This window comes from Chryseobacterium shigense (assembly GCF_014207845.1).
Taxonomy (GTDB): domain Bacteria; phylum Bacteroidota; class Bacteroidia; order Flavobacteriales; family Weeksellaceae; genus Chryseobacterium; species Chryseobacterium shigense_A.
Genome location: NZ_JACHLC010000001.1, coordinates 57,407 through 115,077 on the forward strand (window position 1 = coordinate 57,407; position 57,671 = coordinate 115,077).

Annotated in this window: 49 protein-coding genes (2 of these 49 running past the window's edge); 24 read left to right on the forward strand and 25 right to left on the reverse strand. The window is 37.9% G+C overall.

Annotated features, from left to right (window positions below; translation table 11 throughout):
- Both HNP36_RS00300 and HNP36_RS00305 read right to left on the reverse strand, forming a co-directional pair.
- Nucleotides 1–393, reverse strand: the 5' end (the start) of a protein-coding gene (locus HNP36_RS00300) for a M16 family metallopeptidase (RefSeq protein WP_184161993.1). 1,641 nt of this gene lie to the left of the window's left edge; 393 of the gene's 2,034 nt are visible here — the first part of the coding sequence; it begins with the start codon at nucleotides 391–393; the stop codon falls past the left edge of the window.
- Between the two features lie 53 nt (nucleotides 394–446).
- Entirely contained in the window at nucleotides 447–1,760 is a 1,314-nt protein-coding gene (locus HNP36_RS00305) for a M16 family metallopeptidase (protein WP_184161990.1), read from the reverse strand.
- Between the two features lie 258 nt (nucleotides 1,761–2,018).
- On the opposite strand from HNP36_RS00305, the gene HNP36_RS00310 reads away from it, so the two are divergent.
- The 3 genes from HNP36_RS00310 (at nucleotide 2,019) to HNP36_RS00320 (ending at nucleotide 8,499) form a co-directional block, all read left to right on the forward strand.
- The gene (locus HNP36_RS00310; protein ID WP_184161987.1) at nucleotides 2,019–2,630 is read left to right on the forward strand and encodes a hypothetical protein; all 612 of its coding nucleotides are present in this window, start codon (nucleotides 2,019–2,021) and stop codon (nucleotides 2,628–2,630) included.
- Between the two features lie 353 nt (nucleotides 2,631–2,983).
- The gene (locus tag HNP36_RS00315) at nucleotides 2,984–5,314 is read left to right on the forward strand and encodes an ATP-dependent helicase (protein WP_184161984.1); all 2,331 of its coding nucleotides are present in this window, start codon (nucleotides 2,984–2,986) and stop codon (nucleotides 5,312–5,314) included.
- A 440-nt stretch (nucleotides 5,315–5,754) separates the two neighbouring features.
- Complete coding sequence (locus HNP36_RS00320; protein WP_184161980.1) at nucleotides 5,755–8,499, forward strand: TonB-dependent receptor plug domain-containing protein; 2,745 nt, start codon at nucleotides 5,755–5,757, stop codon at nucleotides 8,497–8,499.
- A gap of 73 nt (nucleotides 8,500–8,572) precedes the next feature.
- Here the strand turns inward: HNP36_RS00320 and HNP36_RS00325 are convergent, their stop codons facing one another.
- The 3 genes from HNP36_RS00325 to HNP36_RS00335 form a co-directional block, all read right to left on the reverse strand.
- Nucleotides 8,573–10,414 (reverse strand): carbon starvation protein A, encoded by a 1,842-nt coding sequence (locus HNP36_RS00325; RefSeq protein WP_184161977.1) that lies wholly within the window; start codon nucleotides 10,412–10,414, stop codon nucleotides 8,573–8,575.
- A 329-nt stretch (nucleotides 10,415–10,743) separates the two neighbouring features.
- Nucleotides 10,744–11,127, reverse strand: a complete 384-nt coding sequence (locus HNP36_RS00330; RefSeq protein ID WP_184161974.1) for a DUF3037 domain-containing protein — start codon at nucleotides 11,125–11,127, stop codon at nucleotides 10,744–10,746.
- Nucleotides 11,114–11,887, reverse strand: coding sequence for a HipA family kinase (locus tag HNP36_RS00335; RefSeq protein ID WP_184161971.1), 774 nt, complete (start codon nucleotides 11,885–11,887; stop codon nucleotides 11,114–11,116). Before HNP36_RS00335 ends, HNP36_RS00330 begins: the two co-directional genes overlap by 14 nt.
- A 148-nt stretch (nucleotides 11,888–12,035) precedes the next feature.
- On the opposite strand from HNP36_RS00335, the gene HNP36_RS00340 reads away from it, so the two are divergent.
- A complete protein-coding gene (locus HNP36_RS00340) occupies nucleotides 12,036–12,878 on the forward strand; it encodes an alpha/beta hydrolase family protein (protein ID WP_184161967.1) in 843 nt (280 codons plus the stop codon).
- Between the two features lie 245 nt (nucleotides 12,879–13,123).
- Here the strand turns inward: HNP36_RS00340 and HNP36_RS00345 are convergent, their stop codons facing one another.
- The 7 genes from HNP36_RS00345 to HNP36_RS00375 form a co-directional block, all read right to left on the reverse strand.
- Nucleotides 13,124–13,948: a flavin reductase family protein gene (locus tag HNP36_RS00345; RefSeq protein ID WP_184161964.1), complete on the reverse strand. Its 825-nt coding sequence runs from the start codon at nucleotides 13,946–13,948 to the stop codon at nucleotides 13,124–13,126.
- 172 nt (nucleotides 13,949–14,120) lie between these two features.
- On the reverse strand, nucleotides 14,121–15,368 hold the full coding sequence (gene fahA / locus HNP36_RS00350) for a fumarylacetoacetase (RefSeq protein ID WP_184161961.1): 1,248 nt from the start codon (nucleotides 15,366–15,368) through the stop codon (nucleotides 14,121–14,123).
- Between the two features lie 71 nt (nucleotides 15,369–15,439).
- Complete coding sequence (locus tag HNP36_RS00355; protein WP_184161958.1) at nucleotides 15,440–15,898, reverse strand: hypothetical protein; 459 nt, start codon at nucleotides 15,896–15,898, stop codon at nucleotides 15,440–15,442.
- 71 nt (nucleotides 15,899–15,969) lie between these two features.
- Nucleotides 15,970–17,100 carry a 4-hydroxyphenylpyruvate dioxygenase gene (gene hppD / locus HNP36_RS00360; protein ID WP_184161955.1) on the reverse strand — a complete coding sequence of 377 codons (1,131 nt, stop codon included), beginning with the start codon at nucleotides 17,098–17,100 and terminating at the stop codon, nucleotides 15,970–15,972.
- A gap of 244 nt (nucleotides 17,101–17,344) precedes the next feature.
- A complete protein-coding gene (locus HNP36_RS00365; protein WP_184161952.1) occupies nucleotides 17,345–18,130 on the reverse strand; it encodes a hypothetical protein in 786 nt (261 codons plus the stop codon).
- Between the two features lie 139 nt (nucleotides 18,131–18,269).
- A complete protein-coding gene (locus HNP36_RS00370) occupies nucleotides 18,270–19,544 on the reverse strand; it encodes an acetyl-CoA hydrolase/transferase family protein (RefSeq protein ID WP_184161949.1) in 1,275 nt (424 codons plus the stop codon).
- 26 nt (nucleotides 19,545–19,570) lie between these two features.
- Complete coding sequence (locus HNP36_RS00375) at nucleotides 19,571–20,758, reverse strand: homogentisate 1,2-dioxygenase (RefSeq protein ID WP_184161946.1); 1,188 nt, start codon at nucleotides 20,756–20,758, stop codon at nucleotides 19,571–19,573.
- Between the two features lie 121 nt (nucleotides 20,759–20,879).
- Here HNP36_RS00375 and HNP36_RS00380 point away from each other — a divergent pair, with 121 nt between their 5' ends.
- Nucleotides 20,880–22,949: a TonB-dependent receptor plug domain-containing protein gene (locus HNP36_RS00380; RefSeq protein WP_184161943.1), complete on the forward strand. Its 2,070-nt coding sequence runs from the start codon at nucleotides 20,880–20,882 to the stop codon at nucleotides 22,947–22,949.
- Nucleotides 22,950–22,999: 50 nt separating this feature from the next.
- Nucleotides 23,000–23,407 (forward strand): thioredoxin family protein, encoded by a 408-nt coding sequence (locus HNP36_RS00385; RefSeq protein ID WP_228456192.1) that lies wholly within the window; start codon nucleotides 23,000–23,002, stop codon nucleotides 23,405–23,407.
- 128 nt (nucleotides 23,408–23,535) lie between these two features.
- Here HNP36_RS00385 and HNP36_RS00390 read toward each other — a convergent pair whose 3' ends face one another.
- Entirely contained in the window at nucleotides 23,536–24,006 is a 471-nt protein-coding gene (locus HNP36_RS00390; protein WP_184161937.1) for a cupin domain-containing protein, read from the reverse strand.
- A gap of 3 nt (nucleotides 24,007–24,009) precedes the next feature.
- Complete coding sequence (locus tag HNP36_RS00395; protein WP_184161933.1) at nucleotides 24,010–24,999, reverse strand: NADP-dependent oxidoreductase; 990 nt, start codon at nucleotides 24,997–24,999, stop codon at nucleotides 24,010–24,012.
- 92 nt (nucleotides 25,000–25,091) lie between these two features.
- On the opposite strand from HNP36_RS00395, the gene HNP36_RS00400 reads away from it, so the two are divergent.
- Entirely contained in the window at nucleotides 25,092–25,478 is a 387-nt protein-coding gene (locus HNP36_RS00400; RefSeq protein ID WP_184161930.1) for a winged helix-turn-helix transcriptional regulator, read from the forward strand.
- A 192-nt stretch (nucleotides 25,479–25,670) separates the two neighbouring features.
- Here the strand turns inward: HNP36_RS00400 and HNP36_RS00405 are convergent, their stop codons facing one another.
- The gene (locus HNP36_RS00405) at nucleotides 25,671–26,036 is read right to left on the reverse strand and encodes a DUF1304 domain-containing protein (protein ID WP_184161927.1); all 366 of its coding nucleotides are present in this window, start codon (nucleotides 26,034–26,036) and stop codon (nucleotides 25,671–25,673) included.
- Between the two features lie 67 nt (nucleotides 26,037–26,103).
- On the opposite strand from HNP36_RS00405, the gene HNP36_RS00410 reads away from it, so the two are divergent.
- The 4 genes from HNP36_RS00410 to HNP36_RS00425 all read left to right on the forward strand — a co-directional run bounded on the left by HNP36_RS00410 (nucleotide 26,104) and on the right by HNP36_RS00425 (nucleotide 29,955).
- A complete protein-coding gene (locus tag HNP36_RS00410; RefSeq protein ID WP_184161924.1) occupies nucleotides 26,104–26,676 on the forward strand; it encodes a Crp/Fnr family transcriptional regulator in 573 nt (190 codons plus the stop codon).
- Between the two features lie 42 nt (nucleotides 26,677–26,718).
- The gene (locus HNP36_RS00415; protein ID WP_184161921.1) at nucleotides 26,719–27,171 is read left to right on the forward strand and encodes a DoxX family protein; all 453 of its coding nucleotides are present in this window, start codon (nucleotides 26,719–26,721) and stop codon (nucleotides 27,169–27,171) included.
- A gap of 4 nt (nucleotides 27,172–27,175) precedes the next feature.
- Nucleotides 27,176–27,619, forward strand: a complete 444-nt coding sequence (locus HNP36_RS00420; protein WP_184161918.1) for a carboxymuconolactone decarboxylase family protein — start codon at nucleotides 27,176–27,178, stop codon at nucleotides 27,617–27,619.
- 248 nt (nucleotides 27,620–27,867) lie between these two features.
- Nucleotides 27,868–29,955 (forward strand): M4 family metallopeptidase, encoded by a 2,088-nt coding sequence (locus HNP36_RS00425; protein WP_184161915.1) that lies wholly within the window; start codon nucleotides 27,868–27,870, stop codon nucleotides 29,953–29,955.
- Nucleotides 29,956–30,059: 104 nt separating this feature from the next.
- Here the strand turns inward: HNP36_RS00425 and HNP36_RS00430 are convergent, their stop codons facing one another.
- From HNP36_RS00430 to HNP36_RS00445, 4 genes are all read right to left on the reverse strand, one after another.
- On the reverse strand, nucleotides 30,060–30,734 hold the full coding sequence (locus HNP36_RS00430; RefSeq protein WP_184161912.1) for a type 1 glutamine amidotransferase domain-containing protein: 675 nt from the start codon (nucleotides 30,732–30,734) through the stop codon (nucleotides 30,060–30,062).
- A 77-nt stretch (nucleotides 30,735–30,811) separates the two neighbouring features.
- Nucleotides 30,812–31,102: a putative quinol monooxygenase gene (locus HNP36_RS00435; RefSeq protein WP_184161909.1), complete on the reverse strand. Its 291-nt coding sequence runs from the start codon at nucleotides 31,100–31,102 to the stop codon at nucleotides 30,812–30,814.
- Nucleotides 31,103–31,104: 2 nt separating this feature from the next.
- Nucleotides 31,105–31,989, reverse strand: a complete 885-nt coding sequence (locus HNP36_RS00440) for an NAD-dependent epimerase/dehydratase family protein (protein ID WP_184161906.1) — start codon at nucleotides 31,987–31,989, stop codon at nucleotides 31,105–31,107.
- A complete protein-coding gene (locus tag HNP36_RS00445; protein ID WP_184161903.1) occupies nucleotides 31,989–32,603 on the reverse strand; it encodes an NAD(P)H-dependent oxidoreductase in 615 nt (204 codons plus the stop codon). Before HNP36_RS00445 ends, HNP36_RS00440 begins: the two co-directional genes overlap by 1 nt.
- 247 nt (nucleotides 32,604–32,850) lie before the next feature.
- Between HNP36_RS00445 and HNP36_RS00450 the strand changes: the two genes are divergently transcribed.
- On the forward strand, nucleotides 32,851–33,753 hold the full coding sequence (locus tag HNP36_RS00450; RefSeq protein ID WP_184161900.1) for a LysR family transcriptional regulator: 903 nt from the start codon (nucleotides 32,851–32,853) through the stop codon (nucleotides 33,751–33,753).
- A 15-nt stretch (nucleotides 33,754–33,768) separates the two neighbouring features.
- Here HNP36_RS00450 and HNP36_RS00455 read toward each other — a convergent pair whose 3' ends face one another.
- Together HNP36_RS00455 and HNP36_RS00460 are read right to left on the reverse strand one after the other, a co-directional pair.
- Entirely contained in the window at nucleotides 33,769–35,220 is a 1,452-nt protein-coding gene (locus HNP36_RS00455) for a tetratricopeptide repeat protein (protein ID WP_184161897.1), read from the reverse strand.
- A gap of 277 nt (nucleotides 35,221–35,497) precedes the next feature.
- A complete protein-coding gene (locus HNP36_RS00460) occupies nucleotides 35,498–35,932 on the reverse strand; it encodes a GNAT family N-acetyltransferase (RefSeq protein ID WP_184161894.1) in 435 nt (144 codons plus the stop codon).
- Nucleotides 35,933–36,239: 307 nt separating this feature from the next.
- On the opposite strand from HNP36_RS00460, the gene HNP36_RS00465 reads away from it, so the two are divergent.
- The 11 genes from HNP36_RS00465 (at nucleotide 36,240) to HNP36_RS00515 (ending at nucleotide 53,531) form a co-directional block, all read left to right on the forward strand.
- Nucleotides 36,240–37,115, forward strand: a complete 876-nt coding sequence (locus tag HNP36_RS00465; RefSeq protein WP_184161890.1) for an aldo/keto reductase — start codon at nucleotides 36,240–36,242, stop codon at nucleotides 37,113–37,115.
- Nucleotides 37,116–37,207: 92 nt separating this feature from the next.
- Nucleotides 37,208–37,909 carry a DNA alkylation repair protein gene (locus HNP36_RS00470; RefSeq protein WP_184161887.1) on the forward strand — a complete coding sequence of 234 codons (702 nt, stop codon included), beginning with the start codon at nucleotides 37,208–37,210 and terminating at the stop codon, nucleotides 37,907–37,909.
- Between the two features lie 36 nt (nucleotides 37,910–37,945).
- Complete coding sequence (locus HNP36_RS00475) at nucleotides 37,946–39,004, forward strand: NAD(P)H-dependent flavin oxidoreductase (protein ID WP_184161883.1); 1,059 nt, start codon at nucleotides 37,946–37,948, stop codon at nucleotides 39,002–39,004.
- A gap of 428 nt (nucleotides 39,005–39,432) precedes the next feature.
- Nucleotides 39,433–40,440, forward strand: a complete 1,008-nt coding sequence (locus tag HNP36_RS00480) for a helix-turn-helix transcriptional regulator (RefSeq protein ID WP_184161879.1) — start codon at nucleotides 39,433–39,435, stop codon at nucleotides 40,438–40,440.
- 355 nt (nucleotides 40,441–40,795) lie between these two features.
- A complete protein-coding gene (locus tag HNP36_RS00485; protein WP_184161875.1) occupies nucleotides 40,796–41,434 on the forward strand; it encodes a hypothetical protein in 639 nt (212 codons plus the stop codon).
- A gap of 133 nt (nucleotides 41,435–41,567) precedes the next feature.
- Nucleotides 41,568–46,055, forward strand: coding sequence for a hypothetical protein (locus HNP36_RS00490; RefSeq protein WP_184161871.1), 4,488 nt, complete (start codon nucleotides 41,568–41,570; stop codon nucleotides 46,053–46,055).
- A gap of 59 nt (nucleotides 46,056–46,114) precedes the next feature.
- The gene (locus tag HNP36_RS00495; RefSeq protein ID WP_184161868.1) at nucleotides 46,115–46,624 is read left to right on the forward strand and encodes a hypothetical protein; all 510 of its coding nucleotides are present in this window, start codon (nucleotides 46,115–46,117) and stop codon (nucleotides 46,622–46,624) included.
- Nucleotides 46,625–46,973: 349 nt separating this feature from the next.
- Entirely contained in the window at nucleotides 46,974–48,353 is a 1,380-nt protein-coding gene (locus HNP36_RS00500) for a hypothetical protein (RefSeq protein WP_184161865.1), read from the forward strand.
- A 132-nt stretch (nucleotides 48,354–48,485) separates the two neighbouring features.
- On the forward strand, nucleotides 48,486–52,628 hold the full coding sequence (locus tag HNP36_RS00505) for a lamin tail domain-containing protein (protein WP_184161862.1): 4,143 nt from the start codon (nucleotides 48,486–48,488) through the stop codon (nucleotides 52,626–52,628).
- 140 nt (nucleotides 52,629–52,768) lie between these two features.
- On the forward strand, nucleotides 52,769–53,230 hold the full coding sequence (locus HNP36_RS00510) for a transposase (protein WP_194304115.1): 462 nt from the start codon (nucleotides 52,769–52,771) through the stop codon (nucleotides 53,228–53,230).
- Nucleotides 53,211–53,531, forward strand: a complete 321-nt coding sequence (locus HNP36_RS00515) for a helix-turn-helix domain-containing protein (RefSeq protein ID WP_184161859.1) — start codon at nucleotides 53,211–53,213, stop codon at nucleotides 53,529–53,531. The genes HNP36_RS00510 and HNP36_RS00515 overlap by 20 nt, the downstream gene beginning before the upstream one ends.
- Nucleotides 53,532–53,591: 60 nt before the next feature.
- Here the strand turns inward: HNP36_RS00515 and HNP36_RS00520 are convergent, their stop codons facing one another.
- Genes HNP36_RS00520 through HNP36_RS00535 form a run of 4 tightly spaced genes read right to left on the reverse strand, consistent with a single transcriptional unit; the run spans nucleotide 53,592 to nucleotide 56,848 of the window.
- Nucleotides 53,592–54,929 (reverse strand): UDP-N-acetylmuramate--L-alanine ligase, encoded by a 1,338-nt coding sequence (locus tag HNP36_RS00520; RefSeq protein WP_184161856.1) that lies wholly within the window; start codon nucleotides 54,927–54,929, stop codon nucleotides 53,592–53,594.
- A gap of 2 nt (nucleotides 54,930–54,931) precedes the next feature.
- Nucleotides 54,932–55,372 (reverse strand): hypothetical protein, encoded by a 441-nt coding sequence (locus HNP36_RS00525; protein ID WP_184161853.1) that lies wholly within the window; start codon nucleotides 55,370–55,372, stop codon nucleotides 54,932–54,934.
- Between the two features lie 15 nt (nucleotides 55,373–55,387).
- Entirely contained in the window at nucleotides 55,388–56,191 is an 804-nt protein-coding gene (locus tag HNP36_RS00530; RefSeq protein WP_184161850.1) for a lysophospholipid acyltransferase family protein, read from the reverse strand.
- Nucleotides 56,192–56,218: 27 nt separating this feature from the next.
- Complete coding sequence (locus HNP36_RS00535) at nucleotides 56,219–56,848, reverse strand: NUDIX hydrolase (RefSeq protein ID WP_184161848.1); 630 nt, start codon at nucleotides 56,846–56,848, stop codon at nucleotides 56,219–56,221.
- 351 nt (nucleotides 56,849–57,199) lie between these two features.
- Between HNP36_RS00535 and HNP36_RS00540 the strand changes: the two genes are divergently transcribed.
- Nucleotides 57,200–57,671 carry the 5' portion of a hypothetical protein gene (locus HNP36_RS00540; protein ID WP_184161845.1) on the forward strand. The gene runs 347 nt beyond the window's last position, so 472 of the gene's 819 nt are visible here — the first part of the coding sequence; it begins with the start codon at nucleotides 57,200–57,202; its stop codon lies off the right edge, out of view.

Below are 57,671 nucleotides of genomic sequence, written 5' to 3' on the forward strand. Positions count from 1 at the left end.
AGGGAAATATTTTGAAAGGGAATTCGCAAAAGCACCATTGGAAGAAAAATTCAGATTGGCTCCCAGATAATCTACTTTTTTGTTAAAATCCTCTTTACTTAAGTTAGTGGTTCCGTTTTCGAACTGTTCGGCCATAATAGAACTTACTCCGGCTACATTTCCTTCAAAGAAAGGAGGTCTGTCCATGGAAAGGGTAGTGTTTACTCTCGGTAATTTGTTATTTTCCACAACCATTACCGTAAGGCCGTTGCTCAGCTGGAACGTTTTTGGCTTTGCAATATTGATTGCGGGAGTAGGTCCCGGCTTTGGCATTGCATTAATGTCAATTTTTTGTGCTGAAACCGTTCCTGCGAATAAAAACGCTGCAGCTATATATGTTAATTGCTTTTTCATTTGTAAAAATTTAATTTTTAATAATCATATGGTAAACCTGAAGTTTTAAATGATTACTTTTTTTCAGGAACGTAATTAATGATTACCCTTTGATTAGAATTCAGATATTTCTTGGCAGCGTTCTGCAGGTCCTGTCTGGTGATGGATCTGTAAATGTCAATTTCCTTGTTGATCAAATTGGTATCTCCCATCAGTACATGATTTGTTGCCAGTGAAGCCGCAATTCCCTGAATACTTGAATTGGCATTTACAAACTGATTTTCATACTGGTTCTGAAGCTTCTGATAATCTTCCTCAGAAATCAGGGTCGTCTGTAACTTTTTGATTTCTGCATCAATATCAGACTGTAAAGTCTGCTTTGTAGTCTGTCCCATTGGGATTGCAAAGAATGCGAAAATACTGTAATCTTCAAGCCCCTGGTTGAAAGCCTGTACAGCAAGCGCTTTTTTATCCTGATCTACCAATTTTTTGTATAAAACTGAAGATTTACCATTGCTCAGGTAAGATGAAAGCATATCCAGAACATAAGCATCTTTTTCTTTGTTGGCCGGAGTTCTGTATGCAAAAATATAGGCAGGAAGCTGGATATTCGGGTCTGTAGCCGTTACTTCTTTTTCCTGGGTGATAGGAGCATCTTTCGGGAAGTCCTTAGGATAAAGCGTTCCTTTTGGAATAGCTCCGTAATAATCCTGGATCCATTTTTTAGTCTGTTCAGGCTTGATGTCTCCCGCCACTACTAATGTGGCATTGTTCGGAACGTAGTATTTTTTATAAAAAGCCTGGAATTCTTCCAGTTTTGCAGAATTAAGATCTTCCATAGAACCGATGGTAGGCCAGTTGTACGGGTGATTCGTAAATAAGTTTTTCTGAATGGTAGGGAAAAGGTTTCCATAAGGCTGGTTATCCATTCTTAATCTTTTCTCTTCTTTTACAACTTCTCTCTGAGTGTCTACTCCCACCTGGTTAATTACGGCATGACGCATTCTTTCAGATTCCATCCAAAGTCCTAACTGTTCGTTATTGGAAGGGAAAGTTTCAAAGTAATACGTTCTGTCATTCGTAGTGTTGGCGTTGTTTTGTCCCCCGTTGGAAGAAACGATCTTGAACCAGTCACCTCTTTTGATATTAGGCGTTCCTTCAAACAGAAGGTGTTCGAAGAAGTGGGCAAAACCCGTTCTTCCTTTTACTTCATCCTTTGCACCTACGTGGTACATTACACCTGTTGTTACTACCGGTGCAGAATTATCCTGATGAAGAATTACATGAAGACCGTTCGGCAGGTCATACTCTTCGAATTTTATTTGCTGTGCGTTCAGTACCATTCCGAAGAAAGCTACAGCAGCAGCAGAAAGAAGTCGTTTTTTCATTATAATAGAAATTGTTTTGTTAATTAGTTTCAAAAATACTTTAATTGTTACAATCGGAAAAGTATTTATATTTATAGCTCAGGACCTAAAAAAATAGATTTAATAATCATGAAATATTTATTTTCTTTACTGTTTCTTACTTGTTTTCTTTTTGGGTTTTCTCAAACGCAAAGCAGAAATTGTGAGAACGAAATGAGGAAGGATAGTATTTTATATAAAAGACTGATACAGGAATCAAAATATATAAACTACAAAAGCTTGGCTCAGAAAATTATCAGTGATATTGATCCCGGAAAACTCCCAAAAGAAAATCTCATCATTTTTTATCAGGATAAGTTTGTAAGAGATCCATCTGATGAAGAACCGTGCATCTGTTGTTTTGAACGACTTGCGGAAAATCCTAATTATAAAGGGACTGATTTTCTGAATAAAAAGAATATTAAAATTATTGTTGAAAAGCTGAAGAAAAATGTTATTCTTAAAAGCATACTTGAAAATAAATTTATTTTTAATAAATCGGAAATTCGTCATCATACTATATTCGGAAAGCTGATTGTATTGGCAAGAAAGCAGCAGAAAGGAAAATATCAGGAAATGTATGATGGTAAAATACGTAATGAGGAGAGATTTTATTATTTTCCTTATGAACATAAAAAGGACTTGTTTTTGGTAAGAAATTACGATTCTGGAAATTTAGAAACTCTATATAATTATGATACTTTGGAACTGATTTTTTTTAATGAATTAGAAAATAAAGTTTCTGTAATGTTTATTTATAACGAAGGAAGAATAAATGACAGAGAAAATCGCCTGACTAAAACTTATCAATATAAAAGTGGAGATTGGGAATTTTTTAAAAACGGAGAATAATATAACCGGAACTTATCACTTTCCATCTCTTTATTTTTTTCATTTAAAGACTTTTAGGAAGAAAATTCCATGCACTTCTGTATGTTGAAACATTACGATAAGGAGAAAGAAAGACTAAGCATATCAAAAGGTGTCGGGACCGAGATTAATATGTAAATCATCATAAATATTTGGATTTCAGACGGCCGGTATATTGAAAAAAATGATATCTGCAGCTACAGCGGGAAAACATGGGAGAAGCAAAACCGCAGGCAATAAAAATATTTCTGGTGTTTAATTTTTTAGTTGTGCACTCCAGAATTTGAATTCTCCTCCGAATACATTAATTTTGTGTTCCCAAAATTTTTTGCAGTATGGATTATCTGAAAGGACTCAATGAACCACAATATGAAGCCGTTACCTCTATACAAGGACCACTGATGGTGCTTGCAGGCGCAGGTTCCGGGAAGACACGTGTGCTTACCATGCGTATTGCCCACCTGATCCATAACGGAGTGGATCCCTTCAATATCCTGGCTCTTACCTTTACCAATAAGGCTGCCCGCGAGATGAAAGAACGTATCGCAAAAGTAGTAGGTGACAGCAATGCAAGAAGCTTGTGGATGGGAACTTTTCACTCTGTTTTTGCAAGAATCCTGAGAATTGAGGCCCATTACCTAGGATATCCGTCCAACTTTACCATTTATGATCAGCAGGATGCCCTGAATGTAATCCGGAAAGTACTTAAAGACATGAATATTGATGCCGATCTTTACAAACCTAAAAAAGTTCAGGCAAGAATTTCAACCTACAAGAATAACCTGATCACAGTAAAAGCTTATTTCAACAATCCCGAATTGATGGAGGCGGATGAAAAAGCCAACATGAAATTCATCGGGAAGATCTACCAGAAATATGTAGAAGAATGTTTCAAAAACGGAGCCATGGATTTCGATGATCTATTGTTGAAAACCAATGAACTGCTTACCCGTTTCCCGGAAGTTCTGGCTAAATATCAGGACAGATTCAGATATATCATGGTAGATGAGTACCAGGATACCAACCATTCCCAGTACCTTATTGTAAAAGCACTGGCTTCAAAATTTGAAAACATCTGTGTAGTGGGGGATGATGCCCAGTCCATCTATTCCTTCCGTGGTGCCAATATCTATAATATCTTAAACTTTAAAAAAGATTATCCTGATGCCCTGACGGTTTCCCTGGAGCAGAACTACCGTTCAACTCAGAATATTGTTAATGCGGCCAATGTTGTTATTGCTAAAAACCTTCAGCAGTTTAAAAAGAACGTTTTCAGTGATAATGAAGAAGGCGACAAGATCAAAATATACCGTTCCCTTTCCGATGCTGATGAAGCCAATTTCGTGGCAGGAAATATCTGGGAGCTTAGAAATACCGACCAGAGAAAATACAGTGATTTTGCCATTCTATACAGGACAAACTCACAAACTAGGGCATTTGAAGATGCGCTGAGACGTAAAAATATTCCGTATAAAGTTTACGGGGGACTTTCGTTCTATCAGAGAAAAGAAGTAAAAGACCTTATTGCTTATCTGCGTCTTCTGATCAATGAAAATGATTCGGAGGCACTGATGAGGATTATTAATTATCCTACAAGAGGAATCGGTGAGACCACACAGAACAAGCTGATCGTTTTTGCAGATGCCCAGAACATTGCCGTTTCAAAAGTACTTGGTAATCTGCCGATGTATGCTCCCCAGTTGGGCTTAAACAATGGTGTTTTAAACAAGCTGAATGATTTCTGGTCCATGATCAAAGCATTTCAGGTGTTGCTGAAAACAGAAACAGCCTATAATGTAGCCATGGAAGTTGCCAAACGCAGCGGACTGATTAAATTTTTAAAAGACGACCAGACTCCGGAAGGAATTTCCCGTGTGGAAAACGTTCAGGAACTGATGAACTCCATGCAGGGGTTCATTGAAGAGCAGATGCAGCTGGAAGACGGAGATCCCGGCCTTCCGAATTTCCTTGAAAATATTGCCCTTTCTGCAGATACCCAGGATAAGAATACAGACGAAGATATGGTGTCCCTGATGACTATTCACCTTTCAAAGGGACTGGAATTCCCGGTGGTGCACCTTGTAGGTCTTGAAGAAAACCTTTTCCCGAGCTTTATGAGTTCGGCAACAAGGGAGGATCTGGAAGAAGAAAGACGTCTTTTTTATGTAGCACTGACAAGAGCAGAAAAGCAGGTATTTTTCTCTTATGCCGTTTCCCGTTTCCAGTGGGGGAAAATTACGGATGCAGAACCTTCAAGATTCTTAAGCGAAATAGATGAGGAATATATTGAATTCTTAAACCCGGCTCTGGAAAAAAGGTTTATCAATAACGCAGGAATCAAATCCAATATTTTTGATGAGCATCCTTCCGAGCAACGGTCTTTCAGAAAGGTTGAAAAGAAAACCATTGAAAAAGGAGACAGCTCAAAACCTGCGCCTGAAGCAAGGAAACTAAAACCGGTGAGTACTGCGAAAATTATCAACCCAAGCGGGGCTTCTTCGCAGGATATTGAAGTAGGGGATAAAGTAAGACATGACCGTTTCGGGATCGGAGAAGTTTCTTTCCTGGATGGTACGGACCCGCAGAATATTAAAGCTAAAGTGATTTTCATTCATGAAGGGGAGAAAAACCTTATCTTAAAATATGCCAAGCTTACGAAAATATAAAATCATCAGTAATATAGAATGATTGTAATTTTTAGAACGGATTCCATTTGGAGTTCGTTTTTTTTTAATTGTATAGTTTTTAGCGCAAAGTTTGATTTTGGCTCTTTTTATTTTAAGAAAAGATAAATGATTATACCGTTGATTAAGCAGCTGGTTTATGCGCCCGTTTCGTCAGATCAGTCTTTAATTGATTCTTTCTTTACATTCTACATTCTTACAGTTAAACTTTGCATTAAAAAAGCTTATAATTTTGTTCCAATAGGTTCTCTATCTAAGATTGTCATTAAATCAGGTTATGATAAAATTTCACCATTTATTATTCAATAGAAGAAGACTATCATCATTTTTTGCAAAACAAAAGTCTATTGATTTTGTAGACTAATAAATTTATTTTACATTTGCCACTCAAAAAAACATAAACTATTAATTGATGCAAGGGTATGAAAAATAAAAAGACTATTTTATCAGCTTCTGTTCTGTTTTTCCTGGGGACATATGCTTTCGGACAGGAAAAAGAAAAAGACAGCGTAAAAACCAATAGTGTAGAAGAGGTTGTTGTGCTGGGTTCAAGAGCCGGCGCAAGATCAAAAACAGACAGCCCGGTTCCGGTGGATGTCTTTAATATTAAAGAATCTTCAGTGGTTCTTCCACAATCCAGTATAGGGCAGATTTTGAATGCGGTGGCGCCTTCTTTCACGTCTACCATTCAGACTAACTCAGATGGGACGGACCATTTGGATCCTGCGCAGCTGAGAGGATTAGGCCCGGATCAGGTGTTGGTTTTGGTGAATGGAAAAAGAAGACATACTTCAGCGTTGGTAAATGTTAACGGAACACCGGGAAGAGGAACGATAGGAACCGACCTGAACTCAATTCCTTCATTTGCATTAAACCGAATCGAAGTACTGCGTGACGGAGCCTCTGCCCAATATGGTTCCGATGCTATTGCCGGAGTAATCAACCTTGAGCTGAAAAAAGATATCGGGAAGCTGACAGGGCAGGTGAGTTACGGAGGAAATCTCACTCCGACAGCCAATGACCATACAGGAAATTTTGACGGACAAAATATTCAGGTAGACCTTAATTATGGGAACAAAATAGGAAGTAGAGGAGGCTTTTATAATATTACATGGTCTTCGCAGTTCAGAAACCCTACTTTCAGGGCCGGAACAGAAAGCGGGGCAATTTATAATGCATACAATGCAATTGAAAAACGGGCACTGGATGGCGGAGTCAACTTATCTTCTTTATTCACAAATATTAATAGCGTACCGAATTCCCAGCAGCTTATTAACTATATTCATCAGTATGCCCAGGGAGTAAGTTATTTTTCTCAGGATTTTCAAAATCAGATTCAGGGAGCAAATACAATAACCGCTTTACAAGGGCTATTGAAAGGAGATGTTACAGATCAGGAACTGGCTTACCGGGGGCTCAACAGAAAAGATTTCAATATGCAGGTAGGGCAGTCTAAACTGAATAACCATCAGCTTTTTGCCAATATTGAAGTTCCTGTCAGTGATAACTGGAAAGTATATTCATTCGGTGGATACAGCTTCAGACACGGAAGTTCAGGTGGATTCTACAGAAGACCTAACCAGAGCAGAACCTTTACAGGATTGTATCTGGACGGTTATTTACCGCAAATTGGAACAGATATCCAGGATTTGTCTCTTTCGGCAGGAATTAAAGGAAACTGGGATGGCTGGGATATTGATTTCAGTAATACATTCGGGCAGAATTCCTTTACCTATAATATCAGGAATACAGGAAACACATCTTTAAGATTTGCATCTCCCGATGAATTTGATGCAGGAGGATTGAGGTTCTCCCAGAATACCATCAATTTAGATTTCTCAAAAAAATACGATGTCTGGAGTGGGATTAATATAGCTTTCGGAGGAGAGCACCGTTATGAAAATTTCAAAATAACCCAGGGCGAAGAAGCATCTTATGAAACTTATGATGCCGCAGGAAATGTTTGGAACAATACAAGCCCGAGAGCAACTGATTTCTTTGGAAATGTGCTTCCGGGAGGATCACAGGTTTTCGGAGGATTTAAGCCTGTCAATGCAGTCAATAAAAACAGGCAGGCAGTAGCTGCTTATGCAGACGTTGAATTCAATTTTACCGATTGGTTACTGGTAGATGCGGCTGCAAGATATGAGAATTACTCAGATTTCGGGTCTACATTCAATTATAAGCTGGCTTCAAGAATCAAAGTGGCGCCTGATTTCAATGTGAGGCTGGCAGGTTCCACAGGTTTCAGAGCGCCTTCTATTCATCAGATTTATTATAATGTAACATCAACATTGTTTGTTACTTCCCCGCAATTTCCGGTAGGCCGTCTTCTGGATGTGGGAACCTTCAGCAATGATTCAGAAATTGCAGGCCTGCTGGAAATGCCAAAATTAAAACAGGAAACATCTAAATCTGCCAGTGTAGGATTCACATACAGAATTCCTTCAGCAAGCCTTACTTTTACAGCAGACGGATATTTTACAAGAATTAACAACAGGATCATTCTTACAGACCAGTTCTTAAGATCAGATGTGCCTGCTGCTGCACAGATCGCTTTTGATGCCCAGGGAGTTAACGGAGCACAGTTCTTTACCAATGCCATTGATACGGAAACGAAAGGGGTAGATGTAGTTATTTCTCACAATGCAAGATTTTCAGGATTTAAACTGGATAATAATTTTGCCATCAACATTAGCGAGACGAAGAAAGTAGGGAATACCCATTCTTCGGGACTTTTGCAGTCTCCAAACCTGGAGAAGATCTATTTTTCAGAGAAATCCAGAGTATATCTTGAAGAAGCGGTTCCAAGAGTGAAGGCTAGCTTATCTCATACACTTTCGTGGAAAAATGCAAGTATTTATCTTAGAAATACCTATTTCGGAAAAGTAACGGGTGCAGATATTATTGATGTGAATGGAGATGGAGTTGTCGGGTTCAATGAACATCAGCAGATCGGGGCTAAGATCGTTACCGATCTTTCACTGGCCTACCAGTTTACAAAAAATGTAGGTCTGACCTTAGGAGTGAACAATCTTTTTGATGTTTATCCGGATAAAAACCTTGCGGCATCTACCAATAATGACCAGTTTATCTATTCCCGCTCAACCTCTCAATTCGGGCAGAACGGAAGGTATGTGTTCACCAGGCTTAATTTCAATTTTTAAATAGATAATCATTAGTAACGAAACAGCCCGGAAAATCCGGGCTGTTTCGTTTTTTGATGAAATTTTATCTTGTCTACCTTTCCACAAGTTCTTTTACAGGCTCTCCATAAAAATCGGTTTCTGTGGTTCTGATCTGCAGAAGCTGGTACCATTTGATAAATGCACCAATGAATACAATCAGCATCAGGATCATTGCCGTTGCCGCTAAAGCAGCCAGCAGATACTGTTCTTTAGGAAGATAGATTGTTGTTACCTGGATATAGCCTGCCCAGAAAGTGATTCCGGCCATAAAAACTCCGGGAATTGCAGAACATAAGGCATACTTTCCTCTGTTCATGCGGATGAGCATTGTGGTACAGACAATCAGCCCGCAGGCTGCCAATAGCTGGTTACTGATTCCAAACAGAGGCCAGATGCTGCTCACGTTACCTGTGAATACAAGATATCCCCAGGCGAAAGTAAATAAAAGACTGCTGATAATAATTCCTGGAACCCAGTTTTTATCATTGAATTTAGGAATAACGGAACCCAGCATTTCCTGCAGAAAGAAACGGCCTACTCTTGTTCCTGCATCAATAGCCGTAAGGATAAATACAGCCTCAAACATAATCGCGAAATTATACCAATATGCTGTCAGCTGGTCCATATAAGGTATCTTATTGAAGATATGGGCCATTCCTACGGCAAGTGATACGGCACCACCGGTTCTTCCGTGAAGTTCAATGCCTATTTTTTGTGAATAATAATCAATATCTACCCCGTGTAGTGAAGGATGGGCGGCCAGAAAAGCATCATATGATTCTTTTGGTGTATTGATGGCAAAATAGTCCCCCGGCATTAATGTACAGGCCGCAATTAAAGCCATTAAAGCAACAAAACCTTCTACCAGCATAGCTCCATAGCCTACAAAAAGGATTTCTTTTTCTTTATTAAGCATTTTGGGAGTTGTTCCCGTTGCAATTACCGCATGAAAACCGGAAATAGCACCACATGCAATAACAATGAATATAAAAGGTAATACGGGACCGCCTATAACAGGTCCTCCGCCTTTCACAAATTCTGTAAGGGCCGGCATCTGTATCGTAGGATGAATTACAATAACACCTACAGCCAGCATAATGATGGTACCTATTTTCAGGTAAGTTGAAAGGTAGTCCCGGGGTACCAAAAGCAGCCAAACCGGAAGAACAGAAGCAAGAAAACCATATAAGGGAATAGCAATGGAAATGGTTTTGATATCCCATGAAAACAGGTTATTCATCGTTTCATTCTGCATTAGGCTGTGTCCGCCTATAATTCCGGCTATTAAAAGTATACCGCCTAAAATACTGGCAAAAAGCACGCTGTTTTTTCTGTATCTCATGATAAGCCCCATAATTACAGCAATAGGCATCGTAATAACAACAGTGAAAAGGGACCATGAAGCCTCATGCATTGCATTGATACAGGCCAATGATAAACCAGCCAGTGTAAGAATAAGAATGAATAAAATGGCAAAGCCGGCAACAGTTCCTGTAGCTTTACCTATCTCTTTTGAAGCAATAGTAGCCAGGCTTTGTCCTTTATGCCTTACAGAAGCAAATAATACAACCATATCATGCACCCCACCGCCAAGCACGCAGCCAATCAGTATCCACAATGCACCGGGTAAGTATCCGAACTGAGCTGCCAGTACAGGTCCTACCAAAGGCCCGGCAGCAGCAATTGCGGCAAAATGATGACCGAAAAGTACATTCTTATTGGTAGCTACATAATCTTTACCGTCGGCAAACTCTACTGCCGGAGTAGTATTTTTATCATTAAGCCTCAGTACTTTATTGGCAATGAAGATCCCATAAAAACGATAGGCGATTGCAAAGATAAGTATCGATACAAAGATCAGGGTAAGTGCATTGGTGTTATTCAGAAAATCCATATCATCTTTTTTTTAAGAATGAATAATTAAAAATATTGGATGTTTTGTTAAGAATAATTTAAACAAAAGCCAAGTTAATTATTTTATAAGTAAAAAAGATGAAATGTATAGCAATGTAGCAATTTTTATGGTATCTGCTAAAATTTGTATATTAATATACTGATTTTCAATTATTTGTTAATAATTTGGTTTTAAAATGTATATATTTTTATTTTTTTAAATCATTATAATGGGAATTTATTCCCGGGAATATTTAAGCCGACTTCGGAAAATAGCTTAGATAGAAAGAAAAAACTGTGGATGGATATAATTTTAAACAAGGTTATCTGTTATTTCACCAGTTCTTCGAAAAGTTTACCAAACGTTTTTTCCAGGTCTTTGGATTTTCCCGGATGAGGTCTTGAAGTTTGAATGGATGAGCTCCTTACGGCAGTCAGCCAGCGGAAACGTTCAGGAATATCCATCAGGGCAACAGGGCCTCCTTCCTTATCTCCATTGGCAATTCTTTGGAAGCTTTCAAGATTGTGGATAACATCATCATAATCCAGTTTGCTGTGCATCAGCCTGAATTTATCAGGGCATAAATAAAACTCCACGCGGATAAATCTCTCCTTTTTGGAAAACATCACAAGCCCGATATTGAAAAACTCTTCTCTTTCAACTTTGGGCACCAGGCGTATTACGGCATATTCGTATATTTTATCCTCTAGCATTTTTAGCTTCGTTTACAAAGATTTGAGAATTTTCTAACCTTGTTTTCAGGAACTGAAAGTAAATCTCACGGATTTCTTCAGGAGTTTCGTCGGCATCATCCCAATGAAGCCAGTCTTCAGGAATTAAGCTGACAATTTCCCGGAAAAGGGTGTCATTCAGAACTTCGTGGGCAAACTGATCTGCTTCATCCAGCATTTTTGCTTTCGGAAGCAGTACATGATCCTTCACATATTTGAACGGTGTTTTTGCTGCTGCATCAAAATTCTGCCATGAATGATGGAAATAAAATGAAGCCCCATTATCTATAACCCAGAGCTCTTTATGCCACATCAGAAGATTTGTATTTTTAAAAGTGCGGTCAATATTCGTAATGAAAGCATCCAGCCATACAATTTTCGAAGCAAGGAGAGGATCTATCTTTACGGCAGGATCATAGGTGATGGAGCCTGAAAGATAATGCAGACCCAGATTCAGGCCTTCCGAAAATTTCAGTAGATCCTGAATTTCCTCATCAGCTTCCGTTCTTCCGAAATCCACATCCAGATTTACAAATACCAGCTCAGGAATCTTTAGTCCCAGAGCTTCAGTGATCCTGCCGCCCAAAAGCTCAGAAATCAGCATCTTGACTCCGTGGCCAGCACCCCGGAATTTCAGTACATATTTAAAATCATCATCAGCCTCTGCCAAAGCAGGAAGAGATCCGCCTTCTCTTAAAGGCAGAATGTAACGTGTGACGGTTACCGTTCTTAAATCCAGCATACTGCAAAAATAAGGTTATTTTTATAACTATTTAATGGGTTCTGCTACAGAATATTAACTTTTCCGGGTAAATATTTTTTTATATATTTAGGTTAAATGAATATTTCAGATACTGTTATAGTCTAAAAATTGCAATTTAAAATTTGATATGGAACTGATAAAAAACCTTAATATAAAACTGGAAAATGCTGAAACCAGGAATTTTCTTGCTGATGCCATCTATCCTGAAACCAGTAAAAAATTGCCGTTAGTGATCTTTGTTCATGGCTATAAAGGTTACAAAGACTGGGGAGCATGGAATCTGATGGCTGAAAAGTTCGCAGAAGCTGGTTTTTTCTTTGTGAAATTTAATTCGTCCCATAACGGCACTACAGTTGAAGATCCTTGTAATTTTGGTGATCTGGAAGCTTTCGGGAATAATAATTATTCAAAAGAACTTTCGGATCTGGGTGTCGTGATCGATCATTTTGTAAAAGATCCTCATGTGGATGATCAGCGAATTATTCTTATCGGGCACAGCAGAGGAGGGGGGATTTCCATTATAAAAACATTTGAAGATGAAAGAATCAACGGACTTATTACCCTGGCAAGTGTAGATACTTTGGAAAGGTTTCCAAAAGATGAAGCTCTGGAGAAATGGAAAAAAGAAGGGGTATATTACGTACTGAACGGAAGAACAAAACAGGAAATGCCGCATTACTACCAGTTTTATGAAGATTTTGAAAAAAATATTCATCGTTTTGATGTAGAAATGGCAGCGGAAATGGCAAAAGCTTATGTGCTAATTGTTCATGGAACCCATGATGAGAGCGTAAGTGTAAAAAATGCAGAACATCTTCATATCCTCAACCCGAATTCAGAGTTGTTCCTGGTTGAAAATGCCGATCATACCTTCGGATCAAAAGAGCCTTGGATGGAAAAGACTCTTCCTTATAATCTGAATATTGTTACAGAGAGATGCATTGATTTTATCAATAAAAATATGAAATAAAATTTCAGGCGGGATCTCTGATTATTTCGAAACAGATAAAATTCAGACTATATAAAATCTGTGAGATCCGTATAATTGGTGGGAATTATTAACGCAAAGTTTTTAAAATCGGGATTGCTTATTTAGGTTGACAAAGAAGGAATCAACAAGTTGATTTGATGAAGCGGGCTGTTTTAGCAATTTAGTTTTTTATACCGGAAAATAAATAAAAAACCAGCATGATTTATACTGGTTTTTATTGTGAATTATTGTATTGTTAAAAGCGTCCAGGCTTCTTCAATCTTGCTCTCGATCAATAATTTCTGAGCATTCAGGTGAATGTTTTCATCTGAATGAAAATCTCCTGCGGGCAGTATCTCTACATTGGCAAGCATTCCCAGGTCGTTTCCTGTAAATACCTTACTGTATTTGATAGAATCTGGCAGAAGATCAAAGCCGATTCCCTTTGTGACTAATGGTTTCGGAACCTCAAAAAGGCTGTTCTCATTGCTTCTGGAATACCAGTTACCTCCCAGGCGGGCTACCATATCCAGTTTTTGCTGGTCTAAATTTCCAGCTTCGTTCAGGTATTCTTCCCTGATGTGGATTTTCTGAACTTCGCAAATCACAAGGTTTCCTGCACCGCCCTGATCTCCAAGAGATTTTACCTCCAGAACTTTACATTCAAAGTTTACGGGGCATTCTTCAATCAGTTTAGGCTGAACCAGATCTGCATCCTTCATCGTTAGGCCGGATTTAATAAACTCATTGACTCCGGTTTCATATTCCGTAGAAGCCAGGGAAATTTGCTGAACAATAGGAAAATTTACAGTTCCGATTACGACTTCAGGGACTTCCAGAACATTTTCCAAAGTATGTTTTGTAGTATTGTCCCGAACCCTTCTTGAGGGTGAAAAAATCAATACAGGAGGAACCGTACTGAACATATTAAAGAAGCTGAAAGGTGATAGGTTGATATTTCCGTTTTTATCTACCGTAGAAGCCAAAGCAATAGGACGTGGAGACACAGCGGTCTGCATGACAGTTTGAAGCTGTACGGGGGATAGTTCGGAGGGGATTACTGTTTTCATTGTTTTTTCTTTAACACTTAATTAAATGTAAGCGTTCAAATTATATTAAAAAGATGCTTCGACTCCGCTCAGCATGACAGCTCTAATACTAACTGTTTTTATTAGCAATTAATTTATAGCGATGTCATGCTGAGCGGAGTCGAAGCATCTGGATTATTTGTTTACCACCGAATTAAACCGTAGGAATAATTTTCCCTGAAACGTCACCGAAACCTACTCTCACACCATCCTTTTCAGCCCATGCTTTCATCGTAACGGTATCGTTATCTTCAATGAACTTTCTTTCCTGACCATTGCTTAGCTGTAAAGGATTTTGTCCTCTCCATGTCAGTTCAAGCATAGATCCGAAAGATTTGGGATCGCTTCCTGAAATGGTTCCGCTGGCATACAGATCTCCAACTTCAACGTTGCATCCATTCACCGTGTGATGAGCAAGCTGCTGTGTCATATTCCAGTACATGAATTTATAATTACTTTCTGAAATCAGGTTTTCTTCACTGTTTTCTGGCTGGATGTATACTTCAAGGTTGATATCATAATTTTTATCACCTTCAAATTTCAAATAGTCTAAAACTTCAGGGTCCTGTTTTGGAGAAGCTGTTCTGAACGGTTCTAACGCCTCAAGGGTAACTACCCACGGAGAAATAGACGAACCGAAGTTCTTGGCAAGGAAAGGCCCCAGCGGAACATATTCCCAGGATTGGATATCTCTTGCGGACCAGTCATTGAAAATTACCATTCCGAAGATGGCGTCTTCAGCATCCTTTGTAGAAATACTTTCACCCATTTCCGTGTTTTTGTTAAGGATAAAAGCCATTTCCAGTTCAAAATCCAGCTGTTTGCTTGGTCCGAAAAGTGGTTTTTCCGCATCCGCAGGTTTTGTCTGGCCTTTCGGACGGTTAATTTCCGTTCCTGAAACTACTATGGATGATGCTCTTCCATGATAGCCTACCGGAAGATGTTTCCAGTTTGGAAGTAGGGCATTGGCCGGATCGCGGAACATTTTCCCAACGTTAGTGGCATGTTCAATGCTGCTGTAAAAATCCGTATAGTTCGGAATGTGTACGGGCATCATCATTTTTACCTTGTCAAGGTCATAGAAAGCATCTTCAATGGTTTTTTCGTCTTTTGACAAGGTGGAGCCTTCCTGAAGAAGTTCCTGGATTCTGGTACGTGCCGCATTGGTTACAGGTTTTCCCAGTTCAATAAATTCGTTGATGGTGTAAGCTTCAAAAACATTATCATCCAGTCCTTTAATATCTTCAAAATATCCAAGATCATAAAGGGTGGCAAGATCTACTACCTGATCACCGATCCTTGTACAGCATCCGATGTATTCTTTATTAAAAACTGCTACTCCGAAAGGAATATTATGTATAGAAAAGTCTGAATCTGAAGAATATTCTACAAATGATTTCATAATTTTTTTGGAATTAAATTAAAATGGTAAGATAACAAATCTATGAAGATCTGCCACCAATTCTGCGGGAATTATTTCTTTTTGGAATAAGAGGCCTCATCTATCCATCTGTCTTTTGTATTTACATCAATAAGATACAGGATATCATCCTGCCTGGTCAGGAGTAAAGTCTTGGTGACAGGCATCGGAACTTTTTTATTTTCAAGTTTATCTGCTCTCATGGAAAGTATATTTTTCTTCCTGATGATATCTCCTGTGAAAACGTTTGAGCTGCTTTCGCCGGTAGCTTTGTCATCAAATACTTCTACGTAGGTAGCTTCTTTTCCTTTTATAATAATAAAATCTCTTTCCGTATGATCTTCTGCATCCTTGATGAAGATGAACTTCTTGTTGTCTATATTTACATTTTCAAGATGCTGGTTGATGCCTTTTCTTTCTTCCAGACGATTAAGGATCTCATTAAGTGTTCCATACTGGGCTTTAAGGCCCAATGCTCCGAAAAATAAAATCCCGATTAAAATTTTTCTCATAAGTGTGCTTTTTAAAAAAAAGTTTTGCCAGGACTCTGCATCCTGACAAAACTTATTATTTTATATTTAAATTAAAGATTTCCTCTTCTTTCCTGCTCTCTTTCCAGTGCTTCGAACAATGCTTTGAAGTTTCCGGCACCAAAACTCTGTGCACCGTGTCTTTCAATGATCTCGAAGAATAGAGTAGGACGGTCTTCTACCGGCTTCGTGAAAATCTGAAGCAGGTATCCTTCTTCATCGTGATCAATAAGGATGCCTAAGTCTTGTAATTTCTTAATATCTTCATCAATATGGCCAACTCTTTCAGGAACCATATCGTAATAAGCCTCTGGTGGAGCGGAAAGGAACTCTACACCACGTTTTTTCAATTCGGTTACTGTGTGGATGATATCTTTTGTTGCTACCGCGATGTGCTGTACTCCTTCACCTTCATAGAAATCAAGATATTCTTCTACCTGGGATTTCTTTTTACCTTCTGCAGGCTCATTGATCGGGAATTTCGCATATCCGTTTCCGTTGGACATTACTTTAGACATCAGGGCAGAATATTCTGTATTGATCTGCTTGTCATCAAAAGAAAGGATGTTTACAAAGCCCATTACTTTTTCGTACCATTCTACTGTAGGAATCATCCTGTTCCAGTCTACATTCCCTACACAGTGGTCTACATATAATAAACCTGCGTCTTCAGGATTGTAATCGCTTTCCCATTTTTCGTATCCCGGCATGAAAGATCCTGTGTAATTTTTTCTTTCAACAAACATGTGAACGGTTTCTCCGTATGTATAGATTCCGGACATTCTTACTTCACCGTTTTCATCGGTTAAAGTTACAGGCTCCAAATAAGGCTTTCCACCTCTTTTGGTAGTTTCTTCAAAAGCTTTGTAAGCGTCATCTACCCAAAGTGCCAGAATTTTTACTCCGTCACCGTGTTTTTTTACGTGTTCGCTGACAGATGAATCGGATTTAAGCCCTGTTGTTAATACCAGTCTTATTTTCCCCTGCTGAAGAACATAAGAAGCACGGTCTCTTACTCCTGTTTCAGGACCTGCATAGGCTACAGACTGAAAACCGAAAGCGGTTTTGTAATAATGGGCAGCCTGTTTAGCATTTCCTACATAAAACTCAATGTAATCTGTACCGTTGATAGGTAAAAAATTCTCAGCTTGAGCAATTTTTTCGGCAAATGTAAGTGTTGACATATTTCTATTTTACTTTTATTTTTATGTATGCAAATTACGAAAATCTTAGAAATAGTGAAAACATTGAATCAGATTCCTTGGATATACTTAACATAAAGTTAAAGAAGAGTTCATTTAAGTATATTTAAGTTTCTTTATAATAAAATTGGATATCTACCTTTGGTATAGAAAGAACAAATGAAAAAAATATTTTCGAAAAAAGGGAAGCCGTAGAATTTTCTACGGCTTTCTCTATTATTTCAACTTATAATTTCCTGTTTAATCGGCCTGCGTCGGGATTATAATTATCCCATATTTTCCATATGTTATCTATTTTACGGATAAAATAAATTTGTGTATTGAGCTGATTTACAAAGTGTTCCTCGCCGGTTTCGCCTACTTTGAACAGGAGATTCCAGAATTCCTGTGCTTCCAGTATCTTTTTGTCGGGCTCATCAGTAACAAGATGAATGTCAAAAACCTCGTAATTTGAACGGTTGTTTTTAGTAACAAGCTGAAAGTCTCTTTCACACAGTTCCCTGCTGAATTCTGATGCTCTTTCTAAAAATGGAGAGCCGTCAAAAACCAGTTGTTTAAAAATTTCCGTTTTATGATCCGGAAAGTTTTTATAAAATTCAAATGCGGTGGCGCAATAATCATACACCATTTTAGTAAGAAATTCCAGATCTCCTTCCGTTGATTCTTTTTCCGGACTTTTTAATTTTAATGATTGTATATAGTCATTGAGGTCTTTATGGCCCAGAAAAATACAGATTTTATCCAGTGTTTTCAGGAATCTGAGGTCGTTATGGGTCTTATCCTGATAGTCATTTTCAAAAAAACGCTGTAAAGTAACGTGTGATATTGTATTTCCTATTTCAAATTTTTTTCCGCCTTTCAGTTCTTCAGCTTCAGACAGTTCATCTTTTATAATCTCAGAAAGAATAATATAATGGCTTCTTTTCCATTCACTCACATTCCCCAAAACAGAATTCTTTACTTTTGAATGCTTTTCAACTTCTTCTCTTATCGAATTATATATAGTTTTCAATTTCCCTTGGTTTTGAATGAGTTTATCAAAAACACTGCCAAAATGTTAAAGCTTTTTTAAGATTCGTCTTGTTTTTGTTATTAATTTGCAGACATCGGTTATTAAAAATATTCACAAACAAATAGTATGAAGATATTTTTTAGTGTTTAAATCGTTCATAAGCAGCTCTTTCCAACATTTCCCTGTCATCAGGATGAGCGATGCTGATGAGCTCTTGTGCCCTCTGGCGGAGATTTTTGCCATATAAATAAGCTGTGCCATATTCTGTCACAACGTAATGAATATGTCCCCTTGTTGTCACAACTCCGGCACCCTGTTTAAGAAAAGGAACGATCCTTGAGACCCCTTTTTTGGTTCTTGATGTAATGGCAATGATGGGTTTTCCATCTTCGCTTAAGGCAGCGCCTCTCATAAAGTCCATCTGGCCTCCGATTCCGCTGTATTGTAAAGTTCCGATGGAATCTGCACATACCTGTCCTGTAAGGTCAATTTCAATGGCAGAATTAATGGCTACCATTTTTTTATTCCTCATGATATTGATCGGAAAGTTCACATCACTTACATCTTTGAAGGCAAAAACAGTATTATCGTCCACATAATCATACAGTTTTCTTGTTCCGAAACAGAAGCTTGTAATGGTTTTGTTATCGTTATAGCCCTTATATTTGTTGTTGATTACGTCATTCTGGATCAGGTCTATAACGCCGTCACTCAGCATTTCTGTGTGAACTCCAAGATCTTTATGGTTGCTTAAACATTTGAGTACGGCATCAGGAATGGTTCCGATACCCATCTGTAATGTTGATTTGTCTTCAATAAGTTCAGCTACATTCTTTCCTACAAGCATTTCTTCAGGGCCTACTTTTGCACCGTAATCTACTGTCGGAAGCTCTTCTTCATGCCATACCAGTTTATGAATCCTGCTGATGTGGATCATTCCGTCTCCGTGTGTTCTCGGCATCAGAGGATTTACAACGGCAACAATAATTTTGGCAGTATCAACAGCAGCTCTTGCCACATCCACAGAGGTTCCCAATGTGCAGAACCCATGTTTGTCAGGTGGGGAAACTGTTACCAAAGCCACGTCCAGCGGCAGGATATTTTTTCTGAATAAAATAGGGATCTCGCTTAAGAAAACGGGAACAAAATCTCCCCTGTCAGAGTTCACAGCATCCCGCACTGGTGTAGACACGAATAATGAATTGACAAAGAAATTGTTCTTGTATTCAGGTTTTGCAATTTCTACGTTGCCTTGTTGGGTAATGGAAACCATTTCTACGTTTTCCAGACGGTGAGACTGTCTTGCCAGCTCATCAATAAGATAATTCGGAGTACATGCACTTCCGTGGAAAAATACGCGGTTTCCGCTTTTTACAGTATATATCGCTTCTTCTGCACTAATATAATTGTACATAATGAAATTTTTTTATGAGTGATTTTTTATTCCTGAGAACGGTCTTCCATGGTTTTATCTGATTCTTCCAGCCATGAAGTTTTATATGAAGGATCTTCCACTTTTAAGGCTTCTTCCGTAATTTTCAGCGGACGGAAAGGGTCTACCATTACGGCATATTCTTCGGTGAATTTTTTACCGATACTTCTTTCCATTGCTCCCGGATGAGGTCCGTGTACAATTCCTCCGGGGTGTAAAGTGAAATCCATTAAATCTATATGATTACGGCTCATAAAATCTCCTTCCGTATAGAATAAAACTTCATCGGAATCAATATTTGAGTGGTTATAAGGAGCCGGAATTGCTAAGGGATGATAATCGTACATTCTTGCACAGAATGAACATACCACAAAATTATGACCTTCAAAATTCTGGTGTACCGGAGGCGGTTGGTGAATTCTTCCGGTAATAGGTTCGAAGTTTTTAATATTGAATTTATAAGGATAAAAATATCCGTCCCAGCCTACCACATCAAAAGGATGCGTTGCATAAATGAAATCTGTGATCTGGTTTTCTTTTTTTACTTTAATTAAAAATTCTCCTTTTTCGTCTTTTGGTTCTTTGAAAACCGGTGCAATAATATCTCTTTCGCAGAAAGGTGAGTGTTCCAAAAGCTGCCCGAATTCATTTCTGTATCGTTTTGGAGTGTAAATAGGAGAGTGGCTTTCAAGCACAAAAAATACGGTATCGTCCGATTTCAGTTCTACCTGGTAGATAGTTCCTCTCGGAATAATAAGATAATCACCTGTTACAAATTCCAGGTCCCCTACAAATGTTTTCAGGATTCCTGTTCCCTGGTGAACATATAAAAGCTCATCGCATTCTGCATTTTTGTAGAAATAGTCCATAGACTTTATCGGCTTCGATAATCCCATTTTCAGGTCATTGTTCATCAGAAGGATTTTTCTGCTGTCCATGAAATCGTCCTCGGGGGTTACATTCATTCCCTTAAACATTCTCGGAGCCACATTTTTTTCTACGGCAATTTTTGGTGTTACGTCTTTGGCTGTTCCAATAGATTTAATCTGTGTAGGACGGTGTGTGTGGTATAATAATGAGGAAATTCCGTGAAAGCCTTCTGTTCCGAAGAGCTGTTCATAGTAAAATTTATCTTCCGGCGATTTGAAAATCGTGTGTCTTTTTTGTGGGATATTTCCCGCTTGATGATATCTCATTTTACTTTTATATGTAGTTTCTCAAATTTAATCATTTTTCGTGAATTGTTTCCAACAACATTTATCATGGTGTTTTGTAATTCAAAAATAATTGTTAGATTTGTCTAACAATTTTAATTTCATGAAGCGAATACTATTTTCTGTTACTTTTTTATCTTCTTTTTGTTTTTCTCAGGAAACAGACAGCCTGAATTTGCAGCAAACAGTAAAAACAGATTCCACATCAATGTCGAAAGCAAAAATTAAAACCAGTACCATTGAAGATGTTGTAATTACCGGAACCATAAAGCCTTTCAGCAGGTCAAAAAGTCCTGTGGCTGTAGAGGTTTACAGTCAGAAATTTTTTCAGAAAAATCCTACCCCAAGCATTTTTGAGGCCATAGCGATGGTAAACGGGGTTAAACCACAGCTCAACTGTTCAGTATGCAATACGGGTGATATCCATATCAACGGTCTGGAAGGTCCGTACACGATGATCCTCATTGATGGAATGCCTATTGTAAGCTCTCTTTCCACAGTATATGGCTTAAGCGGAATTCCCAATAGCCTTGTAGACAGGATTGAAGTGGTAAAAGGTCCCGCTTCTTCCATTTATGGTTCCGAGGCAATGGGTGGCGTAATCAATATTATTACCAAGAATGCATTAACCGCTCCTAAACTAAGCGTTGATGTAATGACAAGCTCCTGGAGCGAAAATAATCTTGATATTTCAACAAAGTTTAATGTCGGAAAGAATGCTGCCTCATTGTTGAGCTTAAATTATTTCAGTTTTAAAGAAAAAATAGATCAGAATAAGGATAATTTCACAGATGCAGCATTGCAGAGCAGGATTTCAGTTTTTAATAAATGGAATTTTAAGAGAAAGGAAAACCGACAGGCGAGTGTTGCACTGAGATATTTATATGAAGACCGTTTTGGCGGTGAGATGCAGTGGAACAGATCATACCGTGGAAGTGGTGATATATATGGCGAAAGTATTTATACGAACAGGGCAGAAGTATTCGGGCTGTATCAGTGGCCTTTAAAAGAATATATTGTTACCCAGTTTTCTTATAATTATCATGATCAGGATTCTTTTTATGGAAGTAACCCGTATAATGCGCTTCAGAAAGTGGCTTTTGCACAGACTTATTGGAGCAAAAAAGTGGGAAATCACGATCTTACAGGGGGAATTACCTTCAAAAGAACATTCTATGATGATAATACACCGGGAACACTATCTTCAGACGGAATCACCAATGCACCGATGAAGTCACCAATCTGGGGGGTCTTTGTACAGGATCAGTGGGAAATCAATGAAAAAAATACATTATTAGTAGGTTACAGATTTGATTACGACAAAATTCATCATGAAGTTCACTCACCGAGATTGGCGTGGAAATTTTCTCCGAACCCTTATCATACCTTACGGTTTAATTTTGGAACAGGGTTCAGGGTGGTAAACCTGTTTACAGAAGATCATGCTGCACTTACAGGCTCAAGGGAGGTAATGATTAAATCAGATCTGAAGCCTGAAAGATCAGTGAACGGAAACCTCAACTACATCTGGAAAATTCCGGTGGGAAACCGTTTGCTTCAGCTTGATGCATCTGCATTTTATACCTATTTCAGTAATAAGATCGTTGGTGACTTTGATTCCGATCCGGATAAAATTATCTATGATAACCTCCACGGATACGGAATTTCAAGGGGAGCTTCCCTCAATGTGGATTTCAGTTTTGGTTTTCCTTTGAGCGTTGGTTTAGGAGTAACCTATCTGGATGTTTACCAGAAATTTGATGGAGAAACTGAAAAATCACAACAGCTGCATGCACCGAAATGGAGCGGAACGTATAATCTTTCGTACAAATTTGTGAATGACCTGGCTATAGATTTTACAGGGCAATTGTATGGGCCAATGCGACTTCCGGTATTGCCAAATGATTACCGCCCGGAATACTCGCCTTTTTATTCCCTGGCTAACATTCAGGTTTCAAAAAGCTTCAAATCCGGTTTTGAGATCTACTGCGGGATTAAAAACGTTTTCAATTTTACCCCTAAAGATCCTCTCATGAGACCTTTTGACCCATTCGACAAATATGTAGATGATCCTAAAAACAATCCCAATCATTATACTTTTGATACAGCTTATGGGTACGCGCCGATGCAGAAGATCAGAGGTTTTCTGGGCGTAAAATATACTTTGAAATGAGAATTTTTATTTTATTTTTAATGTTGGTGCCCTGTTTTTGTCTGTCTCAGATGAAGACAGGCACTTTTTCCGATCTTGAAACGGTAATGAAAAAAGATCCGAAACCTGTTATTATCCACTTATATACAGATTGGTGTTCGGTCTGTAAAATGGAAAAGCATGCTTTGAATAAAGATAAGGAAATCGTTGACCTGATCAATGAAAATTTTTATATGGTTAATTTTGAAGCCGAAAAAACGAAAGAAAAAATACAGTTTCAGGGAAGGGAATTTGAGTATCTGCCGAATGGAAATACCGGAATCCATGAGCTGGCACTGGCTTTGTCTAAAAATAAAGATCAACCGGTTTATCCTTTATGGATTATTTTGGATAGGAACCTAAATTTGGTTTATTATCATGAAGGGCTGGTTATACCTGAAAAAATAAAGCAGAGACTTTTGGAAATTTCTGCTTTGTAGATGGTTTTTAATGTGTTTTCTTAAATAGTAAAATTATTTTTTCTGTTTTTACTCTCACAGATTTTGCAGATGGGGCAGATTTTTTTTAATTGTAAATCTGGAATTTTTTAATTTTTAAATCCTTCAATCTAATGTTCAGCATCAATAAGTACTGCAAGCTGAATGCATGGCTCATTTGAACGGTTGCTCCACGCATGATTGGTCCCTCTCTGAATAACTATGTCTCCGGGTTTGAGAAGCGTTTCGCCTTCTTCCATGATCAGGTAAAGCTCACCGGAAAGGATGATGATATAATCTAAAGTTTGTGTCTGGTGCATCATGGGATGAGGTTCTCCCGCTTTGAACTCTACTCCTAAATTTCTATCGGGCGGAATGGAAACGTAGCGGAAATAGGTTCCGTTTTTAGGAGTTTGCGGAAATCCTGTATTGGGTATGCTCATTTCTAGTTCCAGGCTTGCCGGCATTTTTTGCGTATTCCAGATGTCTGAAATAATCAGGCCCGGAAGATGTTCTACTGCATTTTCTGCCTGCTGGTCTTCAATAATGGCAGATTTTCCGTCTTTGATTCCTGTTACGATGCGTCTGGGTATTGTATTCATAGATTAATGTTTCATAATTAATTTGTGGCCTTGTGTCTGGTTGTTTTTCAGAATAGAGTGTGCTTTTAAGACTGTATCCAAGGAAAGATCTCCTACAATTTTGTAATTGGGTGGAGTGATGGTTCCGTTTTCAATAAGTTTTGAAATTTCTTCCAGGTTTTCTTTATAATAATGGTAATCTTTATTTATGCTGTAGGAATAATTGGAAATATTCATAATCACTGTTCCTTTATTGAAAAGGGTTTCATGGGCGTCTTTAGAGATCAAGGCGGTTACATCTGCGTAAGTACCGTTGATTTTTAAAACATTTGCAGTGACTTCAGACATATAGTTTCCGACAAGATCAATTCCGAAGTCGAAAAGTTTACTGTTATTAGTATTTAAAAGATTGTCCACAAGGTCTTCTTCTTTATAATTAATGATCTGATGATCTTTTAAGCCCAGTCCCAGAAGAATCTGCCTGTTTTCTTCACTTCCAACCGTGGCTGTAATGTTTTGAAAATGGTTGGCTATTAAAAATTTGATTACAAAGGAACCTACTCCGCCAGTTGCCCCGGTTACTAAAACGCTATCATTATCGTTCAGCTTTAAACGTTTAACGATCTGTCGTGCCGTAAGTCCGGCGGAAGGAATAGCTGCAGCCTGTTCAAAAGAAATATTTTGAGGCTTAAAGGCTACAATTGCTTCCGGAACGGCAATATATTCTGCATAAGTTCCGTTGCTTCCCATAGATCCGCTTCCGCAAAATACTTCGTCCCCAATATTGAACTGATTGGCGTTTGAACCTTTTTCTACCACAATACCTGATAATTCACGGCCTAAAATGGGTGAACTGACCAGTTTCCGTTCCAGTTCATTCTCAATCATCTGGTAATCGATCGGGTTGAAACCGCTGGCTTTAATCTGTATTAAAACTTCATGATCTTTTGGTATCGGTTTTTCTATTTCAGTATTTTCAAGCTGGAAATTTTTATTTAACACAATAGCTTTCATAAAAAGTAATTTGATGAACAAATGTAAAAAGAGAATAGTTTATATTTGCTACCAGTTAACTATTGGTAACCAGTTACCTTAATGAAACCATTATGGCAAAAATTACGGAAAACGGCATAGAAAGAGAGGCAAGCTGTACGGAAGAACTGTTTGCCATGCGCGACAGCCTGGATGTTTTGGGAGGAAAGTGGAAACTGATGATTCTGCGTTACCTTACCAACAGAACGGATCAGCAGATTCATTTTAAGAAACTGCAGCGGGGAATTGACGGAATTTCTGCCAAAATGCTCAGCAAAGAACTGAAAGAACTTGAGCTCAATCTTCTCATCACAAGAACAATTCAGGATACAAAGCCAATTACAGTAACCTATGCTGTTACAGAATATGGGAAATCAGTTTTACCGGTAACGGAAACATTGGTGAACTGGGGGATTATCCATCGGGAGAAGATCAAGGCATCGATGGGAGCAGAGAATTGAAAGATTAAAGGATTTAAAGATTTAAAAATTCCGAGTTTGCAATTAAAGAAACAACTTTATCTTTATTATGAGCCTTCAGATGAAATAATCTCAAAAGTATTCAACCCCAAAAAAATTTTGAGATTTGCTTCATCATGCCTGAACTGCATTTGCAGATCTGCAGTTTGTTCTTAACGGTAGTTCTTTATAAAATTATTTCAAAAGCACAGCAATTATTGCCAATATCGCAGGTAATGCCTGTACAAAAAATATCCTCTTTGTTGCAGAAACAGCCCCATAAATTCCGGCTACAGCTACACATCCCAAAAAGAACAGTGCAATATTATCCTGCCACTTCGGATCTTCAATTAAGAAAGACCAGATCAGTCCTGTAGCAAGAAAACCGTTATAAAGCCCCTGATTGGCAGCCAGACCTTTTGTAGGTTTAAACATTTCTGCCGGTAAAGCAGCTTTGAACACTTCTTTTCCTTTGGTTTCCCAGGCGAACATTTCCATCCACAGGATATAAATATGCTCCAGCGCAACGATGGCGATCAGAATTTTGGCAACGAGTTCCATTACTTAAATGTTTTTGATTTTGTAAAACTAAAAAAATAAAGTTAAGTTTGGTTACTTAATTGAAAAGATGAATACTTTCAAAGCACATTTAAATAAATTTATTACAGTTACAGATGAGGAGTATGCGTCCATATTTTCTTTTTTTGAGGAAATGGAAGTGAAGAAAAAGCAGAGCCTGATGCTTAGCGGGGATATCTGCAGATCAATGTATTTTGTCTCTGTGGGTTGTCTGAGAAAGTTTTTCGTCAACGAGAAAGGAACAGAACAAACCACCGAATTTGCGATAGAAAACTGGTGGATTACGGATACTTTTGCCTATGAAAGACAGATTCATTCAGATTTTTGTATCCAGGCAGTGGAGCGTTCCGTTATTCTTGTTATAGATCTTCAGCAGCAGGAACTTTTACTGCAGAAGCATCCTGTTATGGAGCGTTATTTCAGGATGATCTATCAGAGGGCTTATGCAGCTTCTGAAAGACGGATCCGTTATCTGTATGAAATGTCCAGGGAAGAATTATATGTCCATTTCAGTGAGCTGTATCCATGGTTTATCCAAAGGATTCCACAATATCTGATTGCTTCTTTCCTAAATCTTACTCCTGAATATCTGAGTGAAATAAGAGCAAAATTACGTTCTTAAACCAGTTTAAGATTTTTACCGTTTATAAATCGGACATTTGTCATGTTATTAAAAGCCAATATCATGACAGATAAAAATATTCAGTTCCCGCAGTTGTTTTTAAGACTTGCTCTTTCGGTGACCATGCTTTCTGCCGTGGCGGACAGATTTGGTTTCTGGGGAAAAGACTCTGCATGGGGGAACTGGGAGAATTTTGAAAATTATACCCAAAAACTCACCTTCTTTCTTCCGGAAAGCCTAAGTGTATTTTCTGCTTACACAGCTACTTTTTTTGAGATCCTTTTCCCTCTGATGCTTCTTGCAGGCTGGAAAACTAGGATTGCTGCCTGCGGAGCCGGATTTCTGCTACTTGTCTTTGCCCTGTCAATGACCATCGCATTAGGATGTAAAGCACCTTTGGATTATTCTGTCTGGGTGGGAAGTGCCGCAGCTTTTTTATTGGCAGTTCAGCCGAAATATTTATTCAGTATAGATCAATTAACCAACAAATTATAATATTATGAGCGCAAGATTAAATATTGCCAATGTAGATTCAGCTGCTTACAAAGCAATGCTTGGACTGGAAGGATACCTTCAGACCATTTCTTTAAACCATATTCAGAAAGAATTAATTAAGATCAGGGCTTCACAGATCAACAGATGTGCTTTCTGTCTCGATATGCACGCGAAAGATGCCCTTAAATACGGTGAAACAACTCAAAGGATTTTTATCCTTAACGGCTGGAGAGAAGCAAAAGATTTTTTCACGGAAGAAGAACAGGTACTTTTGGCTATGACAGAGGAAATTACCCTGATCAGCGATAAAGGCCTTACGGAAGAAACATTCCAGAAAGCAAAACAGTATTTTGATGATGCAAAAATAGCACAGATTATTATGGCTATTGTAACCATCAATGCATGGAACAGGATTGCAGTAAGCACCCATCTTGAAGTGCCGAAATAGTTTATTGCCTGAAAAAGTTATTTACACAAAGAGTCTTCAGTTTTGAAGACTCTTTCGTTTTTGTGATATGGATTTTATATTGATGAATAAATGATAGCAATGAAGTTTTATTTTTAATTTTTTTTCGTGATAAAGCTGTTTTAGTAGAAAATAAATCATTCAAATTTGAATTTTTTTAAATTAATTATTATACTATTCGTAACATTTTTGACATTTTTCTACTAACTGCATGAATCAATAAAAAAAATATGAAAAAAACAACTACAATTATTAAGGCTTTAGCCTTCACTTTATCTGTTGGTTTTGCTCCATTTGTTTTGGTAAATGCACAGGAGAAAAAAACGGAACTTTCTGTTAAAGATTTACCAAGAATTTCTACATCTTCAGCAATGGGGAATTTTTATGCAAGCTTTAACGGGCAGAACATTCCTACAGACTTCCTGATAACAAATTTGAAAAAATGGCTGGGAACTGACAGCAACCACACCTTTGAGTTGGTAACCGCCAAAACAGACGAGCTGGGAATAAAACATTCTGTCTTCCAGCATTATTACAAAAATGTAAAAGTAGCGGATGAATTGATACTGGTGCATGAAAAAGACGGGAAAGTTACCTATGTAAACGGGGAGTTAACACCGGATATTAACCTGGCCATCCAGCAACCGCTTACCAAAACGGAAGTTGAAAATATTGTGAATGCCGATCTGAGAATAAGTGATGTAACCTTTGCAGATTTTGGGCAGGTAATTACAAAAGTGTATGCCGGTAAAGGAGTGGATCTGCATTCGGTTTCCCAGATAGATGCCCTTTCCCTGAAAACTTTACAGGGTTATATGTATTATATAGATAACGGAACAAAGCAGATTGTAAAGAAATCAGAAAAAATACACCGTCATAACATAACCCCTGTTATTAACAATATTTCAACTGGTAAGCCTGCTGCAGGAATTACATCTGTGGTCAGTCCTTTTCTGGACACTTCTTCTACAAGTGCTACCTATTATAAAGGAAATCAGCAAATTACTGTAGATTCTTACAACGGAGCCTTCCGTTTAAAGGATAATGCAAGGAATGTACATACGCTTGACGGAACGGGATGGGATGGTAGCGGAAGCGCTGCTTCAGGGTTGTCAGGTACAATTAATGAATATACCAACAGTACGGCCAACTATACGGCAGCAGCTACTAAACCTGCTGCGGAAGTACACTGGGCAATGGAGAAGGCACATGATTATTACGTAAGCAGACATAACAGGAACTCTTACGATGGCAGCGGATCTATTATAAGAAACTATTATAATATTAATTTTAATAGAAATGCCACTACCGGTGCGGGACAAACACCAATTGACGGGACTAATGCAGCAGCAATTGATCAGCAGGGAATTGTAGCAATGGTCTATGGCAGCGGTTTATATCAGGGGCAATCAGGATATTTTGGTCCTATTGTAGGGATAGATGTGGCAGGGCACGAATATTCACACTTAATGGTCAGCAGAACAGCTAACCTTACCTATGAGGCCGAATCCGGAGCTCTGAACGAATCTTTTGCAGATATATTTGGTACAGCTATAGAGTTTTATTCCAATGTAAACCCGAACTGGACTATTGCCGAAGGAATTCCAAATGCAGGACTTGGTGCCACTTATTTCAGAAATATGGCCAATCCTAATGCGGGCGCAAATCAGATTGGAGGGCAGCAGCCTGATACGTATCAGGGGACTAATTGGGCAAGTACAGCACCTCCGTACACCCAGACAAATGATCATGGAGGGGTGCATAAAAACAGTGGAGTAGGAAACTATTGGTTTTACCTGCTTTCCCAGGGAGGATCAGGGACTAATGATAACGGAACGGCATTCAATGTTACAGGAATTACCATACAGAAAGCGGAAAAAATTGCGTTCAGAACTTTAACTACTTATCTTACGGCAAACAGTGGCTATATTAATGCTTACGACCAGTCCAAGCAGGCCGCTATTGATCTGTATGGTGCCAATTCCAACGAACTGCAGCAGGTAGAAAATGCATGGTGTGCTGTAGGGCTGGGTAACTGTGCCAAGCTGTTAGCTGTTGATGAAACCATTAAATCTGATCTTCAGAATATTAAAATTTATCCTAATCCGGCTAGTAACGGACAGTTTACTATTGAATCTACACTTAAAGGAAGTGCAGATTATGAAATATATGATCTATCAGGGAAACTGATAAAATCGGCTGAAAAACTGGAAAAAGGAATCAACAGGGTAAACGGCAGCGGAATACAGGCAGGAGTTTATTTAATAAAAATAAATGCAGATGGAAATGTTATTTCGAAAAAAATCGTTGTTAAATAACTACATTTAAATAGGTATTATAAAATCCGGCAGAACATAGTTCTGCCGGATTTATATTTTAGGACATTTACAAATTGTTCTATACCTTCTGAGAATAAAACGTATTATTTTTTAAGTTCCTTTAGAATTGCCTCACCAACACTTTTTGCCGATTGGGGATTTTGTCCTGTAATAACTCTCTGGTCAGCTACCACATGGTTTTGCCAAAGGCCTGATTTTTCAAATTTGGCTCCTCTTTCCTTCAATTTATTTTCAAGAAGGAAAGGAACTACATCCGTAAGCTTTACTTCAGCTTCTTCCTCATTAGTGAATGCATTGATCTTTTTGCCATCTACAAGATATTTTCCGTTATTAAGTTTGATGTTTACAAGACCGGCCGGGCCGTGGCATACTCCAGCTACAATACCTCCGTTTTCATAGATTTTTGAAGCAATACCTGCTAATTCCGTATTATCGGCAAAATCCCACATCGCTCCGTGACCTCCTGCATAGAAAATAGTGCTGTAATCGGCTGGGTTTACCTGGGAAGGCTGTAAAGAATGGTCAATCTTGTTTTTATATTCTGTATTTTCCCAGAATTCCTTGTTTACAGGATCTTTTAAATCAAATCCGTCTACCGGAGGTGTTCCGCCTTTCGGGCTTACAAAATCAATTTCGTATCCGGCTTTGTGAAGCACTTCCCATGGATGGGAAACCTCTCCCAAATAATATCCTGTATCTTCACCGGTATTTCCTTTTTTGTCGTGGCTTGTTACCACAAATAAAATTTTCTTTTTCATATGTTTAGATTTTTTTTGGTGTTGTGCCTGAACAAATCCTATTGCAAACAGGGCTAAAAATAAAAATGCTAATTTTTTCATAGTAAGATGTGAGTAGTATAAATTTGAGGTTTCTCCTGTAATTTTTCATCAACAATAGCGCCAAAAGCCTGAATATAGGGCTGCTGATTGTGCTGTGCGAGTCCTTCTTCTGTTTTCCAGATCTCATAGAAAGTGAACTGGTTCTTATCTTCAATTCCCTGGTGAAGGCTGTACAGCTCGCATGCGTCCTCTTTTCTGGTTTCTTTTACCATGTTCTGAAGAATGTCCAGTACTTCTTCCCGGTTTTCTTCTTTGGCTTTTATAATTGCTGTAAGATAAATTTTCATAATTAAATAAATTTTTCAATTGATGTATGTTGGGGATTCCAGCCCAGTTCTGCTTTTGCTTTGTCAGAATTACATAAACTGTTGGATGCAAATCCGAAATATCCGCCTGCCGGACCAAATGTATTCACTGCTTCCTGTATGCTTACGGACTGTGCCGGCTGTAAATTATATTGTCTGCTTATATTTTCTGCCAGGTTCCTGATGGTTGAAGATCCGTTTTCCGCATAATACAGTGAACCCGCTTTTGCTTTTTCCAATGCAAGAACATACAGATCTGCCAGGTCTTCAATGTGAAGGTTTGACCATATATTTTCACCTTTTCCGAAATAAACCCCGAATCCTTTTTCTTTAGAAAAATTAATTAAGGCGGGAAGCTGGATACTGTCTTTTTTCAGGCCGAGACCGTTGCCGTATACCATTGTGGGTACAATAACAATGCTTCTTATGTTTTTTTTGGCAGACTGAAGTACATAATTATTAATCAGTACGCGGGAAGCCATTTCCAGTCTTGGGCTCAGGGGAATGTCTTCGGTGTGAACAAAATCATTCTTCTCTCCATTTTCTTTTCCTCCGAAAATAGCAGAGCCTGAAGTGAAAATAAATGTTTTGCCGCTTCCTTCCAGTGCATTGATGAAGCTGTCTGCAGCATAGGCATCATCAGCAGAATCTGCAGTGTGGATAATAATGTCAGCATTAGAAATGGCTACATTTAAAACAGTTTCATCATGTATATTTCCTATAATGGATTCAATTCCCAGCTGCTGTAACTTTTCTGCTGCGGCTGCATTACGGACAAGTCCTGCTACACTGTAGTCTTTCTCCAATAATTTCTTTGCAACAGTACCACCGATATAACCGGTAATTCCTGTTATAAATACTCTTTTCATTACACTAATTGCGGTTTAAGTTCTTTTTCGAAAACATTTTCAAGATGCTCTCTGTAAAGTTTCATATCACGCTCTATATCAGCATTTTTTTCTACATCATGAAAGTGAAAACTTTCCATTTTTTCTAAAGAGACAAAGGCATTCATTCTATGGAACCCGAATAATGGTCCATTATCTACACTTGTTTCATTGAAGAATTCTCCCGGAAGTGTAAAAGCGGTTTCAGGTGCGTTCCAGCTTGTGGTTACCATATATTTTCTCCCTCCCAGCATTCCTCCGGTTCCGTAATTGATTTTCGGGTTTTCTGCGTTTCTTCCGTCACTCATGTAAATTCCTTTGGCATGACCGGCTGTGAAAACTTCGTCAATATATTTTTTAAAACCATTAGGAAGCTGGAACCACCAGATAGGAGTGTGGTAGATGATATAATCTGCCCATACAAATTTCTTAACCTCTTCATCCTTATCGAAGCCCTCTGCAATTTGTGTGGTTTTTACCTCGATATTTTCAAATTTTTTAAGTACTTCTAATGTATTTTCTGCAATCGTGTTATTATATTTTCCTCCGGAATGTCCGAAATTTTGTCCTCCGTTAATGATCAATACTTTTTTCATTTTATGATTGTTTAAATTTTATGATGCAAAGTTACTTCGTGTTGTTGTATAATAAAAATAGGATAAATTATAACTAACTATCAGAATAATGATAGATAGTGATTGTAATAGGAATTATGAATTGCAATTGTTGTAAATAGTGAATAGTAAAGATGAAACTGTCAATCAGAGATTCACCATTCATCTTTTAAACATCAGTATTATAATTATTTTGTAATTTTGTATCAGAATATTTATAATTAAAGTTATGGTGAATTTAGAATGGTACCGCACTTTTAAAGCAATATATAAAACCGGAACACTGACGGGTGCAGCAGATTCCCTGTTTATTTCCCAACCCGGCGTAAGTTTACATTTAAGTTCACTGGAAGCTTATGTAGGCTATAAGTTATTTGACAGGACCGGCAGGAAAATGATACCTACTGAAAGGGGGAAGGTTTTATTTAATGCTGTGGCTGAACCGCTGTCCAAGCTGGAAGACGTGGAGAAGAATTTTCAGAAATCTACGGAAAAGCTGACTCCTACCATCAGTGTAGGAATGTGTTTTGAAACATTTCAGACTACCCTGGAGCAATATGTTTCTACTTTGCCTTTCAATCTGATTATCAGTTTCGGGGAATATCCTGAAATGCTGGATCAGCTTGATAAAGGAATTCTGGATCTGATTATTACCCCTAAAAAAGGAGTATCGCCTAACATAGAACATGAGGCATTTTCTTCAGAACAGATCATTCTTGTAGGCGGAAAAGAGGTAGATACCGAAAGTTTCCTTAAAACTCTTAAAATAAAAGGAATTGAACATGCCGAAGAATGGCTGAAGCAGGAAAAATGGTACGGAACAACGGGCGATATGGAGCATCTTTTTCAGTTCTGGATCATGAATTTCGGTCATAAGCCGAATTTCCGCCCCAATTATATCGTCCCTAATTTAAATTCAATTATCCGTTGCCTGAAAGGGGGAACCGGGCTGGCTGTTATTCCGAATTTCCTTTGTAAAAATGAAATAGAGAGCGGTGAAGTTAAACTGATCTGGGAAGGCGAGAAAAAACTTGAAAATACATTGTATTTCGGTTGCAGAAAAAAAACAAACTACCAATCCGAGATCGACCATATTAAAGGGTTATTCAGAAAGGTGATGAACAAGATGTAATTTCCGGCTGAAGACCTAATTATCAAGATTTTTAAACCAGAGATAAATATCTTCTTCAGTAGGGATATTCAGCTTTTTTCTCAGTCTGTTCTTCCTGGTCTGTATAGACTGATGCTGAACAAAGGTATATTCTGCGATATCTTTGGAAGAAAAATTAAGAAACAGTAAAGCGCAGAATTTCAGCTCACTGGTTTTTAACTGTGGATCTATCTGCAGTAATTTCTTTATGATGTTGGGATATACCTCCTGAAACCTTGCCAGAAAACTTGGAGAATTATTTTTTGCCAGTTCAACGACTTCATCGAAGGCCGTGTTCAGCTGTTGCTTCAATTCAGCGGTTTCCTTTTCTTTAATAACTATATTGCTGATAATTTTTCCTTTTTCTTTTTGATGTCTGTATCTTAAAATAATCAGAACCGTAAATAATATCAGCAGTGCGGCTAGGCTCCAGTATAACAGAGATCTTTTTTCGGATTTTAACGGCTTTTCATTTTGTTCAATTAATTTATTGATGGGAGCGGCTATATTTGATTTTTCTACCCTGGATATACTGTCATTTAAGATCGTATATTTTGTTAAATATTTTTGTGCACTGTCCTGTTTTGCTGTTTTACTGTAAGTCTCATACAGTAAACGATATAAATCCCTTAACATATCCGGAGTTTTTTTAGCTACAGGGAGCTGCATTGCTTTTTTATAGTTGTCTACAGCAATATCGTATTCTTTTTTTGCAAAATTAATTTCTCCGGTTAATCTGGTAGCTGTATATTGGTTAAATTCACTCTTGCTGTCTTTATTGTATGACTCGTATTTTTGCAGATAGTAAGTTGCGGAATCCATTTTGGATTGGGCGAATTTACTGTTGACAACACTAAGAGTTACTATATTTAATAGAGCATTCAGCTTGACATTTTTATTTTTTAACGTATTTATATTTTTATAGGCATTCATATAATAAACAGCCGCTGAATCTATTTGTTTTAACTCATTATAAACATCCCCCATATTGTTTTGAGAAGCACTTACTGAAAAAACACGGCTATCCTCATCCTTTATTTTTAATGCGGTTGCCTTCATTTTTCTATATTGCTCAATAGCTTCCTGGAAAAGACCTAAGCTGAGGTAAATATTTCCGAATTCCCTGAGAATTGTGCTTTGCAATTCATAATCGGTAGACGTATATTTTTCTTTTTCTGCAATATCAAGATAAGCCATACTTTTTTTGTACTCTTTGTTAAAAGAAGAGACTATAGCAAGGCGGACGTTGCCGGTAGCAATACCTTTAGAATAATTAATTTTTCTGGATGCTTCAATAATGGCTGTATTTTCTTTTATATACTCCTCCGGTTTACCCTGTGCATACAACATAGTGGTAGATTCCAGCCAATTATCAATATCCTGAGTAGTTTTTTGTTGAGAAATAGCTGTAATGGAATAGAATAGAAAGAAGAAAATTAAATATTTCATTACTTTGCCTTTGGTTTGTGAAGTAAATATAAATAAAATAATACCATTGAATTTTATAAAATGAAATAAAATATAATATAATGGATCAGATGTAAAATAGCTATCTAATGCTCAGAAAAGAGATGGGAAAGAATAACCACATCGCGCATCTGTATTCCGTTTTCATAAACCGGAGATGGGTGATTGTTGATAGCTTCAACAGTTTCATCAGCAAGCAGCAGCAATTCATACGGAATATCTCCCCGGAGCTGATCCTATTAAAAACAAAATTTTCCATTTACAGACTCATATGGATAAGCGGATAATCTTTTCCTGAACCGTCTTTTTCCGATCTTCCAGTCTTTTTAAATCCCATTTTTTCATAAAACCCGACAGCCTGAGTATTCTGTTCGTTAACATCTACTTTGGTAAGGCCTGTAGTCTCCTTCATAAATTCGTACAGCCTTTTGCCATAACCTTTTCCGCGCATATCATTATGAATGAAAAGCATCTCCAGATTACCCTCAGCTACAGAAGCAAAACCTGCTGCCTTTCCGTTCTCTGAAATAAGGTAAACTTCCAGGTTGGGCAGATAATCTCGTGGTATAATTTCTTTAAAATAATTGAAATCCTCTTCAGAAAGAAAATTATGGGTGGCTTTTACAGCAGATTCCCAGATCTCCATAATTCCTGGATAATCTTCCGTATTGGCTGGCCTGATTGAATGTGGCATTAGGTAAGGTTTCTTACAAAAATAAGGAAAATCGGGGATTGAGTCTTAAAATTCCAGATGAAGGGCAATAAATAATCATTAATTTCAAAGAGTGTTATATCATTTAAATCTCTTACTTACCGTTACAACATATGGCCTTCAAACTTTATTTTTTACTTATTAAAAAAGAATTTCATATTGAAGCGAATTCTTCTTATAATAAATATGAATAATTGGAAAATAGAAATAAAAACGGTAAAAATGGTAAGCCGGATTTCCAATTTTTTATCGCAAATTTGTTAAGCTTTAAAAATTAAATTAAAGAATTATGCAAAAGAAAACATATACAGGACAGCCTGTAGTGACATTAAATAATGGATTGGATATTCCGGCTTTGGGCTTTGGAGTATGGCAGATGGAAGATATGAAAGAGTGTGAAAACGCTGTAATCAAAGCTATTCAGACCGGGTACAGGATGATTGATACAGCTTCTATCTACCTTAATGAAACAGCAGTAGGAGACGGGGTGAAAAACAGCGGGGTAAGCAGGGATGAACTGTTTATCACATCAAAACTCTGGGTTCAGGATCATGGATATGAGAAAGCAAAAAGTGCATTCCAGAGAACTCTGGACAGATTACAGATGGATTACCTGGATATGTATCTTCTTCACTGGCCTTTCGGAGATTTCCTGGGAGCCTGGAAAGCATTGGAAGAACTTTACCGTGAAGGAAAAATAAAAGCTATCGGAGTATGTAACTTTACTGTTGAGAAACTGGAAGAATTGAAAGCCAATTCAACTGTTCCTCCGGTGATTAACCAGATCGAGCTTCACCCGGTTTTCCAGCAGAAAGAACTTCAGGTGTACGACAGGGAAAATAATATCATAACACAGCCCTGGAGCCCGCTTGGGAACGGAAATGCAGATCTTTTAAGCAATTCCCTGTTAAAAGCTGTTGCTGAAAAATATAATAAAACAGTTGCTCAGGTAATTTTAAGATGGCACCTGCAGGAAGGCTTCTGTGTAATCCCAAAATCCGTGACACCTTCCAGAATTGAAGAAAACTTTAATGTTTTTGATTTCGAGCTGACTGAAGAAGAAATGAATACCGTTCGTTCTTTAGATACAGGAAAAAGACTGTTTTTTGATCCGAAAGATCCAGAATGGGAACAGAAAATGCTGAAATCTGTAGCAGATATTTAATAAATTGCCTTATAGCTTACACCAATCAAGGGCGGAAAATAAATCCGTGTTTATTTGTGTAATCTGTGAGGCTGTAATTGAAACTCAAAACCATGACTGCCGAACAATTCACAGAAAAGCTTTCCTCTTTCATTAACGAAAAAGAGATTGATAAAGTAGAAAAATTTTTTAAAGGGAATGATGGAATCACTAAACATTTCGGAGTAAAATTCGGGGATGTATTCAAAATTGCCAAAGAGTTTTCAGCCATGCCTTTGGATGAGGTGAACAAACTGCTGGACAGTGATTTCTATGAAATCAGAATGGGAGCGGTAAGCATCATGGATTTTCAGGCAGGAAATAAAAAAACCTCTGCAGAAAAGAAAAAAGAGCTTTTCAATTTGTATATGCTTCGTCATGACCGTCTGAATAACTGGGATTTTGTAGACAGAGCAGCAAGAAATATTGTCGGTGAATATTTAATTGACAAACCACGGAATATATTATATCAGCTGGCAAAATCTGAAAGTCCCTGGGAAAGAAGAACAGCCATAGTAAGTACGCATGCTTTTATCAGAAAGAATGATACAGATGATACTTTTGCCATTGCCGAAATCCTGGTTCATGATTCCGATGGATTGGTGAACAAGGCTGTAGGAAGCTGGGTGAGAGAAGCCGGAAAGAAAAATCCTGAAAGGCTGTATCATTTTCTTGACCAATATATAAAAACTATGCCTGCAGTAACATTTTCTTATGCAACAGAAAAATTGGATACAGAAAAAAAGAAATATTATAAAGAACAAAGGAAGCGATAATGGCTTCCTTTTTTATGAATTTTAAATCAATACAATATGTTTTGGCCGGATACCATCAGTAAAATTTTAAATACAAAATATCCTGTAATTCAGGCTCCGATGTTTGGGGTAAGCACTCCTCAGATGACGGCAGCTGCTGCACAAGCGGAATGTCTGGGATCATTGGCTTTAGCTGATCTCTCTGCGGATAAATGCGCTGAGCTGATCAGGAATACTAAAAAACTCACGGACAAGCCTTTTGCAGTTAATATCTTTGTGCATCATATTCCGGAGCTGACAGACGCTTTGAGAGAAAAATTTGTTAAAGCTAAACAGTTTATCACCCGGCTGGCCGGAGAAAATCATATAGAAGTTAATCTGCCGGATCTTGAAGAGATAAAAGTGAGCAGCTATCATGAGCAACTAGAGGTCATTATTGAAGAAGGCTGTAAAATACTAAGTTTTACTTTCGGGAATCTGGATGATACAAGTATCCGGAAGCTGAAAGAGAATGGGGTAGTACTTATCGGGACATGCACTTCATTAGAAGAAGCATTAATCCTGGAAAAATCGGGGATTGATATAATTTGTGTCCAGGGAATTGAGGCTGGAGGCCACCGGGGAAGCTTTGAAGCTGAAAATATTCCGCAGATTGGCGGTTTTTCTCTGCTGTCAGGGGTTTATGATCATGTACATGTTCCGTTGATCTATGCAGGCGGTATTTATAACGCGAAAACCTTGCAGGCTGCAGGAAAACTTGGAGCGCAGGGATTCCAGGTCGGAAGCATGCTGCTGGCATCACAGGAAAGCGCGATGCACCCTTTCGAAAAAGAAAAGCTTAAAAGTGTATCAGAAAAAGATATTGTATTGACCCGAAGCTTTTCAGGGCGTTATGCCAGGGGAATTGCAAATAAATATATCCGGACGATAGACAATTCAGAGTATATTTTACCCTATCCTTACCAAAATAAACTGACCAATGAACTAAGACGTATTTCTAAAACCTTATATAATACAGATTTTGTAAGTATTTGGGCAGGACAGTCAATTCATCATTACAGTGAACTTTCTACAGTTGATATTTTAAACAATCTTATTCTTGAAACTGAATCTTGAATAAGCAAAGTATTTTTTTTTCAACATAAATTTTAACTTTCCTTTTTATTTTTTACCCGGACTCTGCATTTTGGGGAATAACTTGTTACTTTTTCCGGCATTTATGTAAGATAACGGGCAAACCAGAATGCTGTGTGGTACAGTCATTATAAAAATTGACCGTAAATCGAGAAACAGAAGCAATAAAAAGTTTTAGTATTAAGGTATATATCAAGTATTTAACATGAGTGCATCACACTCGCCAATAAGCTGATATACGTTTATATACTCGTGAGTATTTATGAGTGTGTTTTTTTTGTGGTACCAGGGAACAATAAGGATAAATTTGCTGTTTTATTAAACTATCTGGTTGAAAAGAAATTGTATAATACATACACAAATGAGGCTAAACGCAATTTCCGGACAGGTAGGTATTAATACTTTACACTATGGCTTTGAAAAAAAAATTTTTTTCTTCAAAATTTTTACAATTATCAGGATTTATTTCTTCATGGGGGATCAATGAAAATACGAACGAATCTGAAAAGAACTTCACAGTACTGATTAATCAATATTTGGTACTGCTTTTCATTATTTTTTTCTTTCACAGTATTTCTATTATTGTATTTTTAGGAATAACACCGGATAGTATTTTTTTGGGATGCATCTCTTTTTTCTGGATAGGATCAATGCTGTTAAAAGAATATAGAAAAAATAAAAAGGTAATTATCTGTACTTTTATCTTTCTGTGTCTGGTTATTACCTATTATTCTTCGCTCTGCGGACAGGAAAGCGGTGTCTTTTTGTTCTATTTTTCGCTAATATCAGCGCTGCCCTTTTTTTTTGAGATCAAAACAGAAAAAAAAATCATTTATTCTATCGCTTGTTTCGTTCTTGTGCTTCTGTATATCACAGTAATATATGATTTTCAGTTAGTTGATAAGAATTCCTTGATCGTTGCTGAGAAATATGAAAAAAAACTAATGCTCCTGAATGTAACTTTCAGCATATTGGTTTTTGTTGTGGATTATTATTTTATAGAAAGGAAAAGGTTGATTGTTTCCATGCTTCGGTCTGAAAATGAATATAATATTAATACAATTAAAACATTACAGACAGAAAACGAACGGCTGCTGAAGAACCAGTTTATAGTAAACAATCTCACAGAAGACAATATTGATGAGATTATGAAGCTTGCCCAAAAGGATGACCCTTTCTTTTTAGATAAATTTCAGTTCTTCTTTCCTGATTTTTTTTCCAGACTGGATGCCGAGACAAAGCTTATTTTATCTGATCAGCGGTTGTGTGCAATGATGAGGCTGAATTTAGATACCAAGCAGATAGCCACCTATACCAATACCACAATAAAATCCGTAGAAAGCAAAAAATACAGATTAAGAAAAAAACTGAATATTCCTTCTGATGTAGAAATAACTCAGTGGATATTAAGGATTTAAATAAAATGCCTTGTGTACTCATTTAGGCTCACTTATGTGAGTTTTTACCCTTGCGAGTGTTTATGAGAGTTCTTTTTTTTGGAAAAAGAATGGATTAAAGGAGATTTTTGTATCTACTTTAAAACACACTGACATATGATGAAACTTCGTTGCAATAACGTACTTGTTATTAACTAATTACATTTTTATTACAGAACTATAGGATAGGAGCTTGCCAAGGTAGGTTTGTATTCTGCTTTCTGATGCTGAAAACAGCATCCGGACTTCTGTAAAGTTCAATTCTTTTAAATAATAGACACCTTTCATTCAAAATAATACCCTGAATATTTTTTTGAAAGACCCCATATATCTATCAATGGTAAAAAAACAAATAATCAAAACTTTTCATCCGGGATACTTTCTGATTATCAGAAGGTCTCTGGGGTTTTGTTATTTATTTTTTTGTTTCACGTCATTCCCGTCACAGACATTTATCCATAATAAGAATTTCCTGCATAGCCATAAAGGAACTGTAATTCATATAGAACAGGATTCACAAACAGAAGCTGTTATTTTCATTGCAGATAAAACAGAGATTTCAGGATTAGAAAACATCAGTTCTTCCAAATATATAATAAAACAAAAAAACACCAAACTTTCAGACAAAGCCGCTAAAAAAAGAAGCTCTGATAAGAGTGTCAGGAAGCTGACTGGAGATAAAATGAATTCCTCTTCGCAGGTTTCCACTGTACATAAAACTTCTCCGGTAATCAGAAATATTTTCCAGCCAAAATCCAGCGAATATTTCACTACAGGCAGCCATTTTAATAATTCTGCGGTGATTCCTGCCGGTAATTTGAATATAAAAATAGCAGTGCTTTCTGCACCTTATTTTAACAGATTCAGGAATTTTTCATTAGATCCATCATTTGAAAAAAAATATTTATCCTTATTGATTTATAAGGTCTTAATTAATAATCATACCGTAAGGCCTCCTCCCTGTAATGCCATATAAATATTTGTAATACAGTGAAAAAATATCCTGTATTGCATCTTATTATCCGCTTTATTATAAATGTATAATGTCGTTCTGTTTCTATGGAATAGATCAGGCGGATTCTTTAAGTTATTAAATTTTATACAATTAGATGAGAAAAACAAACATATTAATTTGGTGTATATTCTGCTTTTTCAGCAGTATGATATACGCCCAGACTCCGGGGGGAGTTGCAGGAACCACAATTGAGTACTGGTTGAGCGCAGATCAGGTACAAGCAAGTTTGCCTGCCGATGGTTCAGATATTACTGCTTGGCAAGATCTATCAGGAAATGGAAGAAACTTTAGTAACGGAGAAGCAAATCCATTTTTTCCAAAGTTTAATAAATCTGCTATGAATTTTCACTCAGCAGTAGATTTTTATTTTCAGGACTCAGATGATGGAGGACCAAGTGACGCCAATAATAGAAGAAGAAAACTTATAGCAAATGCTAATTCATTAGTGCCGAATACAGGCAGATCTTATTTTGTGATTTGGATTTCTAAATTGGATCAGGGGAACTCGGCTTCGGAAGCTACAGTATTTGGTCTTAATGGAGATACAAGTTCAGGAACCACCAATGGAAATCAATATGGATGGAATGGCAGCAACGGAAGATTATGGCATAGAACAAGAGCTACTGCATATACTCATAATAGTACAGCAGAGCGGAATTATGGAATTGGGATTGCTGTATTACCAAATAATAGCGGAACTGCCCAACAACAATATCTTAATGCTTTAGCAAGCTCAACATCTATGCCGGGAAGAACATTAGGAACAGGAACGTTTCCTAGTGTAATAGGTACTTCGGCAACAGATACAGGCTCTGATCGTTATTTCTTTGGAGAAGTTATGGAGATTATAGTAATGTCAAAAACTGGTACAGGAAATACACTTACTGCTGATGAGTTAAAAAAAATAAACACACATCTTGCCGTTAAATATGGTATCACATTAAATGCATCACAGACAGATTATATTCTTTCTGACGGTACATCCATTTATAATAGTGCCAATGCAGGATATACGGCTTATAATAAGGATATTTTCGGTATTGCCAGAGATAATGCCAGCGGTTTATACCAAAAGCAGTCTGCAAGTACAGACAACCCTGTACTGACCGTTTATTTGGGAAGCACAATAGCAGAAACCAATGCTGAAAATACAGAAACTATGACAGATAAAAATGCACTTATGTTTGGTGCTAATGGCCTGTCAGGAAATGCTTCTTATTCTCATGATGTTGGGACTGCGTTTCAAAACTATACATTACAGTCGAATACAGATCCGGTTACAGGGGCTATCACATCAGAAAGATTGTCAATTATTTTCAATTATAAATTAAGAGCCCAGACTACAGGACAGTCTTCTTTCACGGTAAATATGAAACCCGGCCAGGGAGAATGGCTTTTAGTAAGCAGCGATCCTACTTTTGCTCCGGCTAACACAAGAATCTACAAGATTACCGGAGGAAACGTAAATAACGTAGTAATCAACAATGGAGATTACGTAGGCTTTACATCATTTATTAAAGCACCTGCTGGAGTTGCAAACGGGTTGAAAATGTGGCTGAATGCTTCTAAAGAAAGTACCATTACATTAAACGGTGCAGGAGAAGTAATTAACTGGGTAGACCATGCAGGATACGGAACTACGTTTTCTAAGATTACTTCGAATTCCACAGCTCCGTTATATATGAGCTGTGATGAGAAGATGAACTTCCACCCGTCAGTATATTTCCGTCAGTCAGCGCAGTATTTATCGACACGTAAAGGTCCTTTTAGTGTTGCTGCCCCGGATGATTATACCATTTTTACAGCACTTAATGCTAACTTCAATACTTCAAACCGTATCTATTTTACATCTTACGGATCATTAACCCGAAGCCTATACCCTGCATTAGGGGTAAGAGAAGGTGCTACTAACCTGCAGGGAAGAGCCAGAATATATGACAGCGGCGGAGCAGGAGCTGTAGACGGTACCGCCATATTATTTAATGGTGGAGCTACAACAGCTATGGCGCATACCATGAAGAAAAATACCTATTTCCGGTTATATGCAGACAGCTATATGGAACAGCTTAACGAAACCAGTGCCGGACGAGGATCAAGAATGAACGGACCTGGTACTCTTGGTTATGGAGGATCATCCGATTCAAGAAACCTAATAGGGGTTATAGGAGAGCATATTGCTTACGAAGGAGATCTTTCAGATGCAGACCGTTATAAAATAGATTCTTACCTGGGATTAAAATACGGAATTACCACAGACAGAAACAAAACATCCAATACAGTTAACTTTGATTTCGTTTTGTCAGACGGAACAATCGTTTGGCCGGGAACTTCTAACAGTGCGTATAATAATTATCACCACAATGTAGCCTCTGTAGTAAGAGACGATGTGGCAGATTTATACAACAGACAGGCTAAATCTACCGATTTAGGAGCAATCCTGCATATGGGAGTAGGTACATCATTAGGATGTAATGCCCAGCTTACGGATATTATTAATGATAAGTCTGCCCTTACATGGGGACATAATGCACAGCCGGTTACAACACTTTCATTAGCCGGAAATACAGCGATATGCGGTGCATTTGACAGCAAAATTAATGGCAGAATCTGGTTAGTGGATAATACAAACTTTAACCAGAGTGTTTTGGTAAGAGCAGCAGGCGGGGACTTCCCGTACAGCGGTGCCAACTGGCAGGTGTATATGCTGGTAGCAGACAGTGAAGCTAAATTTGCAGCGAATAACTGGGATGAAGCTATTCCAATGACATTCTCCAATGGAGGACACCAGGCGAATTATAATTTTAACGATAAGAAAACGTATATTTCATTTGCAGCAAAACAGCTGCCTGGAGCGTGCGAAGCCTGTACATTCAGCGGAGTTAAAAAATTAGAGTTCAATACATGGACAAGAGGAGCAATGACCAAATCTTATGATTTAGGTGACGGATTTACAGCTAACGTAAATGTAACCATTGAATCTCCTGCCACTATGAGGACCAACTATCCAAGAGCTTCCGACTATAGATCATTGAGAGAATATAGAAGAGGAGATATTACCAAGAAGATGACCACAAAAGTTACCTTCTCAAAATCTGCCAATGCAAAATTTGAAATTTTTGAAATCAGCAGAAGAACAGGAAGACTGGATAATGTAGAAGTGTACGGTATGTGCAGCGGAGGAAAAGTTTATCCTAAGCTAAGTTATACAAGAACTGCAGCAAGATCTTCTTATACTATCCTTGCTGACGGAAAATCTGTTGCAAAACCAATGTCTTCTTCTTATACAAGCACAAGAGGAAGAATGCAGGTAGAATTTGATCAGGCTGTAGAAGAAATATACATTGTACATTATGGAACCGGAAGTACTTCCGGAAGCGGAAATATGAGAATTGGTATAGGAGCCATGAAGCTGTCTTGTCCTAAAGCTCTCCCTCCGGCAAATGAAGACGGTTTAATATTTACCAAAGAAGCAGATACTGATGTACTGTTATGTAACGAAGTGAACTTTGCTTATAAAGTTTACAACACAAACTGTGCAGTAAAAACAGTTAATTTTACAGATGTACTGCCTGCAGGAATGAAATGGTTAGGAAACAGCCTTTCAGCAGATCAGAATAATGATGCAGCTGTAGATGCAGCGCCGTTATATGCTAACGGAAATACAATCAGCCTTACAGGTATAACTGTTCCTGGATCAGGATATGTTACAATCAGAGGAAAAGCGTATTTTGAAGATACGGCAGCAGCAGGATTATATGATACAGGACATGCTTCCATCAGCTATGTAAGCCTTGGTGTAAACAAAACACTTCAAAGTTGTGACACATATGCGGCAGGCTGTGCAGTAACCACAGTAAATGCCCTGCCTACTCCAAACAGACCAAAACCTATTGTTGTCAATTCTTATGTTACAGACAAATCGTGTTACGATTCTGAAGGAGTAATTACAGTTACCTTAACAGTAGACAACCAAAATGCTTCTGCTGTTTCAGATGCAGTAGTAGATTTTAACTACACTGATACCTTTACATTGGTAGCGAATTCATTAAAAATCAACAATAATGATTTCCCGGCCGCCTCTTTAGAGACTACAGCAGGTGATATTTCTGTTGACGGATTTAATCTGCCGGCAGGTGTCAGCACGATTACATTTAAGTTAAAAGCTCCTATTGTTGCCTCATTAATACCGGTGCCAGACGTTTTATCTATAGCTTATGACCTGTCGACTTCAGGAGAATCAGACTGTCAGCCTCTGGTTATTAGCGATAATAATGATGAACTTAATGTACCGTTCTGTGCTTACTGTACTCAAAACCCTTCTACTGCAGCAGGTGTGAAATCTTCTGTAGGTATATCAACGCTTAAAACACAAGATGTTCAGGCTTGGATGAACGGCGTTAAAAATGGACAGATTGTAATAGAATCTAAAGAAAAAGGATTCATCATTACAAGAACTACAAGAGCTTCTATTGCACAGCCGGTTGCAGGTATGATTATTTACGATACAACCAGTGATGCAAACTGTATCAGTTTATACAATGGTACTGCCTGGAAGTGTATAGAGAGAAAGTGTAACCAATAATGCTATTTATATCTCTGTCTGTTTATGACAGGCAGAGATTAATCAAAATTTTTATTAACATGAAAAAATTATTTTTATATATAGGCTTTCTTTCTTTTTCGGGCTTGGCTTTAGGTCAGGTGGCAATAGGAAAAAGCACTATAACAAACAATAGTGTTTTATTAGAGTTTGATGACTCGGCATCAAATGCAAAAGGAATTATTCTGCCTTCTGTAAGTACAGTCCCTTCGGCTCCTGTTAACGGAACTTTTATTTTCAATGCAAACACAAAGAAAATTGAAGTTTACCAAAACGGCAGCTGGGTAGGACTTACAGATGCGGGAAATATTACAGGGCTTTATAATAACAGCTCTTCAGAAGTTGCTTCTGCCGGAGTTATTATTGGGAATAAAGACACAGCACCCAAAGGAGCTTTAGTGCTGGAAAGTGATAACAAAGCATTGATTCTTCCAAAAATTGGAAACCCGCATACTGCTGTAGGTTCTCCATATCCCGGAATGATCTGTTATGATACCGTAAGTAACTCTTTAGCTGTTTTTGATGGCAATGTCTGGAGTTATTGGAAGTAAAAATGAAATTTAACTATTCTATTTTAATTGCCGCTTACGAAAGTAAGCGGTAATTTTTTTAACCCCTTATATTTCATAATAAAAAAACACCTGATGTCATTTCTCCTGTTAAAATCCTTAAATGAATATTGGGTTAGTGTAGTAAGTGACTCATATTCAATTGATTTTGACAGACAAGTTTATATCCTCGCGAGTGTTTATGAGGGGGTATTTTTTGTGCGAAAAAAAGACAATTGCAATAATTTTGCACAATTAATATTAAATACTGTTTTCCTTAAAACAGCCTAAGATATTAACAAAAAACACAGTTAAAATTTAAATGATGAAAAAAGCTTTATTAATAACATCTATGTTATTTTCAGTTGCTGTTTTTGGACAGGTAGGTATCAATACGGGAAATCCTAATTCCAAATCAGGCCTGCATGTATCCGAAAGAAATGATCCTGCAAGTACATCCGCACCGGACAGATATAGCGGTGTCATTGTACCGCGTTATACAACAGGGGAAAGAGCGAATATTAATCCCGCTGCCACTGAAAACGGATTAACCATCTATAACGTTACCTCCAACTGTTATAACATATGGAACTGGAATGCACAGACCTCAACAGGTGCCTGGGCAGAATCATGCGGGCAGAAACCCGCAAGTGTGGATTTTACCAATTGTGCGGCTGTTAAAGTAGAAGGCGTTTATAACTCGGATCTGCTGGTAGGCGGGAACCAAACCGTGAGAATTGTGGTTCCGGTAAACGTTACCGCTTTAGGAACCTACAGCTACTCTGGTCTTATTAATGGAGTGACCTTCAAGGCAGAAGGGACATTCGTTAATTTGGGAGCCCAGAACGTATACTTATACCCTTCCTCAGGTACACCAACAGTGGCATCTACTACCGCTACAGGTTCTGTAACCATTGCACCCACCAACGCTGCTGGAGCAGCAGGAATTACATGCAGTAATATTTCATTAAAATTTATTAGCAGAGCTTCTTCTACAATGATTATTCTTAATCTGCAGGGAGACCAGAATGGATCTAATCTTTTAGGTCCCGGAACAAATACAGGCGTTTACACTACCGTGGGATCCTGGCTGAACGGCGGTGCATATTCTACAGCATTGGCAGCAAAAACCTATGCAGGAACTGCGGCGGTTTCCCTTATTAATGTACCGGCCGGTAATGCAGGAGATATAACCAGATTCAATAACCTGTTGAAAAGAGCATCTATTGTTTGGGTAGGTGCAAGAGAATGGACTGCAAGCCAGGGGACAGCTTATGGAAACTTATTAAAAGACTGGGTTGCTGCGAAACAGGGAATAGTAATGATAACAGGAGACAAAGATGAAGAAGGAGGCATTGCCCAGGCAATGGGATATTATATAGAAAATGGAGATGCCCAGGCAAGTTCCGCTACTGGCTACACCGTACTGCCGGAAGTCTTTAATAACACAGCCATACCTACACCTTTTAACCCGTCGGGATATACCTTTGGATGGAGTTCTTCTAATGCAGGGCTTATCAGCTCCAATGCAGGAGTAGAAATAGCAGAGCTTACAGCAGGAAGCAGTGCAGGGGGTACCGTAATGTTCGGAGATACTACAAACGGAGTATTTATTTTCGGAGATAAATTCGGAGAGGGAAGCAGCAATGGAACAGCCGCACAAAGAAACAACTTTGGGAATTATCTGGTTGATATTTTCGCATGGTCCCTTAAAAATGCACCAGTAAAATAAAATTTTATTACAACTAAAACAGGGAAAGGTAGAATAGTACTTTTTCCCTGTTTACAAATATTTTCTAAAGGATTATAGAACTAAATCCAATAGAGCACACACTAAGGAATGAATTAATTATAAACTAAAACAATGAAAAAGATTTTAATACCGGTATTATTCTTGCCATTTGCTATCTCTGCCCAGAACCTTTTCCAGATGGAAGTTTCTACGCAGAATAATGATGTAGAAATAAGAGCAAATAATACAGCTGATATTGCAAGTTCTGACCTGGAGCTTGCAGGGAGAGACGGAACTGTTTCTCAGGAAACCTATTTAAGATTTGAAGGTATTACATTGCCCTCAGATGCGGTTATCAATAATGCCTACCTTGTATTCTATGGTGATGAGGCAAGCAGTACTCCGACTGTTATAAAAATTACCGGGGAAATAGGAGGCTCTCTGGCATATCCTGCATCTACTGCGGCGACAACCGGACAGAACATAAAGTCAAGAAATTACAGCACCTCTTTTGCAGAATGGATAACCGCCGGCTGTGTACTGAACCAAAAATACCAGTCACCGGATTTGAAAAACGTTATTCAGGAAATGTTCCCTAACGGGATCAGCAATGCTGATCTTGCATTCCGCCTGCAGGGAAATGAGCAGGGTGCCTTTACTGTAAAATCTTTCTCAGATGCTGCCTACAGACCAAAGCTGGTTATAGATTACTGGTCTATGCAGGGATCTACAGCATCAGTAGTTGCATCAGCTAATGATGACGGACGCGAAAGTACATCTGGTGTGATGACATTAGGAAGTGCTTATCTCCAAATCGGAGGAAGAGCTGATTCCAAAGATAATGCAGTCCGTTTTCAGAATGTTCAGATTCCGGCAGATGCACAAATCACAGATGCTTATATCGAATTTTATACCTATGGGGCAAGCCCGGCAGGAAATGCCGATATCTATTCCGAAATTGGGAACCCGGATATCTACAGTACTGCGGCAAAAAATATAACTTTAAGAGAACGTTCAGTAAATAAAGTAAACTGGCAGACTGCGGCATGGACTGCTGACTTTACCAAAAACCGCACACCCAACCTCAAAAATATTATAGAAGAAAACCGCCTGAGCGGATGGCAGTCTGGCAATAGCCTTGCTTTTCAGTTTAAAGGGACAGGAACAAATAACAGTATGGCAGTACGTTCTTTCGAAGGCGGTGTCAACTACCGTCCAAGGTTGGTAGTAGAATATCAGAACAACGGGCAGGGAGCATCTATTGACGGAGCAGTAACTGATCCGGCTTTAATGAACCAGCTTTATATTAATGAGATTTCTTCTCAGGGTACTGTAGCACAAGATGAAGACTGGATAGAATTATACAATAACAGTGACGACAACCTGCATATAAAAGGAGGAATCTATCTATCCAACAAAAGTACAGACAGAACATTACACGAGCTTAAAAATATCTTTATTCCCGCTCATGGATTTGCTGTTTTTCAGGCGGATAAAAAAACTGAAAAAGGAAATCAGCATTTAAATTTTGACCTGAAAAATTCCGGAGCTACCATTTATCTTTCCAGAAAAGAAGCAGGAAATATTGTTTCCCAGAATGAACTGACTTACGGAAATGTACCTTTTAACCAATCTGTAGGAAGGCTGCCGAATGGTACAGGAAGCCTAACCAATTTTATTACACCTACCTATAAAGTATCTAATGCAGAAGGAAAACAAAAATTAGATCTTGCATTCAGTAAAGAAAGAGGAATCTATCCGTCAGGATTTGATCTGACAATTTCTGCACCGGCCGGTACAACCATTAAATATACACTTGATGGGAAATATCCGTCAGAAACGGTGGGAACTGTGTATTCCGGGCCCATTACTATAGACAAGACATCCGTTGTTAAAGTATATGCATATAACGCGGCCGGTAATTCGGAGACCATAGCACAGACTTATGTTCTGAAAAATAACTATGCCAATGAAAATACAAGCGGAGGATATAACCAATGGCTGTATAAATCTAATATTACGGCAGATGAATATGCTCAGGCTATTGCAGAAATACCGGTAGTTTCTGTCTCTACAAATGCTGAACCCAGCAATACTGTATGGGCACAGGGATCAGTAGAATACATTGATAATAATGTGTACAGCGGAAGAGCCAATTTCTTCAGCAATTCAATGACAAGAAAATTCGGGCAGGAAAGTGTAGCTTTTTACAATCCGAACCTTAAGTTTAAGTTCAATGCCGATGCAGGTGTGAAGAAGGCTAATTATCCTTTCTTTGATGCCTACCCGGGAGATGCTTTCGAAATGCCTGAAAAAATTCAGACCATCGAATTGAAACAGGGGCAGGATAACGCAACAAGAAATGTATACAACCTTGGATTTATGCGTTACAGCGAAAAAATTTCGATGAATCTGCAGAAAGAAATGGGGAAATATGCATTGGAAACCCGTTATGTTAACCTCTTTATTAACGGTAAATACCGCGGCCTGAAAACAATGCGTAATGACTTTAATCCCAATAACCTTGAAGAAGTATTTGGAGATAATGATGATAACTACACAAAAGTAAATCTTCAGGACGGGTATTTCACCAACGGAATTGTAGAAGCCGGAGACGGTGATACTGCGGTTTGGAATACCATCAGAAGTACTGCTACAGCCAGAAATTTCCAGCAGTTCAAAAACCTGGTAGATGTAGATGATCTGATCAAGTTCCAGATCATGTTTATGTTTACCGATACCGAAAACGAAGCGGTGGCTATCACCCATAATACAGATGCTGATGTAATGAAAGCCAAATTTATGATCAATGATACGGACGGATCATTCTTTGGAGGACTTACAGCTTCATCATCCAACGTAACGCTGAATCCGTTAGGATTTGCCGGCGGTGGCGGAAATTATAAGTACAAATGGCAGTTGACTGCCAGCAGAAATGGTCCGGGTGCACTTTTTGGACAGTTTATGGGTTCAAATACGAATGCTTCCACAGGAAATTTAGAGTTCAAGACTCTGGTTAAAGATGCTGTATTGAAATATATAGGTCCAGCTTCCGGCAGTTTCTCAGGAACAGACGGAGCTCCTTTATCTGTAGCACATGTACAGAATAAAATGACTGAAACGATGGCTGAGCTAGACAGAGTGTATAAACTTGATGCCGCCTATATGGGCTACACGGGTAATGTTTACCAGCAGTGGAAAACCGTTGATTATCCCCGTATTTTGGCGCAGGTGCCGGAAAGAGTAGGATTTACCCTAAAAAAATGGCTGGAATATAATATGGCGCACACACTGTCTGCTACCAATATTCTTGCTGCAGATGTTATTACGGAAACAGACAATATTCAGATTGATAATCCGAATTCAGGAACACAGCTTTATTATACGCTGAACGGGAAAGACCCGATGGGCAATGACGGAGTGGTTTCTTCTGATGCTCATCTATATAACGGAACATTTACACTGCCTGCAGGAAACTACAGTATTGCGGTACGTCCATTTACTACCAATAACTGGGGACCTATTTCATCCAAAGCAGTAAAAGTGGAAGCTCCGGAACTTGGTAAATTTGTGATTGCAGGAATTAACTATAAACCGCTTACTAATGGAGATGCCGAATTCGTATTAATATCAAATCCAGGTAATGCTGATCTGGATGTTTCCGGTTATACCATCTCTGATGCGGTAAACTATACATTCCCTCAGGGAACGGTAATCGGTCAAAATCAGACTATTATGCTGGCGAAAAACCTGTCGTTAATCTCAGGATTTGACCAGTATGCCAAATACCAGTGGACCAGCGGAAGTCTTAGTAATTCTGGTGAACCAATGACCTTTAAGGATGTATCAGGAAATACAATAGACTATGTTTCTTACAGCAGTGCTGCACCATGGCCGGCTGAGGCAAACGGACAGGGATACTATCTGAAACTTATTGCTCCGGATCTGGATAATACACTTCCGGGAAGCTGGGAATCAAAATCTTTAACCTCTTCAAATGCCAAGAAAGGCTCTTCAAAACCTGTTGATAAGACAGAAGCGGTTACTTTGGCAAGCATAAGGGTGTATCCAAACCCTGTAAAAGATGTCTTACATATTGATCTGAAGGAGAAATCTGTAATCACAATTTACAATACCGGCGGACAGATGATTGAAACAAAATCGCTGAACGAAGGCAATAATACCCTACATGTTTCATACTGGAATAAAGGAATTTACCTGATCAGTATCTCCGGACAGAAAGAAACAAAAACGTATAAAGTAATTAAAGAATAATCAAATTTAAAACAGGCCCCCTGATCAAAGCATACACACAAATGATGGGAGAGAATCCTCATAGGGGGCTTATTTTTTATTTTTCTAAAGACCGGACCTCATTTATATATGAATAGAATTCACCTTAAAAATCACTAATTATGGCCATTAATTTTAAAAACATCCATATAGGAAATCTGATACAACAAAAAGTAACGGAAAATCAAATAGAGATGTCCCGTATCTGTAATTTTCTGAAATTATCCGAAGATGAAATAGTCAATATGTTTCAGACTGAAAACCTTGATTCTGATATTCTTTTAAGATGGAGTAAGCTTCTGAAATATGATTTTTTCAGACTATATTCTCAGCATTTAATATTATATGCTCCACCTGTAGGAACCGCTTTAAAGAAAGAAGTAAGTAATATGCCCGTATTTAGAAAGCATATTTACACCAAAGAGATTATAGATTTTATTTTGGAATTAGTCAATGGTAAGGAGAAAACGAAGCAGCAGATTATTGATGAATATAAAATTCCCAAAACCACTTTATATAAATGGATTGCCAAACAACCGGATAGAACTGTTAAAAAAATAAAAAATGAATTGTCCCAATTATAATAAGATTTATACTGATTTAATTGAAAGAAAATTTCCCGAAAAAAAAGAGGAATTTGCTCCTTTGCTTACAAGAGAAATAAAAAACTCACTTGAAATTATTAAGATCAATAATATAATTTTTAATCGGCAGGACAAAGAAATAAATTTTTTAAACCAAAGATTACGTTCTTATGATGAAGAGAGTATTAAAAGAGTTTTAGAATATCAGGTATCTAACAGGCTTAATAATCGAGAGATGGCTAGCCTTTTCAAATTCAGCAGAAATACAATTGCCAAATGGAGGAAAACATTTGCCAAATAGTCTATTTAAATTAATAAAGCCTTTCAATAGCTGAAAGGCTTTTTAATTACTTGTTATTCTTTATTTCGTCAGGTCAAGGCCACCGAAGTTGCCGGAGCTCATCATGAGGAAAACACCGTTTGTTTTGTCTAAAGTTTGCCAGTATGCATGAAGATCTTCAGCATTTGTAAATACCCTCAATCTGTCATTCTTAAACTTCTCTTTAATAAATTCCGGAGAAATCGGTTCCATTCTTTTGATTTTTAAAGCATCTTCAGAATAGAAAACAATGGCTTCATCCAAACCGTCCATAGCGTGATCGTACTGTTCAAGGAAAACAGGGTTTAAGCTTGAATAAGTATGAAGCTCCAGGAATCCGTATTTTTTTTCTTTTTTAAACTGCTCGCAGAAAGCTTTTACTGTAGCCTTTACCTTGCTTGGTGCATGGGCAAAATCTTTGTATAAAGTTCCCTGGTCTTCTCTTTCTACTTTTTCAAGACGCTTTGAAGCACCTTTGAAGCTCATAATGGCTTCGTAGAAATCTTCATCCATGATCCCCAGCTGCCGGCAGATATGTCTTGCTCCTTCCATATTCAGCAAATTGTGGGAACCGAAAACGGAAAGAGGAACATCGCCCATTTCAGTTTTCAGGTATACTTTTCCATTGCTGATTTCATATTCAGGGGTTTTGTAAGGAATTTTCCTGAAATAATTTTCAGCAGCTTCCACCACTTTTACCACTTCTGCATCCTCTTCATTGTATACCAGAACGCCGCCCGGAGTAATACTTGCAACAAATTTTCTGAACTGATCTATATAATCATCAAATGTTTTGAATACATTAATATGGTCCCACGCAATACCACTCATCAAAGCAATATTCGGCTGATACAGAAGAAACTTTGAACGCAGATCGATAGGAGAGGAAAGGTATTCATCACCTTCCAGTACCATAAAATCATTTTCCTGCGTTAGTTTTACCATACAGTCAAAACCTTCAAGTTGTGCCCCTACCATAAAATCCACGTCTTTTTGGTGGAAGTTCAGTACATGAAGAATCATTGAAGTGATTGTTGTTTTTCCGTGTGAACCGGCAATTACCACTCTTGTCTTGTTTTTAGACTGTTCGTAAAGGAACTCAGGATATGAATAAATTTTTAAACCCAGCTCTTTTGCTTTTGCCAGTTCAGGGTTATCCTGATGAGCATGCATTCCAAGAATAACAGCATCAATATCCGGAGTTATTTTTTCCGGGAACCAGCCCATTTCCTGAGGCAGAATTCCTTTCTTTTCCAGCCTGGATTTTGAAGGTTCAAAAATAGCATCATCCGAACCTGTTACCTGATATCCTTTGTCTTTTAACGCAATAGCAAGATTATGCATGGCGCTTCCGCCAATAGCAATGAAGTGGGTTTTCAACTTTATTTACTGTTTTTTACATTGTTATTAATAATATCCTGAAAAGCATTCAGAATATTGTTCCAGTTTGTTGTAAAGTTTGGCATCATCATGCTGGCATCTGACTTGTTGCCTTCATTCGGGCCTTTTTTTACATTGATGGAAGTGGTCACATTATCATACAGTTTTTTGTGATCTTCCTGTATTCTTCTGAAATTGTTCTGGGAAAGTGTCTGATCCAGTTTTTTTAGATCTTCATCAGAAATTTTAAAATCCTGTTTGTATTTTTTCCCGCCTTCCTCCAGGGAATAATGAACATTATTACCCTTGATGAGTACATTTTCATATCTGGGAGCATAACCTCCGCTTTTGGAATAACTTATATCAAAATCTGAATATACTTTCTGGCTGTTGCACGAAACTAATACTATGATCGTGAATAAGATCCCTAATATTTTGTTCATAATTTTCTACTTACTTTAATTATTTGAATCCTTTTCTAATTTTTTAGCTTTAAGTTCTTCATCATAATTGTGCAGTACATTGAAATCTTCAGTCTGCTCGATGGCAGTCATAATTTTCAATAAAATTTCAGGCGCTTTTTCATTGTCATAATCTATATCCAGAGGTGCCTTAAACTCCATGGTAGGTTTTACGCCCGTAACCTTTACACGGAGGCCTTTTTTGTCAAATGCCCTTCTGAATCCGTTGATTTTGATAGGAATCACAATAGGGCGCTGGTTTTTAACCAGTTTGGCTGTACCTCTTCGTCCCTGGGCAAAAGCAGATGTAGTACCTTGAGGGAAAGTAGCTACCCAGCCGTTGTCCAAAGCTTTCATAATATTGTCAACCTCAGTAAGATCCACCATTCTGTTGACATTTTTGCCTTCTGCTCTCCAGGTTCTTTTTACCGTTACAGCACCGGCAATCTTGAAAATCTTCGGAAGAATTCCTTTATTCATGGTTTCTTCTGCTGCCACATAATAAAAATCAATCTTTGGATTGAGCAGATAAATAGGGTTTTTAATCGTATCAAGATATCCATTGTTTACAGCACAGAATGCATGGTACATTGCTGCCACATCTGCAAAATAGGTCTGATGGTTGGATACGAAAAGCACGTTGGAATCTGGAAGATCCACAAGGTGTTCTGTACCGGTTATCCTTAATTTATTAAAGCCGTTGAATCTTCTGTAAGATACAATCCCTAAAATAAAAATAATAAACCTTTTTAAAAAATAAGGTGTTCCGAATGCATCGGTGAAAATATTTTTCTTCGCCATCTCTCAATTAAACACGGTAATGCAAAGTTACATTTTTTTCAGTAACTGGCTAAACTCACTCAATATCATTGCTGTAGCCCCCCAGATAATATACCCGTTGAAATTAATGACCGGAACTTCATGTCCGGCAGCACCTGGCAGTGCCATAATTTCAGGGTTATCCGGAAGACTGAGAAAAGAAGTAATAGGAAATTCTATAGTTTCTACCGCCTCACTCTGCTGAAGAACGAAAAGCGGATTCTTTTTAGTATACGAAATGTATGGATAAACATAAAAATTACTTGGCGGAATATAAATAGGAGACATTTCCCTGATTACCCTTATGTAATGTTTATCTATCCCGATCTCTTCCGAGGTTTCACGTACAGCAGTTTCAGCGAAGTCTCTGTCCAGCTCTTCACGCTTTCCGCCGGGTAGGGAGATTTGTCCGCTGTGCCTGTCGTGTTCATTAATGGTTCTTTGGATCAGCGGGAAATACCATTCATTATCTTTTAAATAGAGTACAATATTAACGGCCGCAAACTTTGGGTTTTTTGCCAGCACTTCATCATACGTAAATACAGGTCGGGAAGGAGGTGAAAATACTCCGTGGGCATTGATCCCGGGCAGCTCTACATTTGTAATTTTCCTCAATAAATCTTTTCCAAAACTTTCCATACATCAAATTTAGCAATATATACTGAAGAAAAGAAGAGGCATTAACATTAATTAACCATTGACAGATAATTAAAAAATTGAATGATTAAAAGGTTTAAAAGTTGAAATGCTGAAAAATAAAGAAAAATTTTTTAATTGAATAATTGGAGTTATTTTTTGTATCTATGTGTAAATCATGGTGTAATATACCGTATTTTTACGTAACTGAAACAAGTGATGCGGGGAAAACCGTAAACAGTTACTTTCAAAACGGTAAACAGTGATTTTTAAAATTTACACTTTAGCAGTGGTTTTTCATTTTGGTTTAGCGTATACCTTTGTCATACTATTAACCAATTAATTTTTATCAAAATGAAAAACTTTATTACAGGTGTATTTACACTAATGGCCATGAGTTTCAGCTTCGCACAATCAAATATTGATGTTACTGCCCAGATCGGAAACTTGAATACTGCTACTGTTGACCAAACAGGACTTTTGAATATCAACAGCCTTACACAGGATGGAAACCGTAATACGGCAGACATTGACCAAGTAGGTGTTCTGAATGTTAACACGGCTGAAAGTATCGGTAACAGAAACTCTATTGACGTAGACCAAACTGGTCTTGCCAACACTAATGACGTAAGCCAACAGGGAAACAGAAACTCTGCAGTAACCTGGCAGCTTGGTGCATTTAACTCTACAGAACAAACTCAGATCGGAAGAAGAAATGAAACATCTTCTGTACAGCTCGGTATAGGAAACTCCGTGGTACAATATCAGGATGGAAGAAGAAACGATGCTTCAGCTATTCAGGTAGGTAACGGAAACGATGCCTATC

Bases quoted from the DNA above. Each gene is read 5' to 3' on its own strand.
- HNP36_RS00305 (WP_184161990.1), bottom strand. From the start codon at position 1,760: ATGAAAAAACGACTTCTTTCTGCTGCTGCTGTAGCTTTCTTCGGAATG.
- HNP36_RS00315 (WP_184161984.1), top strand. From the start codon at position 2,984: ATGGATTATCTGAAAGGACTCAATGAACCACAATATGAAGCCGTTACC.
- HNP36_RS00320 (WP_184161980.1), top strand. From the start codon at position 5,755: ATGAAAAATAAAAAGACTATTTTATCAGCTTCTGTTCTGTTTTTCCTG.
- HNP36_RS00325 (WP_184161977.1), bottom strand. From the start codon at position 10,414: ATGGATTTTCTGAATAACACCAATGCACTTACCCTGATCTTTGTATCG.
- HNP36_RS00330 (WP_184161974.1), bottom strand. From the start codon at position 11,127: ATGCTAGAGGATAAAATATACGAATATGCCGTAATACGCCTGGTGCCC.
- HNP36_RS00335 (WP_184161971.1), bottom strand. From the start codon at position 11,887: ATGCTGGATTTAAGAACGGTAACCGTCACACGTTACATTCTGCCTTTA.
- HNP36_RS00340 (WP_184161967.1), top strand. From the start codon at position 12,036: ATGGAACTGATAAAAAACCTTAATATAAAACTGGAAAATGCTGAAACC.
- HNP36_RS00345 (WP_184161964.1), bottom strand. From the start codon at position 13,948: ATGAAAACAGTAATCCCCTCCGAACTATCCCCCGTACAGCTTCAAACT.
- fahA (WP_184161961.1), bottom strand. From the start codon at position 15,368: ATGAAATCATTTGTAGAATATTCTTCAGATTCAGACTTTTCTATACAT.
- HNP36_RS00355 (WP_184161958.1), bottom strand. From the start codon at position 15,898: ATGAGAAAAATTTTAATCGGGATTTTATTTTTCGGAGCATTGGGCCTT.
- hppD (WP_184161955.1), bottom strand. From the start codon at position 17,100: ATGTCAACACTTACATTTGCCGAAAAAATTGCTCAAGCTGAGAATTTT.
- HNP36_RS00370 (WP_184161949.1), bottom strand. From the start codon at position 19,544: ATGTACAATTATATTAGTGCAGAAGAAGCGATATATACTGTAAAAAGC.
- HNP36_RS00375 (WP_184161946.1), bottom strand. From the start codon at position 20,758: ATGAGATATCATCAAGCGGGAAATATCCCACAAAAAAGACACACGATT.
- HNP36_RS00380 (WP_184161943.1), top strand. From the start codon at position 20,880: ATGAAGCGAATACTATTTTCTGTTACTTTTTTATCTTCTTTTTGTTTT.
- HNP36_RS00385 (WP_228456192.1), top strand. From the start codon at position 23,000: ATGAAGACAGGCACTTTTTCCGATCTTGAAACGGTAATGAAAAAAGAT.
- HNP36_RS00390 (WP_184161937.1), bottom strand. From the start codon at position 24,006: ATGAATACAATACCCAGACGCATCGTAACAGGAATCAAAGACGGAAAA.
- HNP36_RS00395 (WP_184161933.1), bottom strand. From the start codon at position 24,999: ATGAAAGCTATTGTGTTAAATAAAAATTTCCAGCTTGAAAATACTGAA.
- HNP36_RS00400 (WP_184161930.1), top strand. From the start codon at position 25,092: ATGGCAAAAATTACGGAAAACGGCATAGAAAGAGAGGCAAGCTGTACG.
- HNP36_RS00405 (WP_184161927.1), bottom strand. From the start codon at position 26,036: ATGGAACTCGTTGCCAAAATTCTGATCGCCATCGTTGCGCTGGAGCAT.
- HNP36_RS00410 (WP_184161924.1), top strand. From the start codon at position 26,104: ATGAATACTTTCAAAGCACATTTAAATAAATTTATTACAGTTACAGAT.
- HNP36_RS00415 (WP_184161921.1), top strand. From the start codon at position 26,719: ATGTTATTAAAAGCCAATATCATGACAGATAAAAATATTCAGTTCCCG.
- HNP36_RS00420 (WP_184161918.1), top strand. From the start codon at position 27,176: ATGAGCGCAAGATTAAATATTGCCAATGTAGATTCAGCTGCTTACAAA.
- HNP36_RS00425 (WP_184161915.1), top strand. From the start codon at position 27,868: ATGAAAAAAACAACTACAATTATTAAGGCTTTAGCCTTCACTTTATCT.
- HNP36_RS00430 (WP_184161912.1), bottom strand. From the start codon at position 30,734: ATGAAAAAGAAAATTTTATTTGTGGTAACAAGCCACGACAAAAAAGGA.
- HNP36_RS00435 (WP_184161909.1), bottom strand. From the start codon at position 31,102: ATGAAAATTTATCTTACAGCAATTATAAAAGCCAAAGAAGAAAACCGG.
- HNP36_RS00440 (WP_184161906.1), bottom strand. From the start codon at position 31,989: ATGAAAAGAGTATTTATAACAGGAATTACCGGTTATATCGGTGGTACT.
- HNP36_RS00445 (WP_184161903.1), bottom strand. From the start codon at position 32,603: ATGAAAAAAGTATTGATCATTAACGGAGGACAAAATTTCGGACATTCC.
- HNP36_RS00450 (WP_184161900.1), top strand. From the start codon at position 32,851: ATGGTGAATTTAGAATGGTACCGCACTTTTAAAGCAATATATAAAACC.
- HNP36_RS00455 (WP_184161897.1), bottom strand. From the start codon at position 35,220: ATGAAATATTTAATTTTCTTCTTTCTATTCTATTCCATTACAGCTATT.
- HNP36_RS00460 (WP_184161894.1), bottom strand. From the start codon at position 35,932: ATGCCACATTCAATCAGGCCAGCCAATACGGAAGATTATCCAGGAATT.
- HNP36_RS00465 (WP_184161890.1), top strand. From the start codon at position 36,240: ATGCAAAAGAAAACATATACAGGACAGCCTGTAGTGACATTAAATAAT.
- HNP36_RS00470 (WP_184161887.1), top strand. From the start codon at position 37,208: ATGACTGCCGAACAATTCACAGAAAAGCTTTCCTCTTTCATTAACGAA.
- HNP36_RS00475 (WP_184161883.1), top strand. From the start codon at position 37,946: ATGTTTTGGCCGGATACCATCAGTAAAATTTTAAATACAAAATATCCT.
- HNP36_RS00480 (WP_184161879.1), top strand. From the start codon at position 39,433: ATGGCTTTGAAAAAAAAATTTTTTTCTTCAAAATTTTTACAATTATCA.
- HNP36_RS00485 (WP_184161875.1), top strand. From the start codon at position 40,796: ATGGTAAAAAAACAAATAATCAAAACTTTTCATCCGGGATACTTTCTG.
- HNP36_RS00490 (WP_184161871.1), top strand. From the start codon at position 41,568: ATGAGAAAAACAAACATATTAATTTGGTGTATATTCTGCTTTTTCAGC.
- HNP36_RS00495 (WP_184161868.1), top strand. From the start codon at position 46,115: ATGAAAAAATTATTTTTATATATAGGCTTTCTTTCTTTTTCGGGCTTG.
- HNP36_RS00500 (WP_184161865.1), top strand. From the start codon at position 46,974: ATGTTATTTTCAGTTGCTGTTTTTGGACAGGTAGGTATCAATACGGGA.
- HNP36_RS00505 (WP_184161862.1), top strand. From the start codon at position 48,486: ATGAAAAAGATTTTAATACCGGTATTATTCTTGCCATTTGCTATCTCT.
- HNP36_RS00510 (WP_194304115.1), top strand. From the start codon at position 52,769: ATGGCCATTAATTTTAAAAACATCCATATAGGAAATCTGATACAACAA.
- HNP36_RS00515 (WP_184161859.1), top strand. From the start codon at position 53,211: ATGAATTGTCCCAATTATAATAAGATTTATACTGATTTAATTGAAAGA.
- HNP36_RS00525 (WP_184161853.1), bottom strand. From the start codon at position 55,372: ATGAACAAAATATTAGGGATCTTATTCACGATCATAGTATTAGTTTCG.
- HNP36_RS00530 (WP_184161850.1), bottom strand. From the start codon at position 56,191: ATGGCGAAGAAAAATATTTTCACCGATGCATTCGGAACACCTTATTTT.
- HNP36_RS00535 (WP_184161848.1), bottom strand. From the start codon at position 56,848: ATGGAAAGTTTTGGAAAAGATTTATTGAGGAAAATTACAAATGTAGAG.